This is a genomic window from Gluconobacter kondonii, from assembly GCF_002723995.1.
Classification (GTDB): domain Bacteria; phylum Pseudomonadota; class Alphaproteobacteria; order Acetobacterales; family Acetobacteraceae; genus Gluconobacter; species Gluconobacter kondonii.
In genome coordinates this window covers 1-46,687 of sequence record NZ_BEWP01000015.1, presented here as the reverse complement: position 1 = coordinate 46,687, position 46,687 = coordinate 1, and the positions used below count along the sequence as shown (strand labels likewise).

Annotated in this window: 41 protein-coding genes and 1 pseudogene; 23 read left to right on the top strand and 19 right to left on the bottom strand. The window is 57.0% G+C overall.

The genetic code is table 11. From position 1 onward, the window contains the following. A partial coding sequence (locus tag GKO01_RS16115; protein ID WP_218017441.1) for a hypothetical protein occupies positions 1–248 on the top strand: 248 nt, incomplete at its 5' end. A 168-nt stretch (positions 249–416) separates the two neighbouring features. Here the strand turns inward: GKO01_RS16115 and GKO01_RS12875 are convergent. From GKO01_RS12875 to GKO01_RS12860, 4 genes are all read right to left on the bottom strand, one after another. Then, a complete protein-coding gene (locus GKO01_RS12875) occupies positions 417–2,126 on the bottom strand; it encodes a glycosyltransferase family 2 protein (protein WP_099287373.1) in 1,710 nt (569 codons plus the stop codon). Between the two features lie 146 nt (positions 2,127–2,272). Continuing rightward, positions 2,273–2,842, bottom strand: a complete 570-nt coding sequence (locus GKO01_RS12870) for a hypothetical protein (protein ID WP_244901466.1) — start codon at positions 2,840–2,842, stop codon at positions 2,273–2,275. Between the two features lie 87 nt (positions 2,843–2,929). After that, positions 2,930–4,156 carry an MFS transporter gene (locus GKO01_RS12865; protein WP_241009658.1) on the bottom strand — a complete coding sequence of 409 codons (1,227 nt, stop codon included), beginning with the start codon at positions 4,154–4,156 and terminating at the stop codon, positions 2,930–2,932. An 11-nt stretch (positions 4,157–4,167) separates the two neighbouring features. Continuing rightward, positions 4,168–5,295 (bottom strand): alkene reductase, encoded by a 1,128-nt coding sequence (locus GKO01_RS12860; RefSeq protein WP_099287371.1) that lies wholly within the window; start codon positions 5,293–5,295, stop codon positions 4,168–4,170. A gap of 118 nt (positions 5,296–5,413) precedes the next feature. Here GKO01_RS12860 and GKO01_RS12855 point away from each other — a divergent pair, with 118 nt between their 5' ends. From GKO01_RS12855 to GKO01_RS12825, 7 genes are all read left to right on the top strand, one after another. Continuing rightward, on the top strand, positions 5,414–6,322 hold the full coding sequence (locus GKO01_RS12855; RefSeq protein WP_099287370.1) for a LysR family transcriptional regulator: 909 nt from the start codon (positions 5,414–5,416) through the stop codon (positions 6,320–6,322). 52 nt (positions 6,323–6,374) lie between these two features. Next, positions 6,375–7,982 carry a Na+/H+ antiporter gene (locus tag GKO01_RS12850; protein WP_099287369.1) on the top strand — a complete coding sequence of 536 codons (1,608 nt, stop codon included), beginning with the start codon at positions 6,375–6,377 and terminating at the stop codon, positions 7,980–7,982. A gap of 145 nt (positions 7,983–8,127) precedes the next feature. Next, positions 8,128–8,745: a YceI family protein gene (locus GKO01_RS12845; RefSeq protein WP_099287368.1), complete on the top strand. Its 618-nt coding sequence runs from the start codon at positions 8,128–8,130 to the stop codon at positions 8,743–8,745. Positions 8,746–8,749: 4 nt separating this feature from the next. Then, positions 8,750–9,361 (top strand): cytochrome b, encoded by a 612-nt coding sequence (locus GKO01_RS12840; protein WP_099287367.1) that lies wholly within the window; start codon positions 8,750–8,752, stop codon positions 9,359–9,361. A 4-nt stretch (positions 9,362–9,365) separates the two neighbouring features. Next, positions 9,366–9,953 (top strand): YceI family protein, encoded by a 588-nt coding sequence (locus GKO01_RS12835; protein ID WP_174694296.1) that lies wholly within the window; start codon positions 9,366–9,368, stop codon positions 9,951–9,953. Between the two features lie 293 nt (positions 9,954–10,246). Further along, a complete protein-coding gene (locus GKO01_RS12830; RefSeq protein ID WP_167383481.1) occupies positions 10,247–11,530 on the top strand; it encodes a carbohydrate porin in 1,284 nt (427 codons plus the stop codon). Positions 11,531–11,700: 170 nt separating this feature from the next. Then, a complete protein-coding gene (locus tag GKO01_RS12825) occupies positions 11,701–12,111 on the top strand; it encodes a DoxX family protein (protein ID WP_099287365.1) in 411 nt (136 codons plus the stop codon). Between the two features lie 21 nt (positions 12,112–12,132). On the opposite strand, the gene GKO01_RS12820 is transcribed toward GKO01_RS12825, so the two are convergent. The 5 genes and pseudogenes from GKO01_RS12820 to GKO01_RS12800 all read right to left on the bottom strand — a co-directional run bounded on the left by GKO01_RS12820 (position 12,133) and on the right by GKO01_RS12800 (position 17,377). Continuing rightward, positions 12,133–13,053, bottom strand: coding sequence for a LysR family transcriptional regulator (locus GKO01_RS12820; RefSeq protein WP_099287364.1), 921 nt, complete (start codon positions 13,051–13,053; stop codon positions 12,133–12,135). Between the two features lie 104 nt (positions 13,054–13,157). Further along, complete coding sequence (locus GKO01_RS12815; protein WP_099287363.1) at positions 13,158–14,699, bottom strand: TolC family protein; 1,542 nt, start codon at positions 14,697–14,699, stop codon at positions 13,158–13,160. A 225-nt stretch (positions 14,700–14,924) separates the two neighbouring features. Beyond that, positions 14,925–15,326 (bottom strand): annotated as a pseudogene (locus GKO01_RS12810) (transposase); the annotation flags it as partial. A gap of 310 nt (positions 15,327–15,636) precedes the next feature. Further along, complete coding sequence (locus tag GKO01_RS12805) at positions 15,637–16,905, bottom strand: Zn-dependent hydrolase (RefSeq protein ID WP_244901465.1); 1,269 nt, start codon at positions 16,903–16,905, stop codon at positions 15,637–15,639. Between the two features lie 43 nt (positions 16,906–16,948). Beyond that, positions 16,949–17,377, bottom strand: a complete 429-nt coding sequence (locus GKO01_RS12800; protein ID WP_099287361.1) for a VOC family protein — start codon at positions 17,375–17,377, stop codon at positions 16,949–16,951. A gap of 153 nt (positions 17,378–17,530) precedes the next feature. On the opposite strand from GKO01_RS12800, the gene GKO01_RS12795 reads away from it, so the two are divergent. Both GKO01_RS12795 and GKO01_RS12790 read left to right on the top strand, forming a co-directional pair. Then, a complete protein-coding gene (locus GKO01_RS12795) occupies positions 17,531–18,406 on the top strand; it encodes a LysR family transcriptional regulator (RefSeq protein ID WP_099287360.1) in 876 nt (291 codons plus the stop codon). A 181-nt stretch (positions 18,407–18,587) separates the two neighbouring features. Beyond that, entirely contained in the window at positions 18,588–19,916 is a 1,329-nt protein-coding gene (locus GKO01_RS12790) for a CapA family protein (RefSeq protein WP_099287359.1), read from the top strand. Between the two features lie 22 nt (positions 19,917–19,938). Here GKO01_RS12790 and GKO01_RS12785 read toward each other — a convergent pair whose 3' ends face one another. Further along, the gene (locus GKO01_RS12785) at positions 19,939–20,817 is read right to left on the bottom strand and encodes a LysR family transcriptional regulator (RefSeq protein ID WP_099287358.1); all 879 of its coding nucleotides are present in this window, start codon (positions 20,815–20,817) and stop codon (positions 19,939–19,941) included. Positions 20,818–21,082: 265 nt separating this feature from the next. On the opposite strand from GKO01_RS12785, the gene GKO01_RS12780 reads away from it, so the two are divergent. Genes GKO01_RS12780 through GKO01_RS12745 form a run of 8 tightly spaced genes read left to right on the top strand, consistent with a single transcriptional unit; the run spans position 21,083 to position 29,478 of the window. Continuing rightward, complete coding sequence (locus GKO01_RS12780) at positions 21,083–23,584, top strand: TonB-dependent receptor plug domain-containing protein (protein ID WP_099287377.1); 2,502 nt, start codon at positions 21,083–21,085, stop codon at positions 23,582–23,584. 26 nt (positions 23,585–23,610) lie between these two features. Beyond that, positions 23,611–24,852, top strand: a complete 1,242-nt coding sequence (locus GKO01_RS12775; RefSeq protein WP_099287357.1) for an MFS transporter — start codon at positions 23,611–23,613, stop codon at positions 24,850–24,852. Then, on the top strand, positions 24,849–25,490 hold the full coding sequence (gene pxpB / locus GKO01_RS12770) for a 5-oxoprolinase subunit PxpB (RefSeq protein ID WP_099287356.1): 642 nt from the start codon (positions 24,849–24,851) through the stop codon (positions 25,488–25,490). Before GKO01_RS12775 ends, pxpB begins: the two co-directional genes overlap by 4 nt. Beyond that, positions 25,487–26,458, top strand: a complete 972-nt coding sequence (locus GKO01_RS12765) for a 5-oxoprolinase subunit C family protein (protein ID WP_099287355.1) — start codon at positions 25,487–25,489, stop codon at positions 26,456–26,458. Before pxpB ends, GKO01_RS12765 begins: the two co-directional genes overlap by 4 nt. A 34-nt stretch (positions 26,459–26,492) precedes the next feature. Beyond that, positions 26,493–27,257, top strand: a complete 765-nt coding sequence (locus GKO01_RS12760; protein ID WP_099287354.1) for a LamB/YcsF family protein — start codon at positions 26,493–26,495, stop codon at positions 27,255–27,257. A gap of 25 nt (positions 27,258–27,282) precedes the next feature. Further along, positions 27,283–27,720 carry an acetyl-CoA carboxylase biotin carboxyl carrier protein gene (locus GKO01_RS12755; RefSeq protein WP_099287353.1) on the top strand — a complete coding sequence of 146 codons (438 nt, stop codon included), beginning with the start codon at positions 27,283–27,285 and terminating at the stop codon, positions 27,718–27,720. Then, a complete protein-coding gene (accC, locus tag GKO01_RS12750) occupies positions 27,713–29,083 on the top strand; it encodes an acetyl-CoA carboxylase biotin carboxylase subunit (RefSeq protein ID WP_099287352.1) in 1,371 nt (456 codons plus the stop codon). Before GKO01_RS12755 ends, accC begins: the two co-directional genes overlap by 8 nt. Further along, complete coding sequence (locus GKO01_RS12745) at positions 29,080–29,478, top strand: hypothetical protein (protein WP_099287351.1); 399 nt, start codon at positions 29,080–29,082, stop codon at positions 29,476–29,478. Before accC ends, GKO01_RS12745 begins: the two co-directional genes overlap by 4 nt. A gap of 10 nt (positions 29,479–29,488) precedes the next feature. Here GKO01_RS12745 and GKO01_RS12740 read toward each other — a convergent pair whose 3' ends face one another. Further along, positions 29,489–30,052 (bottom strand): winged helix DNA-binding protein, encoded by a 564-nt coding sequence (locus GKO01_RS12740; protein ID WP_099287350.1) that lies wholly within the window; start codon positions 30,050–30,052, stop codon positions 29,489–29,491. 75 nt (positions 30,053–30,127) lie between these two features. On the opposite strand from GKO01_RS12740, the gene GKO01_RS12735 reads away from it, so the two are divergent. Beyond that, positions 30,128–32,218, top strand: coding sequence for a hydantoinase/oxoprolinase family protein (locus GKO01_RS12735; RefSeq protein ID WP_099287349.1), 2,091 nt, complete (start codon positions 30,128–30,130; stop codon positions 32,216–32,218). Further along, positions 32,218–33,786 carry a hydantoinase B/oxoprolinase family protein gene (locus GKO01_RS12730; RefSeq protein WP_099287348.1) on the top strand — a complete coding sequence of 523 codons (1,569 nt, stop codon included), beginning with the start codon at positions 32,218–32,220 and terminating at the stop codon, positions 33,784–33,786. The genes GKO01_RS12735 and GKO01_RS12730 overlap by 1 nt, the downstream gene beginning before the upstream one ends. Before the next feature lie 48 nt (positions 33,787–33,834). Here GKO01_RS12730 and GKO01_RS12725 read toward each other — a convergent pair whose 3' ends face one another. The 3 genes from GKO01_RS12725 to GKO01_RS12715 form a co-directional block, all read right to left on the bottom strand. After that, a complete protein-coding gene (locus GKO01_RS12725; protein WP_099287347.1) occupies positions 33,835–34,779 on the bottom strand; it encodes a hydroxyacid dehydrogenase in 945 nt (314 codons plus the stop codon). 82 nt (positions 34,780–34,861) lie between these two features. Continuing rightward, positions 34,862–35,515, bottom strand: a complete 654-nt coding sequence (locus GKO01_RS12720; protein WP_099287346.1) for a DUF2848 domain-containing protein — start codon at positions 35,513–35,515, stop codon at positions 34,862–34,864. Between the two features lie 35 nt (positions 35,516–35,550). Beyond that, entirely contained in the window at positions 35,551–36,807 is a 1,257-nt protein-coding gene (locus GKO01_RS12715) for an MFS transporter (protein ID WP_218017440.1), read from the bottom strand. 289 nt (positions 36,808–37,096) lie between these two features. Between GKO01_RS12715 and GKO01_RS12710 the strand changes: the two genes are divergently transcribed. Then, entirely contained in the window at positions 37,097–37,936 is an 840-nt protein-coding gene (locus GKO01_RS12710; protein WP_099287344.1) for a putative hydro-lyase, read from the top strand. 36 nt (positions 37,937–37,972) lie between these two features. Then, positions 37,973–39,250, top strand: coding sequence for an MFS transporter (locus GKO01_RS12705; protein WP_244901464.1), 1,278 nt, complete (start codon positions 37,973–37,975; stop codon positions 39,248–39,250). Between the two features lie 3 nt (positions 39,251–39,253). Here the strand turns inward: GKO01_RS12705 and GKO01_RS12700 are convergent, their stop codons facing one another. The 5 genes from GKO01_RS12700 to GKO01_RS12680 form a co-directional block, all read right to left on the bottom strand. Next, entirely contained in the window at positions 39,254–40,144 is an 891-nt protein-coding gene (locus GKO01_RS12700) for a LysR family transcriptional regulator (RefSeq protein WP_228125660.1), read from the bottom strand. Between the two features lie 157 nt (positions 40,145–40,301). Continuing rightward, entirely contained in the window at positions 40,302–42,875 is a 2,574-nt protein-coding gene (locus GKO01_RS12695) for a TonB-dependent receptor plug domain-containing protein (protein WP_099287375.1), read from the bottom strand. Positions 42,876–43,115: 240 nt separating this feature from the next. Further along, positions 43,116–43,577, bottom strand: coding sequence for a RidA family protein (locus GKO01_RS12690; RefSeq protein WP_099287342.1), 462 nt, complete (start codon positions 43,575–43,577; stop codon positions 43,116–43,118). After that, a complete protein-coding gene (locus GKO01_RS12685) occupies positions 43,570–44,640 on the bottom strand; it encodes a glutamate cyclase domain-containing protein (RefSeq protein ID WP_099287341.1) in 1,071 nt (356 codons plus the stop codon). Before GKO01_RS12685 ends, GKO01_RS12690 begins: the two co-directional genes overlap by 8 nt. An 18-nt stretch (positions 44,641–44,658) precedes the next feature. Then, the gene (locus tag GKO01_RS12680) at positions 44,659–45,639 is read right to left on the bottom strand and encodes a threonine ammonia-lyase (protein ID WP_174694295.1); all 981 of its coding nucleotides are present in this window, start codon (positions 45,637–45,639) and stop codon (positions 44,659–44,661) included. A gap of 215 nt (positions 45,640–45,854) precedes the next feature. On the opposite strand from GKO01_RS12680, the gene GKO01_RS12670 reads away from it, so the two are divergent. Beyond that, positions 45,855–46,687 (top strand): IS481 family transposase (locus tag GKO01_RS12670; RefSeq protein ID WP_099287340.1); only part of this gene is annotated, 833 nt, incomplete at its 3' end.

The window sequence follows — 46,687 nt, the reverse complement described above, 5'->3', positions numbered from 1 at the left end:
ATGAAAGCGTCTATGCAGGGATAATTTTATTATTTTCAATTCTTGGAATGGAGCGGGTTAAAGTCAACATTCTCGAACCCGATACCCGTTTCGAAATAAAGCCGTTTATTTCTGTATTAACAATTTCTGTCACTATCCACTTCCGGATCAGCCAGATCTTGAGATGGATGGTAATATGGGTTTCAAAACCAAAGAACGGGATGGTGAGTTCCGCTAACGGAAATATCCCTCCACCCCGCCGTCTTTGAAGGATCATACGGCATATAACCCAACATTCCTAAGTCGCACGACCACAAACCAAACAGACCACTTTTGCCAGAGCCTCTGTTAAATCATCGAACAAAGTCTCCAGCATCTGCATCACCATAATCTTGAACATCAGCACTTGAGAGAATAGGATCCGAAATTCTTGGTATTCAGATAATAGCCATTATCTGAATACCAAGAATATTACATATATTGATCGTATCTGACGAATTAAACGTTGATAATTTCAGAATAAATTCTTCATAAGAAAAATTTTCGCCTGAATTGAGCATATAATAAATTAGATCCGATGACGAATATACGTTCTTTCCAAAGAAATTAAGTTCTCCAGCTTTTTCTGCTATAGAAAACATTTCCCATCCTGACGCATTTTCTCTCGAAAATTCTACAGATCCCCCTTGATCTTCAGGAATAGCCGTTAAATATTTTCCAGTTTTCTGCGATTTTATATGTATATGATCACCTGAATATTCGAAATCAAATTCATAACAATAACTGGTCTGAGCAGCCAGATTGATATGAAATCTTATGTTTGATGAATACAGGAAGGGACTTCTAAAAATTAATATTTTGCCGCTATCATGAATAATAGCAGCCATTATTTTTTCATACCCTTCCCCCTGCACCAAATGACCATCAATATTGTTAATAGATAAATATGACTCGTGCGAGCTTTTTAAATGAAATATATCTATATTTTCCGATTGAATTTTCGGACTCAATACATCTTCAGAATAATTTCCATTTATGAGGAATTTCCTTAGAGAATATTTAAATATATTTTTTTGAATATTTTTATAGACGGCGTTAGCTAAATTAATTTGGATCTGATTTTGAGGATCATAAACATCGTTACGATCAAAATGGGACCAGTAAACCGTGCTATTTGATAAATCAGAACCTAAACGTCTTTTAATGCGTCCAACATAATGCTCCATAGATCGGCAGATGTAGTGATTAACACGCGCACCTTCCCACACGATGTCTTTTGTCGCCCCTGATCGCCATTGCACGGGTCGCCCTAAAGAGTCCGCATAATTTCCATAATGTAAATTATACTTATGGGGATTTTCGTATGAAAAATTCACAGCTTCAGGTCTAACAAAGCTTTTTACAAGTGTATTATCATCGAGATCGGCAGTTGATCTACAATTAAACGCTTGATAAGTCGGAACTTTGTCTTTTAATACTCGACTTGAACTTCCATATATACACCAACTTAGCGCAATCGCAGTATCATTTTCAGTGAATTTTTCCAAAAAAGTATTGACATCATTTGATCCGTCAACACTAATATACTCATCCCCATCAAGCATAGCAATCCATTCATAATGTCCTGCAGCCTTTTTGATGGCATCAAAATAACTATTTCTCTGTCTATAATAAAAATTTCCCTCGTCCATAGATGTTCTGAAAACTTCTATATTATAAATATCCTCGCAAGATTTTGCTATTTCATAGGTTCCGTCAGTAGAGTGATCATCATACACAAATATCTTTTTAAATCCCAAAGATATGTGCCATGATAACCACGCTATGATGTCGTGAGCTTCGTCTTTAACAAATATTACTATTGCAGATTTTTCTTTTTGCACGACGGAAGCCTTGTTACTGTTGCTGCTAAAAATATAATTCCAGCAGGTTACATTTTTGCCTGAGATTAGTAAAATCTTTCGAACACGCGCCAGTTCGGAAGATTTTACATAACGTTTTTGCAGTTCTTCTCCCCCACCGGCACTATCTTCAAAATTGTTCCAAGGGCTGAATGCCGTCAATGCAGGAGCATAAGATATGACAGCTCCGTCATTCCAAAAAACACTATTTTTGAAATCACGTGTTTCGAGACTTTGCAAAACCACTTGATCTCAATGGGTTTAGAGGAAGTTTAGATTGGAATTTTTATAGAAAAAACACAAATCTAAAACATTCATAAATATTTTCTATTATTATTTAAAAATAAGCTCTCTATTATATGAGAGCTTATCATAGGAATACTTTCTATATCTTACCAACCCCAGCCTGGACCAAACCCATAGTCCGGACCAAAATAACCTCCCCACGGGCCCCAGTCTCCCCAATTCCATTGGGCATCCTGGTAATCTTCAGCAGTCACTTGTTGCTCGTTGGCGAGACTCTGCTGCTGCTGATACGCTAAATAGCGATCATAAGCGGCCTGATTTCCAACGTAAAGGCAACCGCAGACTGTCGGGTCCGCATAGGCGTAAGTTACTGTGTTCCCATGCACCCGGCGAACAAAATGATGTGCAGGGAGTTTTTTCAACATGGCAATTTGCTGAGGTGTTGACGCAGGCTTCACTTGGAACCCTGCCGCCGCCAGATGATCGTCTTTTTGAGTGACGATTTGCTGAGGAGATTCACAGGCAGACAACGCAGCCACACAAAACAGTGAGGCTAAAACGGTTTTTTTCATTATTAAATCTCCATAAAATATAGAACGAATTTCTGTACCTGTTGCCATGCAGATCTTGAGATTGCGGCACATATGTTTATGTAAAACAGGCTCTAAAGTTCCCTCATTCGACTGCGTTTTCGAAAAATAGTTCAGGAAAAACAATTTTCCGCCTCTTTTTTCCCCATTGTCCTGCTTTTGAAAAGCACTGGGCGGGACTTCGCCAGCATGTCAGCCGTCAGGGTTTCAAGACTACCGACTGTGTGTCCTGATCTGATGATGGAGCTGAAGTAACGTGGCCAACAACGCCAATGCTGCACCAAGGATGACAATACCCGTCCAGCCACATGGCAACCACACCCACATCGCCACGGCTGAACCGCCTGCGCCTCCCAAGAACATCGTGCCCATAAAGATCGTATTCAGTCGTGCGCGGGCCTCCGGGCGTAGCGCATAAACAACATGCTGATTGGAGATGAGAGCACTCTGGATCGCAAAATCCAGTACAATGACACCTGCGATCAATCCGGCCAGCGAGGTCCACAAACCAAAGATAATCCATGAAACGAGCGTCAATGCGGCGCCCAAGGCAATGATCCGGCGGGGGCCGCGCCGATCCGCAATCCGTCCCGCAAGAGGAGCCGCGAGAATTCCGACTGCTCCGACAATACCGAACAATCCGGCTGCATCAGCACCAAGACCGAAACGAGGTTGTTGCAGACGGAGGGCAAGCGTTGTCCAGAACACGCTGAAGGCAGCAAACAGAAAGCCTTGTGTGAGAGCAGCGAGGCGGAGTGCAGGGAATTCTTTCCACAAACCGCCGAGGGACATCAGCAACTGTCTATAATTCAGGCTGGTATCAGTGGGGCGGCTTGTCGGCAGACGCCAGGCCATCAGTGCTCCTGCGCCAAGAGCAATCGGTACGGCCAGCCAGAACATGTCGCGCCAGCCGGCATATGTGGCGACCACGCCTGCCAGAGTGCGGCTCAGCAGGATGCCGCCCAGAAGCCCTGCCATGACGATACCGATCGTATGGCCACGACGTTCAGGAGATGACAGATGTGCGGCAAACGGGACAATCTGCTGGGCCACGGTCGCCATGGCTCCCACGGCAAGAGAGGCGACAAGCAGCACGGCGGCACTGGGCGCCAGTGCCGCCCCTGCGAGTGCGAGAGCCAGCAGAATGAACTGACACACGATCAGCCGCCTGCGTTCCAGAAGATCTCCTGCTGGAACAAGAAAGAAGAGCCCCGCAGCATAGCCAAGCTGGGTGACGGTCGGGATAAGACCTGTGAGCGGACCAGGCAGGTTACGCCGCATGATGCCCAGCATGGGCTGGTTGTAATAAATATTGGCAACCGCGATTCCGGCCGCAACAGCCATGCCCAGCGTTAGAAACCCGGAAAGAGGCGCTTCCGGGCCGAGCCTCGCTTCTTCGGAAGCGCGGAGTGTAGGGTTCTGAAGGGCTTCTTCATCCATGATGTGAGGTCTTATCCGATTGTCGGCTGGGAGGGGAGCGACGACTGTTCATTCTCGTCACTGTTGAACGTCGGATAGTCCGTATAGCCATGAAAATCTCCGCCATAGAAGGTTAAGCGATCGTATCGGTTCAACGGCCAGTGATTCCGTAATCGCAGGACCAGATCCGGGTTGGCGATGAAGGCGCGTCCGAATGCGATCAGGTCTGCGTTCCCGGATTCCAGAAGCCTTTCGGCGCTCTCGGCTGTGAAACCGCCTGCGGCGATGATGGTTCGGGAAAACAGCGGACGCAGGACAGACACATCGACCGGGTCGGGTTCTGCATCTCCGCCAATCCGTGGTTGAACGATGTGCAGATAGGCAACCTCCATCGTCTCCAGCATCGTGGCGACATAGCTGAATGTGGCGTGCCGGTTGTTGTCGGACATTGATCCGTAAGATCCGCTGGGAGTGAGGCGGACGCCGACGCGATCGGCACCCCATACGTCAATCGCCGCCTGAGTAATTTCCCGGAGAAAGCGGGCGCGGTTTTCGACCGGGCCGCCATAGGCGTCCGTGCGCTTGTTCGTACCGTCCTGTAGAAACTGATCCGGCAGATAGCCGTTGGCGCCGTGGATTTCCACGCCGTCGAATCCTGCCTGAAGGGCGCGTGCTGCGGCTTGACGGTAGGCGTCGATCAGGGGTGGGATTTCATCAAGTTCCAGAGCGCGGGGCATATCATAGGGGACTGTGCCGTTGAGCGTCCATGCCGTGCCGTCCGCTCTGATGGCGGACGGTGCAAGAGGTGCTGCGCCAGCGGGCTGCAGAATACGCGCGGACTGACGACCGACATGCCAGAGTTGCAGGAACATGCGTCCCCCTTTGGCGTGAACGGCATCCGTGATGCGTTTCCAGCCGGGGATCTGTGCGTCATCGTAAATTCCGGCGGCCCGTTCAAAGCCATATCCCGTCAGGGCAACTGGAGAGGCCTCAGAAATGAGCAGACCACCCGGCGTGGCGCGCTGGGTATAGTATTCAAGCATCAGGTCGTTGGGCAGATTGCCGATGCTGGAACGCATTCTGGTCAGGGGTGCCATGACGACGCGGTGTTCGAGCCGCATGGGGCCTACGAATTTCGGGGAAAAGAGAAGATCGGCCATGGGAAACAATCCTGTGTGAAACGCGCCATCCGCGGCGTGCCTCAGAGGATGGAGATTTCCGTATTGGATTGGCAGTCGTCATTTCAGTATAGAGAGAATTCCATAATGGAATAATAAAATGGATCGTCTTCAGGCCATGACCGTTTTCGTACGGGTCGTTGAAAGTGGCTCTTTTTCTGCGGCGGCGCGGCTGATGCATCTCGGGCAACCGGCGGTCTCGAAGGCCGTTGCCCAGCTTGAGCGTCAGTTGGGCGTGCAACTTCTGCTTCGCTCTGCGCATGGTCTGACACCGACAGATGCGGGACAGCGCTATTTCGAGCGCGTGGCCCGGATTGTGTCCGATGCGGAGGACGCCGATGCCGCGGCGCGTAACAGTACGCTCAGTTTGCAGGGAAGGCTCCGGGTTGCGGTTCCGACAACCTTTGGGCGGATTCAGATTGTGCCCCGACTTGGGGATTTTCTGAAGGAGCATCCCCGGCTGAAAATGGATATCGAACTTGATGACCGGCGTGTGGATCTGGTCGCGGAAGGCATTGATGTTGCCATTCGCGTGGGACCTCTGAACGATAGCACGATGATCGCAAAGCGTCTTGCAAGAGGGCGGCGTTCTGTTCTTGCAACGCCTCGGTATCTGGAACAGTCTCTGGCTCTGGAGACGCCGGAAGACCTTGCTCTGCATCAGGCTGTCACCTATGCGCGGGACGATGGGGGGAGATATGTCTTCCATCAGCAGGGAAAAGACATAAACGCAACACTGAGCCCGCGTCTAAACCTGAGTGCAGCCGAAGGAATCCGAGCCGCCGTGCTCGCGGATCTGGGTCTGACCATTGCGGCGGACTGGATGTTCCTGCCGGAACTGGAATGCGGAACGGTGGTTCGCTGCCTGACGAACTGGTCTTTGCCGCCTGTTGATCTGTGGGTCGTCTATCCTTCTGGCAGGCTAACGAGTGCCAAGGCGCGAGCTTTTTCGGATTTCGTTGCCGGAGTGGTCGGAGAACTGGAAACAGTGTCGCGCTCGATGTGCTAGATCCGAAAACACATCCCTCTCTTCCCGAGCAGGCTCCAGCACTGGACGCAACATGTCTGATACGGCGCGTTACGAGTATTTTCTGTTTCTTCTGACTGTTATCCTGATTCTTGAGCTATTATCGCGGAAACTGAAGCTCCCTCCTGCGGCGGCATTCATTCTGGGTGGTACGGGGCTTGCTCTTTCGCCCTGGTCACCTGAAGTCACGATCGACCCCGAACTGGTCATGGTTGTCTTTCTTCCACCCCTGCTGATGAGCAGTGCGTGGTTTACGGCCTGGCGGGAGTTCCGGAAAAACCTGTCCGGTATTCTTCTTCTGGCTGTTGGCACCACGACGTTCACGACCGCAGCCGTGGGTGTGGCGGCGCATCTCGTGGTTCCCGCTCTTCCATGGGCCGCGTGCTTCACGCTGGGCGCAATCGTTTCTCCGCCCGATGCAGTTGCGGCCGAGGCGGCTCTGGAGCGCCTGTCGTTACCCGGTCGGGTCACGTCACTGCTTCAGGGGGAGAGCCTGCTGAATGATGCGACGGGGCTGGTTCTGTTCCGCTTTGGGGTTGTTGCTGCTCTGACAGGAATTTTCCGTCCGCTTCAGGCCCTGACAACATTCTGTGTCGTCTCTGTTGGCGGGGTGCTTATTGGTCTTGTCGTCGGGTTTCTTGGGTTGTTTGTCATACGTCGGTGGCGCGACAGTGACATGCTTATCATTACGACGGTCCTTCTGGCGGAAGTGTCCTATATCGGTGCGGACCATCTCCATGTTTCGGGTGTTCTGGCCACCGTCGCCACGGGACTGGTTCTGGGCTGGCATCAGCACAGGGATTTTGATGCGGAAACACGCCTGCAGTCTCATGCGTTCTGGAAAGTGCTCGTCTTTCTGCTGGAATCCGTTCTGTTCATTCTGATCGGGCTCTCCCTTCGGGGTGTTCTGGGCCGTCTTCGAGGCACACCTGATATTCTGCACCATCTCGTCTATCCCGTCGGGATCGTACTGGTGGTGATGGTCCTGTCCAGGTTTGTGTGGCTGTTCGCGTCGGACGGAATTGTCGGTCTGCTGCGTCGGCGCTGGCCGGAACGGTTCGCCCGTCCGTCTGTGGCCATTTCAACGATTATGGGATGGGCGGCCATGCGAGGGGTCGTGACCCTGACGGCGGCCCTGTCACTTCCGGAAGGGTTTCCCGGACGTGATCTGGCGCTGGCCTGTGCCTTTGCCTCAATTATGGTCACCGTTCTGGTTCAGGGGACGACGCTGGCGCCTCTGATCGGGTTGCTCAGGATCAATGGAGCGTCAGAACTGCGTGTTATCCAGTCGGATGAAAACCGGGCTTGGATTGCTGTTGCCGAAGCGCAGCTTCGTGCCATTGAAGAGGCGTCCCGTCTTCCGGACGGAAGCGAGCGCCATCCGCGTCTTCTGGAGCAGTATCGCTATCGCCTGCATGTGACGCGTCAGTATGCGGAGGATACCGCGGCGCATCGCCCTGAGGAAATTGCCCATTATGAAGCCGTTCTGAAAGCCATCGGAGCGGGCCGGGAGGAAATTCTGCGCCTGCATCATGCAGGGCAGATCCATGACCGGGTTCTGCGGGAAATGGAACAGGCCATGGATATGCAGGAGATCGAAGCGGCTGGTCATCTGGGAGCTCCGGAGGAAAAGATAGCGTAAAAACAGGAAACAATGAGTTTCTGTTGTTTTTGTTTATTGCTTAAGAATTCTCCCTTAGTTTTCGGGTCAACAAGGACGCACGACAGGCTCTTTCACGGGCCTGTTTCTCTGTCCCTGCTTTTTCATTCTGACCAGAGAACCCGACATGAAATCCTCTTTCTTTCTGCTTCCCCTTACAGCCCTGACGTTTGCATCCGTCATTCCGCATCCGGCAGCAGCTCAGGTCGTCACGGCCCCTGAACAGGTGCAGTCCGGCACCTATGATGTTGAGCCCAGCCATACGCAGGTTGGCTTTTCCGTTCTGCATTTTGGGTTCACGAACTACCAGGGCGTCTTTTCCGATGTTTCCGGCACGCTGGACCTCAACGACAAAAACCCGGCCGCATCCCATCTTTCCGTAAGCATTCCGGTTGGGTCGGTTCAGACGACCAGCGCCAAGCTGACCGAAGAACTCAAGGGCGACCAGTGGTTCAATGCGGCGCAGTATCCGAACGCTACATTCGAATCCACCTCCGTCCGCCGTACGGGCAAAGCCGATGCCATCGTCACCGGCAATCTGACGCTCCATGGTGTTACGAAGCCTGAGACGCTGAAGGTTCATTTCATCGGCGCAGGTGTGAACGCGCTCGACAAGAAATACACAGCCGGTTTTGAAGCCACAGGCACCATCAAGCGCAGCGATTTCGGCGTGAAGATGTATGTCCCGTATGTCAGCGATGCCGTGCAGCTGCGGATCTCTGGCGCTTTTGAAAAGCAGGGCTGAGTTCATGACAGCGCCCGCAAAGCAGAGCCGCGGGATCACGCGATATACGGGCGTGGCGATCATCCTTCACTGGTTGATCGCTGCGGGAATCCTGACCCTGATTGTCATGGGGCTGGTCATGGATCACCTGTCCCTCGATCCGATGCGTGTTTTTCAGCTGTACCAGCTTCACAAGTCGATCGGTATTACGGTCATGGTTCTTATTGCCCTGCGAATTGTCTGGCGCCTGACGCACAGGCCGCCAGAACTTCCCGGCGACATGAAGGGGTTCGAGCGCATGGCGGCCCATCTGACACATGCTGCTCTGTACGGCCTGCAAATATTCATGCCGTTGAGCGGATGGGCCATGGTGTCGGTGTCCGCTTTGGGGATTCCAACCCTTCTGTACGGCACCATCCTCTGGCCCGATCTGCCGGTGCTTTCAACGTTGCAGAACAAGGCCCCCGTCGAAGCCGCACTGAAAGCGGTGCATCACTGGGGCGGCTGGTTTCTGCTGGCGTTGATTGTTCTGCACATCGCCGCTGCCCTGCGTCACCATTTCGTTTTGAACGATAACATTCTGCGACAGATGCTTCCTGCCACTGGCAGAAAATCTGCTTCCAGACACGGAGACTGACATCATGGCTTTCCTTAAAAAAGCAGCCTTTTCAGCGTTCGCCATGAGCGTTCTGACCGCAACACCTGTTCTCGCCGCAGACTGGACGATTGATCCGGCTCACAGCACGATCGGTTTTTCGGGAACACAGACCGGAAATGCCTTTACGGGACATTTCGGAAAATTCGACGGAACCATCTCTTTCGATCCGACTCATCCCGAAGAAGGGCATGCAAAAATCACGATCGATGTTGCAAGCGCCACGACAGCGGACAAACAGCGTGATGGGGCCATGCCGGGAAGTGACTGGTTCAATGTGGCCAGCTTCCCGACTGCGACATTTGAAGCCCGCAGCTTCCGGGCCAAAGGCGGCAATGCGTACGAAGCTGTTGGAACGCTGACGATCCGTGGTGTCAGCAGATCCGAAACCCTGCCTTTCACGCTCGACATCAGTGGCCAGACAGCTCACGCCAAAGGCCATCTTGATCTGATCCGCTCCACCTTCGGCATTGGTCAGGGTCCGTGGGCAACCGGACAGTGGGTTGCGCTTCAGGTGGGCGTAAGCATTGATGTTACCGCAAACCAGACGTCTGGGTCATCGCCGCGTCCATGAGGACGGCTTTCGCAGCGGTCTCGTCCAGACGGATGATCGTAGCATTTGCGTTCGGTATTGGACTGACCAATCTGTCATCTCATGCTGCGTCGTCCTTGAAAGACAAAGCCACTCCCGAGAGTTCGTCAGATGAGAGTATCGCCACGTCTTATGAACACTGGATGCTGCATCACCAACAAAAGCATTCAGAAAGCCCTATATCGACACAAAAGCGGAAGTTTTCCCCTTCTTTTGTCAGGTCGATAAAAGCCGAAGAAGAACGTGAGAAACGGTCTACACAAGCCGACCAAAAAATGGCCATCGCTTATTCAGCATGGCCCATTCTGCGCGTCTCGACGCCTGCCACACGGTCTGATGCACGACATGATGAGGCTCTGCTGGGAAGCTGGTGGGGCATCCGTCCGACGCTTGCGCGTTACGGGATTGTTCTGAACGTGAATTACTTCGGCATGGCCGTTGGAAATGTTTCCCGCGGGATGCGGAAAGGTGCGGATTATGCAGGCCAGACATCCTTTGGCATTGATGCAGATTGGGGGCTCCTGGCCGGTCTGAACGGCTTCAGCACCCATCTCTTTTTCCTGAACAGAGGTGGTCGTCCTGTTGGGCGGGATTATGTGGGGGACAGTGTTTTCAATGAAAACAATATCTATGGCGCAGGAGGCAATGTCATTGCGCATCTCGGATATGCTTTCATCGAACAGAAGCTGTGGCATGACCAGCTGGACCTCATGGCGGGCCGGATGGGCGCGGCGATGCTTTTCAATGCTTCGCCGATCTTCTGCGACTTCTTCTCGTTCGGCCTGTGCCCGACCCCGCGCGCCATAAGCGGTGGCAGTCAGGATGCCTTCGTCATGCCGCCGCAGAATAACTGGTCCCTCTATGCCAGCCTCAGTCTGGACCATGACCTCTATCTCCGCACAGGCATCAATGCTGTAGGCGGCGCGCTGGGCGGTCCCTCGGGGTTCAACTGGTCCAGCCAGGGTGTCACGGGAGTTATGCTGCCCTTTGAAGTGGGTTGGTCTCCTCATTGGGCGAAGAGTCAGAAGCCGGTTCATCTGCGGGCAGGTTTTTATGCCTCTACCGCACAGGCTTCGGATATCGCCCTGAATCGACAGGGAAATCTTCTCGCCCTGTCGGGAGGGTCGCCACTGGAACATCGGGGATATTTTGCAGCCTGGGCGGGAGGCGACATCATGCTCCTGCGTCAGACAGCAGCGCCCGACGGCGGTCTTTTATTCTTTTTCAACTACACCCATTCCGATGACCGAATTTCGATTTATCGGGATATGGGCGTTGCTGGTTTTGAAGATCGAGGCTTCTGGACAAAGCGACCGCAGGACAGGATCGGGCTGTTATTTGTCTGGTCTGAACAAAGCGCCTGGCTCAGAAAACGATTGCGTGCCGCCCATTTGCCGGACGTCCAGAACCATACGGGTGTTCTGGAAGCTCAATATGGCGCGCATATCGCTGCGGGTACGTTTCTCACGCCCGACATCCAGTACGTTATCCGCCCCGGTGCAGCCGGTGCTTACCATAATGCGGTTGTTCTCGGGACGAGCCTTCAGGTTGGGCTCTGATAGCAGGCTTTTAGCGCAGATAGTCCGTATTTCGATAAAAAAGGGAAACATATAGTTTCTATCATTTCCATTTATTCATTTATGAGGCGGAGATAAAACAGACATCAACGGCCCCGGAACGCAAAGCTCCAGCCGAATGTCAGATACTTTCAAAGACGAAAGATAAACCAATGAACACGTCCTTCCCCCGCGATCAGCTCCTTCTCGCCTCACGTATTCTTCTGGCCCTTTTGTTCGTCCTGATGGGATGGAGCAAACTGATGGGTTTTGAAGGCACTGTAGGCTATATGGCCAGCACGGGCGCTCCGGTCCCGACTGTATCCGCCATCATCGCTATCATTACCGAACTGGGTATCGGTCTGGCGCTTGTCGCCGGTTTCCTGACAAAACCGCTTTCCATTTTACTGGCTGTCTACACGATCGTTACAGCCTTTATAGGACATCATTACTGGACGTTCGACGGCATGGTTCGTTACGATATGTGGATTCACTTCTACAAGAACTTTAGCATCGCAGGCGGCCTGCTTGCCCTCGCAGCCTCTGGAGCCGGTCGTTTCTCTGTAGATGCCCTGCGTCGATAAGAGTATTTTTCTGACCATACCTCAGACGCTGGTCTTGGCCCAGGGCGGATGTTCAAACGCCGAGACCAGATGATCCATCAAAGCATTGACCCGGAAGGGGCGGAGCGTACTGCTGGATGTCACAAGATAAAGCGCAATACTTGCGGCATCCCAGTCCGGCAGGATCTGTTCAAAACGCCCGTCCTGTAGGCCATCCCAGATCATGAATTCGGGAAACAGGCCAAAACCCAGATGCGCTTTCAGGGCCGGAAGAAATGCCTCTGCATTATCGGCCCGAAAGCGCGAAGCCTGCGACAGCACATACTCCGCACCAGTTTTTGTAGAAGTCAGGCGCAGTGTACCAGGGGCAGAAGTATTCGTATAAACGAAGCTTTTCTGCCCTTCGAGATCATGGGGATGCGTCGGACGGCCGATACGATCCAGATACTCCGGGGTTGCGACCAGAAGCAGGCGGACTCCACAAAGATGCCGGGCACGCAGAGATGAATCTGCCAAAGAGGCAATCCTCAAAGCCAGATCATAACCTTCAGCCACAAGATCGACGAGAGAATCGCTGAAATCGACAGTGATGTCGATATCCGGATATTTCTCCAGAAACGCTGGGAGTGCGGGCGAGAGATGCCTGATGCCAAACGTCATGGGAGCAGCGACCCGGATCAGGCCTGAAGGACGATGAGTACCTCCCCGAGCTTCGCTTTCAGCAGCCTCTGCTTCAGCCAGAATTCGGTTTGCATGCCCCAGCAGCATACGCCCTGTTTCAGTCACGGACATCTGCCGGGAATTTCGGCTGAACAGCGCCACACCAAGAGATTGCTCCAGACGGCTGACGGCTTTCGAGATCGTCGGTTTGGAAAGCTGAAGCTCTTCGGCAGCCCGCACGAAAGAACCGCGTTCGGCCACTTTTGCAAAAATAGCCCATGCCTCGAAATCCGGCAGTCTCATATCAGCAATCCCCAGAACTGAATGTCAGTCAGTATTCTCATTCTTTTTGAGTGAACACCCTACCAGAACTCACATTCCCCTCCGAAAACCTGAGATTGGCGCCTTTAACCCAAAGAACCCGTTCCAAAGGCCAGTCCGGCAGCCGCGATCAAAGCAGCATAATAAGCGTCTGAACGACTGAGATTAGCATCAAGAAGTCCATTCTGCGCCAACTCTGTCTGTGTCACCGACCCTGTTCCCGATCGATATGACAATAAAGCTGCATCAAAATTTGTTTGCGACGCCACCCGGAGTTTGGATGCGGCCTCATAGGCTTGCAGACTTGTATGAAGAGCATTCTCCGCCAAAACAATCTGCTGGACGGCGCCATTGACTGTCTGCCGAAGGGTGGCTTCTGCGCTGTCTTCCTGATCTTGTGCGCGTTTGACAATGGCAGAACGCAAGCCACCGTCAAAAATAGGAACGCTGATGCCGCCAAGAATTAACGTGCTGAAACGGTTTCCTGAAAGATTAAGTGTCGGGGATACACTGTCGCTGGCACTCGGTATAGAGGTCAGATTGGTTTTGCCCGTTGAATACGCGACGTTGCCTGTCATAAAAATGCTGGGAAGAAATGCTGCACGCGCCGCAGAAATACGACTCTGAGCAGAACGCATTGCTGCATAAGCAGCCAATACATCCGGACGCCGTCCAACCGCAGTTTTAACGACCTCATCACTTAAACGTACATCTTCCAAAGACAAGGAACGGCCAGACACATCTTCAAGATTGATACGGGATGCCGTCGAAACTCCCATATTATTGAGTAACGCCAGATAAGTATTCTGTTCTTCTCCTTGAGCTTGCACAAGACGCAGATTGACCTGTGCGGTCACCTGTCGCGCCTGCGTGACATCCATGATTGTTCCTTGCCCCTGTTTCAGCCTAGCTTCTGCTGCGGCTTGCACATGTTCTGCATTTTCAAGAGATGTTTGTAAGAGTTGCACGCGAGTTGAGGCCGCAGCATGCGTATAGAAAGCAGTTGTAACACCATAAATGATTTTCTGATGCACCCCCGTGAAAAGAACATTGGTTGCCAACTGAGCCTGGCGCGCAGCACTGATCAGCGATTCTCTTCGACCAAAATCAAATAATAACCAGCGCAACCCTAATGTTTGTACCTCCGCAGAACCGGAGCTGTTTCGCCTTGGATTGCCATTAATACCAATCGACCCATAATCATCTGAATCCAAAGACGCTTCCGTCGTTTGACTCCTTGCCCGTGACCAGCCCCCCACAACAGTTGCTGTCAAAGTGGGAAGATATGTACTTTTAATAATCCCAACAGCCAAAGCAGCATCCCGCGCAGTATTCCATGCTTTTCTTGTCTGAGGATTAGAGGATTGTGCAACATCAATTAATTCGGCCAGAGTATAAGAAGATTTTTTTTGATCATTAAGTAGCAGCGCTTCCCCCTGAATGACCGCATTCGGATTTGAAGGAAGCGTATATTTTGCGGGCAAAGAGAGTTTAGATAGTTTTTTTTCTTTTCCTGGAATGATCACACCTCCAGCAGTGACATTAGGTTGCCACGGCTGATCAGGGCTGAGGGGTGCTGTGTCCAACGCCGATGTCGCACATCCTGATAAAATAAATGATAATACCATACCGGAAGTAATTTTATTTTTTATCAATTCAATGACTCCGTATTTATATATAAATTTTTTAATATTTTTTGTTTTCTTAATTATATTATGATATTATTCAAATAACACTTAGATCGACCCCGCTTCTCGAAGATAATATAGAAAATTTTTCGGTTTACTGATTTATCACAAAACCTCTTTAAAAAACGAAATTTTTCCGATCCCCGTTAGAGCCTTTTTGGAAATTCACGGATGGGCGTTTCTGCGTAGCATGAGGCTGCCCATGACCATATGGATCATGGCCTCGGAGACATCGACACGCTGCTCGTAATGCCGCACGAGACGTCGCCAGCGGATCATACAGCCGAGGGTCCGCTCGACGACCCAGCGGCAGGGCAGAACCTCGAAGCCTTTTGCGCCTGCCGAGCGCCAGATGATCTCGACGCTGAAGTCCAGGAACGCTGCCTTGTCCATGAGCATCGCCCTGTCGTAGGCGCCGTCGGCGAACAGGTGCTTCACCCACGACCAGCGTTTGCGGGTTGCATCCAGGATCATCTGTCCGCCGGCGCTGTCGGAAATATCCGCGGGCGTCAGGTGCACCATCAGCAAGGGGCCGTTGGTATCGACGGCGATATGCCGCTTGCGCCCTCGCGAGCTTGCAGGCGGCATCAGAGGCGTAATCTGTTCCCATGCCTTTAACGATATCTTCGAATTTTAAATCGCCTCGTCGAGTATCAAGAACTGCAGAAATACGAGCGCAATTATCGTTCAGTTCTCCAAGACTATCAACAGACTTTGATGAGGACCACCTCGCTTTATGGCAATCTGCTTTTAGCTGGATAACTAGATTCCGAGGCACTCGTGCATTCTCAGAAAATCTGAGAATATCCATGAATATTTTGTCGTGTTCGGCGTTGCAACCCTTCTATGCAATCCTGAATGCATGGCCTCAAAGGATTCAGGACACAGATACTGCCCGCTTGCGCAGAAGGCATTCCAGCAGACGGACCCCCTCCATGAAGTCATTCATCTCCATGCTTTCGTCTGGATTATGACTTCCGTTGCTATTGCGCACAAAGAGCATTTCCGTCGGGACATTTTGCAAGGCAAATATCGCCGCATCATGCCCGGCACCGCTTGACATCGAAACGACGGGAATGTTCAGCGAGGTTGCAAGGATTCTTGCGTCCGCCTGCAAATCTGCATTCATGACGGCAGGTGTACTACAGGTCCTCGGCCCAAGCTCCACACGGACGTGATAATCCTGTTCAACACGACGCGCCTGTTGGATAACCAACCCGTTGATCCGCTCAAGAAGCGCTTCGTCCCGGGAACGGATATCAATCACGAGATCCAACTTCCCGGGAACCGCTGCAAAATTTGCTTGCGCCTCGTCGGTCCGGCAGACGCCAAACGTCAGAGTCATCTCTTCTCCGTCAGCTTCCGCCTGTTTCCAGGCATCGTGCAGAGCAGTCATCATGCTGGCCCCGGCCATCACGGCGTCTGAACGGAAACGACGCGGCGTCGCCCCGGAATGGGCATACTGACCATGAATAACAGCCGAACGATACCGCGAGCTCCCGCAAATTCCTGTCACGATCCCTACCGGAACGTCCGCTTCCAAAAGAACAGGCCCCTGTTCGATATGCAGTTCGACAAAACAGTCGATTTTCGTGGCATCCAGAACCGATGCTTTTCCGCACAGGTCGGGACTGGCGCCACAGTCCTGCATGTGATGCCTCAGGCTCAGACCATCGTCGCTTCGCGGAGTTTCGAGCGCGGAAGGCTCAAGCAGCCCGAAAGCCGTTCGGCTTCCCAGATAGGACAAAGGAAACCAGACGCTTTCTTCTGCACGTGTCACGATCAGTGTCGTATCCCGTTCCGGCCGAAAACCCGCTTTGACCCAAGCACAGAGCACGAGAAGACCAGCCACTGCCCCCGCCGCTCCATCGAAATTTCCGCCACATGGAACAGTATCGAGATGCGACCCCGTCATGACGACAGGAAGGGTCCGGTCACGGCCGGGAAGCGTCAAGTAAAGATTGGAAGCCCAATCACGACGCACCTCCAATCCGTATTGCCCTGCCACCTCCATGAACAGGTCATGGGCGAGATTTTCTTCCCTTCCGTAAGACGGTCGCGTCATGCCACGGCCGTCAAAACCGATCTCATACAAACGACTGAAAAGATGATGTCCGAGATCGACATCCACCACAGGCGCGGTCACGCTGTTTATCTCGGGTTGACTAGAACAGAACATAGGCAACCCTTTACTGCTTGGCGAAAAGTTGTTTCATGTTGGCGAAAGCTTTGAATTCCAACGCATTTCCTGCGGGATCGCAGAAAAACATCGTCGCCTGCTCGCCCAGCAGCCCCGCAAAACGGATCTGTGGCTCCATTCCAAAAGGAATGCCATGACCGCGAACACGCTCCGCCAGAGCCTTCCAGTCTTCCATGTCAAGAACAACACCGAAATGCGGGATAGGCACGTTATGACCGTCCACGGCCCCCGCTCCACCTTCACTCCCACCGTGACAGGCATCAGGAACCAGGTGCGTAACGATTTGATGTCCATAAAGATCGAAATCGATCCAGGTTTCCGTACTCCGCCCCTCTGCACACCCTAGAACAGTTCCGTAAAAGGTTCGAGCGGCTGCAAGGTCGTCGACCGGGAATGCGAGATGAAACGGATTAACCATGACTACACCATGACTTTTCTGGAAAAATCCGCTGATATCATATTCGTCGGCGTAACAATCATGCGAATATATGACTTCAGAAGAAGGTAAATCCGATGTCTGATCTCTTTCGCTACGTTACACTGCCCTGACAGACCCTTCGGAGACCTACTCATGGACACACGCTTCCTCGAAAGTTTCCTGATCGTTATCGAACAGGGTTCGCTTGCGGGTGCAGCACGTCAGCTCCGTCTTACCCCTGCCAGCGTTGCCCAACGGATCCGCGCGCTCGAAGACGAAATAGGCTGTCCGATTGTCCAGCGTGTCGGGCGGAACGTCCGTCCTACAGAACAAGGGCTAGCCATCCTCGAACAGAGCCGAGCGATCATTACGAGCGTCCGGGATCTCTGCGCCATTGCTGCGAGTGACAAGCCTGTCGGGACCCTCAGGATCGGCGCGATATCAAGTGCGGCGAATGGCCTCCTCCCCCCTTATCTGAAACGTTTTTTCGAATGTTTCCCCGAAATCGAGCTGCATATTACTCCAGGCTCTTCATCCGGGCTGCATAACGCGGTTCTGGAAGGAAATATCGACGCTGCCTTCATCGTGGAGCCCCCTTTTGAAATTCCAAAAACACTAGTCTGGCAGACTTTGCGATCTGAGCCTCTGGTCGTCCTGGCTCCGGCAGTTCTTCAGGAAACAGACCCCCACGAAATTCTTCGGAATCATCCCCTGATCCGCTATGACCGGATGCAGTGGGGCGGTCGTCTTGCTGACGAATATCTTCGAAAGTCAGGGATATGGCCCCATGAACGCCTTGAACTCGACTCACTGGACGCCATTGCCATCATCGTCAGTCAGGGAACAGGCGTCTCGCTCGTCCCTGACTGGGCACGTCCTTGGCCCGCGGGCGTCCATCTAAAAAAAATCCCGCTTCCGGCCCCGGCTCCCTGCCGAAATCTGGGCTTTCTGATCCAACGGAACTCCCCGCGTCTCAGCCTGTTCAACCGCCTGCTCGAAATCCTTCAGAAACCTCTGACCACGTCGTAAGAGCCGCCAGAGCTGCCTGGCTCCGTGAGAAGCCCGGTTTTCTCATATCGTGAAGATAGGAAAACCATCACCGAAAAGAGCCTCCTGAAACTGGACACCTCATGCATCTTCGATAACCATACCGGCATAGAAATGCTTTTCCCAAAGCATCAATTTTTCAACTGATGTTCCGGACCGCCTGATGAAGATTTGCCTGACGGGTGACAGTATTCTCTTTCGGCAACTCAACAGCCGCACTGACCCCGGACTGTCGCCCCTTTTCGACATGATCCGCGCCTGCGATGTTTCGTTCACCAATCTCGAACTGGTACCGAACGATTTCGTGGGTGATCCAGCCCTTGATATGGGCGGCACGCATTTTGGCGCCTCATCCCGGGTTCTGGATGACCTGAAAGAGGCCGGTTTCGACCTTTTTGCAGCGGCAACAAACCACTCGCTAGATTACAGTATCTCTGGTCTGCGCAAGACGTTGGACGAGCTCAACCGCCGAAATCTGCATCATGCCGGGATCGGCCTTCATCTGGAAGATGCCAGACGCCCCGCCTATTTTACGCATCCTGCAGGTACGGTCTCCATGCTGTCCTGCACCTCCACCTTCGCCAGAGGGCAGGAAGCAGCCATGCAGACGAGCGCGATGCAGGGACGCCCCGGCATCAATCCGCTACGCTACAACACGATGCACCACGTCTCTGCCGATGACATGACATCCCTGAGGGAGATCTACCGGAAGCTCGGATTACAGCGGGTCAAGGACGACAAAATCCAGCTTGGTTTCGCCTTTCCCGCCCCCGAGGGGGTTCTCGCCTTCGAAAACCTGAATTTTCAGGTCGGTCAGGAAACGAAAGTCAGCACCACCCCGAACCCGACGGACACACAGGCCCTGCATCGCTGGATCACAGAAGCACGGATGGTTTCCGATACGGTCATTCTGAGCATTCACGCGCATGAAAGCGGATATAACGCCAACGGAGAACTGGACGTAGAAATTCCGGCCGATTTTCTCGTAACCGCAGCCCGTCAGGCAATCGACGCCGGTGCGGATATCGTTGCTTGTCACGGACCACATCTGTTGCGGGGCCTCGAAATTCATAATGGCAAACCGATCTTTTACAGTCTGGGTAATTTTATAGGACAGAATGAACTCGTGGAGCGCCTCCCGATCGAATCCTATATGGCGAACCGCGTAAGTCCGGAGCTAACACCTCATCAGCTTTATAAAGCTCGCAGCAACAACGATGCGAAAGGTTTTCCCGCCGAAAAACGTTTCTGGGAAACCATCATGCCGATCTGCACTTATCAGAACGGAAAGCTCGAAAGTCTCGAAATCCATCCGATCACACTCGGCCTGGGCCTGGCTGCCCACAGACGCGGAGTGCCCTCCCTGGCCCACGGCGAGGAAGGGCGAAATATTCTGGAAACATTTGCCACTTTGTCTAGGTCTTTCGGAACCGACTTCCAACAAGCAGGAACCGATAATGCGCCGATCCTTCTATGGCGTGCAACAGCCTGAAGGCTCTTCATAACATCCGAAACTACTGATGAGGCATATTGCTGCGGGATGCCTCTTCCAGATACCGGATCAGAGCCTTGCAGCCCTCCGTCATTCGGCCGCGTAAGGTCATCACACCGACATCCCGCACGATCTTCTGGTCTCCCAGAGGCAAGATACGGATATTCGGCACAACACTAACCGCAAAGATATAGGGAACAATCGAACACCCCATATTATTGGCGACCATCTGCAGAATTGTATGAAGATCTTCAGTCTCGATGACCTCATGGGGAGAAAGCCCCTGCGTCCTGAGAAATCGATCCAGCGTACGCCCCCCAAAAGAACGGCTGTCATAGCGAATAAAAGGCTGGCCTTCGAGGATCTGTCGCCAGTCTGCGCCTTCGACATGAGCAGGGACGACCATGACATAGTCCTGTTGCACGACAGGATGCCACTGCATGTATGGCATCAACCCAAAAGGTGGCCGGACGATCAGCGCAGCATCCAGCTCTCCCGCATCCAGACGATCCAGCAAACTCATGGAAGTCCCTGGAACAATCCGTACTTTCAGATCCAGAAGCTCAAGATGCAACCCCGCAATAGCAGGGGCAAGCAAGCTGGTCTGAGCGGTTGAAATAGCGCCCACCCGCAACAGTTCGGTTTCTGGCTTGAGATGCGAGGCCCCCCGAAGCGCCTCAAAAGCCGAAAGGATATCTTCGACCTGACATAAGATACGACTCCCCGCTGCCGTCAGAGTCACCGACCTGCCTGTGCGCTCAAAAAGATCGTAGCCAAACTCTTCTTCAAGCCGACGAATCTGGGCACTGATTGCCGATTGCGTCACCCCGATCGCCTTGGCGGTCGCGGCAAAGCTCTCCGTCCGGGCAGCAACGACAAATGTTCTAAGTTCGGGAATCACGACTCGACAGACAAAAAAATTTTCTCTCGCTCCAGTTTTTACTCATTTTTTTTGTCCGTTCAAGCGATGCTGTCTTTTCGTCGAACAGGCCTCAGCCTCAGGCGCTCGGTCAAATCAATCAGATTCGCCTAGCAAAGCGGCAGAAAAAGAGAATTTGTTCCTTAATAAAAACATTTTAGTTGTCGTTTCGTTATGTGTGTGATTTGTTCATGAAAAGCATATATTTCGAATGGCCAGCCAACACCGGCTGGCAAAGGGGATGCCCATGAGCAAGTGTTTTGGACCCAAGGCTTTCCTGATGTGTGGCGCTGCCTTGAGCTCGCTCGTTTCGCTCTGTCCAACCGCCCAGGCCACGTCCACCAAAGTGACGACGCAGACACATTCTACGCACAAACGGGTCACAACCTCGCCTACACGGGCCGCCACTCCCACCTCTGCAAGACCCTCCTCTCGCAAAACATCCATCATTTCAAGATCCGATCCCGAAGAGATGCACGTCACCGGGACGGCCTCTACCGGCCAATCCGTCATGAACCCCTCGACACCGGTTCACAGCACCTCGCAGGTCACGGTCGTTTCGGGCGCGCAGCTTCTGGCCACAGGCCAGACAAACGTCATGCAGGCACTGGCCCAGGCTTCCGCATCCATTACGTCCCCGCCGCAGTCCGGTGTCGGAAACAGCGGCTTCATCCAGACCATGCAGCTTCGTGGCCAGTCCGCCGACGATACGCTGATCCTCGTCAATGGACACCGCCGCCATATCGGTGCGAATTTCAACGCCAATGCCGGTCCGAACTGGGGCACCGAACCCACCGACATCTCCCTGATCCCGATTTCGGCAATCGATCATATCGAAGTCATTACCGAAGGCGCGACCGCGCTCTACGGTCAGGATGCTTTAGCAGGTGCGGTCAATATCGTCCTCAAGCAGCGCACGCATGGTGGCTCCATCAATTTCCAAAACAGCGGCTTTTACGCCGGTGACGGGCAGGCGCTGAACGGTTATGCGGATTGGGCCACGGCACTTGGCAAAAACGGTGGCTATCTCGATCTGGCGGCGCAGGTTACTCACCAGCTTCCGACTAACCGCAGCGGCCTTTTCGTCGGACAACTCTATCCGGTCGGGGATTCCCGCAACGAAACAGCCAGTCGTGATGTGCAGCGCGGCCTCGGCATCCCGAAATCGACGCTGGAAACCATCAGCGAAAACATGGCGATCCCGCTGAACGAAAACCTCAGCCTCTACAGCACTTCGACTTTCAGCCACCGCAAGGCTCATGTGGCCGAAACCTACCGCAGTGCCGGAAACAGCCTAACCAACATCAATCTCTGGCCCAATGGCGCACAGCCCTATATCGGCATGGACCAGTACGATTTCGAAACAGACAACGGCATCAAGGCGCATAAATTCGGCTTCGCCTGGGACGCCTACGTCAATTACGGTCGTGACGATCAGGCCTATTCGACCCTCGACAGCAACAATATATCTCTCGGCGATGCCAGCCCGCGCGATTTTTATGACGGCAAAACCATCACTTCAGAGCTTTCGACCGGCCTGCGCGGCTCACGCTTCTTCAACACGTCATGGCTCCCCAAGCCGATTGCCCTGCGCTTTGGCGGCGAATATCGCCGTGACACCTTCCAGATGACAGAAGGCGAGGAAGCCTCATGGATCGGCCTCGGCGCAACCGACCATGCCGGTAACGTCCCGCTCGCCGTCACCAATCGCGGACGCGACATCTACGACGGCAACGTCAACCTCGATTTCTACGTTACGAAAAAATGGGAATGGTCCCTCGGTGGCCGCGCCACGAGCTACAACCATCTCGCCACCGTCACGACCGGTTCGATCGGAACACGCTACAACTTCAACAAACACTGGGCCATCCGCGCCAGCATCAACACCGGTTATCGCCCCCCAACACTGGGCCAGACCTATTATTTCTATAACGCCCCCTTCGCCAACTACGCCGTGGACCAGCTTCCAAACAGCAGCGCCGCCGCAAAGGCGCTCGGCGCGGGCCATATCAAGGGCGAATATTCCCGCAACTATAGCATCGGTATCGACGCCACGCCCCTCAAGAACTGGAACGTCACCGCAAACCTGTATTACATCGCCATCAACGACCGTCTGGCCAGCACCACGACCCTCGGCGGCGCAGGTGTGGCCGACATTCTCGAGGCGTCTGGCCTGAACAACGTCACCTACGCCTCCTATTACACAAACCCCGTCAACACCCAGACCTATGGTGGCGATATCGACACCAACTACACCCTGCATACCAAACGCGCCGGAACGTTCCGCTTCGACTTCACGTTCAATTACTCCGACAACGAAATCCGCAGCCGCAACAAGACACCCACTGTATTGGCGAACATGGGCCTGTCCACGTTCAACACCTATGCCGAAGAAATGCTTCTGCACTCCGCGCCCAAGAACCGCGAAAACCTCACGGTCAACTGGAATTACGGCAAGTGGAACGTCATGGTGCAGGAACAGCGCTACGGCTCCATCATCTTCCTCGCCAGCCCGACTGCCGCTCCGATGGAACAGCGCCCGGCTTTCCTGACCAACATGTCCGTCAGCTACAAGATCCTGCCAAAATGGAGCGTTACGGTCGGCGCGAACAACCTGGGCAACAAATACCCGACCCGCGTTCCCAAGGCGACCGCAGCGCCGCTCTTTAACGAATACAAATATGCCTACTACTCACCTTACGGCTTCAACGGTGGCATGTACTATATCCAGACCGGACTGACATTCTGAACGCGAACGGAAAGAGGCGCAGTTTCTTGCAGACAGTTCCAGAAGATCGCCGGCCTTTCCGGTTCGTCATATACGCCCTCACCATCGCCATGTGCGTGATCTGCTACGGAGACCGGGCCGCCCTGTCCGTGGGCATGCCCCAGATCGCCCATGAATTCGCCCTTACACCGGGGGAGACAGGCTGGGTCCTCTCCAGCTTCCTCTGGTCCTACTTCATCCTCAACCTGCCCAGCGCGATCCTGCTGGACCGCTTCGGCGTGCGGATCATCGGTGCGGCCGCCGTGGCCCTGTGGTCGCTCGCCATGATCCTTGGTAGCCTGACCGCCACTGTCCCGGCCTTCATCGCCACCCGCATCCTGCTGGGCGTCGGAGAAGCCCCCACCTTCGCACTCGGCAACAAGGTCGTCCGGGCCTGGGCACCGCTACACGAACGTGGCCTGATGATGACCGCCTTTATCTGCGGCATCCCCATCGGGCTGGCCTGCGGCGCCGCCTCGGGCGGGTGGCTGATTGCCCATTACGGCTGGCGCCCGGCGTTTTCGCTGCTCGGCGCGCTCGGGCTGGTCTGGTCCGTGGTCTGGCTCCTGACCCACCCGCGCCCCGCACGCGGCACACAGGCAACATCCTTTTCCCTGATCTCGGTGCCGACCCTGTTCCGCTCCTCGGCGTTCTGGGGCATCGTAATTGCGCAATGCTGCGCCAATTATGCCAACTTCTTGCTGATGTCCTGGCTGCCGATCATCATGCGCCAAACTCTGCATCTCGGCACCGAACAGTCCGGAGCCTATACGGCCTATTGCTATGTCGGCGCAGCCATCCTCTCGATCACGGCAGGAAAGGTTGGCGAAACGCTCGTTCGCGGATCAAACCTTTCTCTGGGAGGACGCCGCAAGGTCGTGTGCCTGTATCTCATACTGGCCTCCTCCATGGGATTTCTGCCGCTCTGCGGAACGGCCACGACCATCATTCCGCTCCTCGCCGTCTCCATGGCCTTCATGGCAGGCGGAACGGGGGCCAACATGGCCCTTCTGGCGGACCTGCTGGTGGAAGACGAAATCCTCGGTTCCGTGACCGGCCTGACCCTGACATTCTCCAACGGCCTCGGCATTCTGGCCCCGGTCATGACGGGATACCTGCTTCAGGCCACCGGCAATTTCCACGGCGTTTTCTACATCACAGGCATCATCATCCTGTGCGGCGCGCTGGCCGCTGCTCTCCTTCCCCGGCGGCCGTTCCATGGTCGCTCCCAGCCGGATCAGACTGTATGACCCGTATTCACATGGCAGGCGCGGGCGGCCTCCTGCTGGACGCAGCCAACGGCCCGTTTAGCGACACGACACAGCGCCGCATCTGGGCCACCAGCCGCGAACTGAACACCCGGCCTGACGTCCTCCAGACAATCCCCGGCGTCAACAACCTTCTCGTCACGTTCGACGCCGTACAGACTGACCCTTCCGCCATGGAAGAGCTGCTCCGAACCGTCTGGACACAGGCCTCCGCCGAAGAGGTGCCGTCCCGCGAGATCGTGGTGCCGGTCGTCTATGGCGGGGCATTCGGCGAAGATCTGGCGCTCGTTGCCCGCTTCGCCAACCTGACAGAAGAGGAAACCATCGACGCCCACATGGCCGGTCGCTACAGCGTCGCCGCCATCGGCGCCATGGCGGGTTTCGTGTACCTGACCGGACTGGACTCGCGTCTGGCCATCCCCCGCCGCGACTCCCCGCGTCTGCGGGTAGAGGAAGGGGCTGTGGTCATCGGCGGCGGCCACGCGGGCATGATGCCCTGCACCTCGCCGTCGGGCTGGCATATCCTCGGCCGGACGGATCTGTGCCTGTTCGACGCCTTCCGTCCCGAGCCCGGCCTGCTGCGGCTGGGCGACACCGTCCGTTTCGTGAGGGCCTCATGATCGAAATCCTGACCGGCTCCTCCCTCAACACCATTCAGGATTTCGGCCGCCCTCACGCCATGGCCATGGGCGTGGCGCAGGGCGGCGGGATGGACCGTCTGGCCCTGAGCCACGGAAACCTGCTTCTCGACAATCCGCTGGACGCTGCCGGGATTGAGATCGTGTTTTTCCCCTTCCGCGTGCGTTTTCATACCGAGACATCCTTTGCCGTCACCGGTGCCGTCTGCCCCGCCACGCTCGACGATCTGAAACTCCCGCGCGACTGGGCCATCACCGCCAGACCCGGCCAGACCCTGACGCTCCGCGCTCCGGAACAGGGCGCCCGCGCCTATCTGACATTCCGCGGCGGTCTGGACGTGCCCCCGGTTCTGGGCGCGCGCTCGACGGATCTCAAAGGCGGCTTCGGCGGCCTTGAGGGGCGCGCCCTTCAGAAAGGCGACCGCCTTTCCTGCCTCGCAGCCTCCACACTGTGCCTGCCCGCCGCAGGCTACGGCCTCACGCGCCCCTGCCCGCTTCCCCACGCAGACGGCACTCGGATTCGCGTCCTTCCTGCCGCCGAACACGAGGTCTTCACGCCTGAAAGCCTGAAAACCTTTCACGCCGCTTCCTGGACCTTGACCCCCAGCGCAAACCGCATGGGCTATCGGCTGGAAGGGCAGAACGCCTTGAAACTCTCACGGCCGCTCAGCCTGTTTTCCCACGGCATCCTGCCCGGAACCGTTCAGGTGCCGCCCGCGGGCCAGCCGATCATCCAGATGATGGATGCCAATACCTGCGGCGGCTATCCCAAGATCGCCACCGTCATCGCGCCGGACCTGCGCCTGCTGTCCCAGACAGTCGTCGGCGCGCCCGTCCATTTCGAAACCATCACACGCAATGAGGCGGTGCAGATCATCCGGCAGGAAGCTGCGGATCTGAAGCGCCTTGCCACCGAAATTGCCACACTCCGCACACAGCTCGTTTTCTGATGCCCTGTTATTTCATGTCCGGGAGTTCCAAACCATGACCGCCAAAACCATCGACCTGAACGCCGATCTGGGCGAGAGCTTCGGCCATTACACAATGGGCAATGACAGCGCGATGCTGGACATCGTGACCTCTGCTAACGTCGCCTGCGGCTTTCACGGCGGCGACCCGGAAGTCATGGCCGAGACCTTCCGCATCGCACGCGAAAAAGGCGTCTCCGTCGGCTCCCATCCCGGCTTCCCGGACCTGTGGGGCTTCGGACGCCGCGTCATGCCCTTCACCCCCGCCCAGATCGAACGGATCGTGGCCTATCAGATGGGCGCGGCCCAGGCCCTCGCCACCTATTCCGGCCACCGCATGACCTACATGAAAACCCATGGTGCGCTGGGCAACCTGACTGAACGCGACCCCGCCGTTGCCGAAGCCATCGTCAATGCCGTCAAGGCGGTCGATCCGAACCTCCCCATCATGGCCATCGCCCTGAGCCATCTGGACCGCATCGGACGCGAGCGGGGCCTGACCGTATTCTCGGAAATCTTCGCGGACCGCGCCTATACGGAAGACGGACATCTCGTCTCGCGCAAGGAACCGGGTGCGGTCCTGCATGATGCCGATTTCGCGGCGGCCCGCGCCGTGCGCATGGTGCAGGCCGGTGCCATCGAAACCATCTCCGGCAAAATGCTGCCGACCCGCATTGATACGATCTGCGTGCATGGGGACAACGCGGAGTCCGTGGATGTCGCCCGCAAGGTCCGCGCGGGCTTCGAAGCCGCGGGCATCACGTTGCGCCCCCTGACCTGAAGCAGACCGGAAAGCCAACCGCCCCATGATCCCCGATCTCAAGATCCTCGACGCCCTGATGGCCCGGATGCAGGCGCTGGGCATTACCGAACTCGACTATTCCCGCGACGGCGAGCACATCCGTCTGGTGCGCGGCGCACAGGACACTGCCCCCACACCGCCGGTCGTGGCTCCCGCACTTCCGGTCGTCGAAACACTCCCGGCGGCCACCAAAACCGAAACCACGATCGACGCCCCCATGCACGGCCAGTTCTACGCCTCCCCGGCCCCGGATGCGCCGCCTTTCGTCAAGCCGGGCGACATCGTGGCGGAAGGACAGCCGCTCTTTATTCTCGAAGTCATGAAAACGCTCTCGCGCATCGAGGCCGAGTTCCCCTGCCGGATCGTCGCCATGCTGGCCGCGAATGCAGACGCCGTCTCCCCCGGAACGCCGCTCTTCACCGTGGAGCCGCTCGATGCCTGAGCCTTCAGTGTCCCAGCCGCGCCGTGTCCTGATCGCCAATCGCGGCGAAATCGCCCTGCGCATCACGCGGGCCTGCCGCCTGCTCGGCCTGCACAGCATCGGAATCCATTCCGAAGCCGATGCCAGCCTCGCGCATCTGCGCCTCGTCGATGAAACGATCTGTATCGGCCCGGCAGCAGCATCCGGGAGCTATCTGGACGCCGCCCGCGTCCTGCGCGCCGCCGAACTCACGAACACCGACATCATCCACCCCGGCTACGGCTTCCTGTCCGAAAATGCTGATTTCGCCGAGGCTGTGGAACAGTCCGGCCGCACGCTGGCAGGCCCAACCGCCGCCATCATGCGCCTGATGGGCGACAAGATCAGCGCCAAGCAGCAGATGCGCCGCTCCGGCGTGCCCTGCCTGCCCGGAACCGACGACGCCCTACCGACCAACCGGTCCGAAGCCCAGACGATCTGCGACGCCATCGGCTATCCGCTGATCGTCAAGGCAGCAGGCGGCGGCGGCGGGCGCGGCATGCGCGTGGTCATGACCGCAGCAGACCTCCGCGACGCCATCGAAACGGCTCGCGAAGAAGCCGGACGCGCCTTCGGCAATCCGTCCGTGTACGCCGAACGGTTCCTCCAGCACCCCCGCCATATCGAAATCCAGGTTCTCGCCGATCGGCAGGGCAATGCCGTCTGGCTCGGCGCCCGGGACTGCTCCATCCAGCGCCGCCACCAGAAGCTGGTCGAGGAAGCCCCGGCCATCGGCATCGACCCGCAGGCCATCGCCGAGCTTGGCGAGCGATGTGCAAACGCCTGCACCCTGATGGGCTATACCGGCGCGGGCACCTTTGAGTTCCTGTACGAAGACGGCGCGTTTTCCTTCATCGAGATGAACACCCGCCTTCAGGTCGAGCACCCCGTCACGGAAATGACGACCGGTATCGACATTGTGCGCGAGCAGCTCCTGATCGCAATGGGAGAACCCCTCTCCTTCACCCAGGCCGACATCCTCACGCAAGGCCACGCCATCGAGTGCCGCATCAACGCCGAAGACCCCGAAAGCTTTCGCCCGGCCCCCGGAAAAGTCACGCACTGGCGCGCACCCGGTGGCCCCGGCGTCCGTATCGATACGCATCTCTATGACGGCTATGTCGTGCCCCCGAATTACGACTCCCTGATCGCCAAGCTGATCGTCCACGGCACGGACCGCACGGATGCCCTCAACCGCATGCATGCCGCCCTTTCGGAAATGCAAATCACCGGCATCGCCACCACCACGCCCCTGCATCTGCGCCTGATGAACGAGCCCGGCGTGCGCGAAGGCAGCGTCAGCGTGCATTACCTCGAAGCCCTCATGCGAAAGTCCGGATCATGACTTTTCTTGAAGACCTTCTGAACGACCTTCCCGAACTGGTTGGCCGGATGAGACATCACGATGTCCGTTATGTTTCTCTGAAAAACGAGACAGGCGCGCTTGCCCTGGCACTGTCGGAGAACCCCGGTCAGACGCCTCCGGCGCACCCTGTCGCCTCACGCACAAAAGCAGAAAACACGCCCGTTCCCAGCCCCGAGATGGGCGTGTTCCGCTCAAACGGTCTGGGCGCAAACCACTCCGTTCGCTCCGGCGAGATCGTGGGATTTGTCGAGGCAGGCCCCCTCCGCCTGCCCGTTACGGCCACGGCAGACGGCACGCTCGGCTCCGCGTTGATCGGAGATGGCGGCGTCGTGGGCTATCACGACGTGCTCTTCCGGATTCACCCGGGTGGCTGAGACGCTGCGTTCAGAGAGACGCGGCGGACCGCGACGCCTGCTCGTAAAATCCCGTCAGGACACGCAACGCTTTAGCGACCTCTGCAATGGTGACGTCCCCGACTTCCCGATTCTGGGGAATATGCTCCAGCAGGCAGATCCGACGCAGACGCGCATATTCGAGGCAGACGTCGCGCCCTTTCTGTGTCGTGCTGACAAAAACCTCCTTGCCCCGGCGTTCGCGCTGGATCAGCGCGAGTTCGTCGAGCTTCTTCATGGCGTAGTTCAGGTAATGCCGCTCGGACAGGTTGAGGGTGAACATCAGGTCCGAGATGCTCTTCTCCCGGTTCCGGTGATTGACGCTGTGCAGAATAAGCGTATCGAGCGCCGAGAGATCCGGCAGACCCGCGGCCGCCATCCCCCGAGACATCCAGCGATGAAACGCATGGTTCACGACAGTCAGGGCAAATTCGAATTCGCTCAGATCCTCGTTGCCCGGCACCGCCAGATGCGACGAGGACACGATGAAGGCCCGTTCCATATCCGCAACATCCGGCATCGCCGGCGCAGGGCTCGCGGTTTTCCCGTCCTTCATGGTTCGTCCTCTCCGTCAGCGAATATCTCTTCCCGATATCTTATTGCACTCTAACCCGATACGGAAAACACAGGCATGGTCGACAGTACACAAATCCGTCTCGCCGCTGATATCGGTGGCACATTCACGGACGTGGTCCTCCAGACACCGCAGGGACGTCTGACCCGCAAAGTCCTCACCACGCCCGCCGCCCCCGAAGAAGGAGTCATGAGCGGCATCGGCCTCGTGATCGAAGACGCCGGCCTCCGCTTTCCGGACGTGACGGTTTTCGTGCATGGCACGACGCTTGCCACAAACGCCATCATCGAACGCCGGGGCGCCCGCACGGCCCTCATCGGAACGCAGGGCTTCCGCGACATTCTGGAAATCGGCACCGAAAGCCGCTTCAACCAGTATGATCTGATGCTGCAAAAGCCCAGCCCGCTCGTCCCCCGCAACCTGCGCTTCACCGTCCCCGAACGCATGGACGCCCGCGGCACCGTCCAGCTTCCCCTGGACGAAGCCGCCGTTCTGGCGCTCGTGCCCCAGCTTCGTGACGCTGGCGTCGAGAGCATCGCGGTGGCGTTCCTCCATGCCTATGCCAATCCGGCCCATGAACGGCGCGTACAGGCGCTTCTTCAGGAGGCGATGCCGGACATCACCATCTCCATTTCAAGCGACGTCTGCCCCGAAATCCGGGAATATGAGCGCACATCCACCACCGTCGCGAATGCTTACGTCCAGCCCCTAATGGCGGGCTATCTGGGCCGCCTGCGCGAAGCCCTCGACGCTCGGGGCTTTGAAGGCGCACTCTATCTCGTCACCTCCGGTGGCGGCCTGACCGCGCTGGAAACGGCGCGCCAGTTCCCCGTCCGCCTGGTGGAATCCGGCCCGGCGGGCGGTGCCATCTTCGCCGCCCAATGCGCCGAGCGTTTGGCCGAAAACCGCGTCCTGTCCTTCGACATGGGCGGCACGACCGCCAAGGTCTGCCTGATCGAAGATGGCGAACCCGCATCGTCCCGTTTCTTTGAAGTGGACCGCACGGCCCGCTTCATGAAAGGCTCTGGCCTGCCCCTACGTATTCCCGTGATCGAAATGGTCGAAATCGGCGCGGGCGGCGGCTCCATCGCCCATCTGGATGCGATGAAGCGCGTTGTCGTCGGCCCTGAAAGCGCGTCTTCCGTTCCCGGCCCCGCCTGTTACGGACTGGGCGGCAAGCGCCCCGCCGTCACAGACGCGGACGTCATGCTCGGCCTGATCCGTCCGGAAAACTTCGCGGGCGGCAGCATTCAGCTCCAGCCGGCTCGCTCGGCCGAAGCGCTTCTGACCGATATCGGCACGCCACTGGGCCTGTCAGCGGAAATGTCCGCCCATGCGGTCTATGAAATCGTGTGCGAAAACATGGCCAGTGCGGCGCGCGTCCATGCCGCCGAACGTGGCGCCGTTATCGGCGACCATACCATGATCGCGTTCGGCGGCGCGGCCCCGCTTCACGCCGCGCGCGTCGCGGAAAAGCTTGGAATCCAGCGTCTCGTCATTCCTTCGAACGCAGGCGTCGGCTCGGCCGTAGGCTTCCTCGCCGCACCCGTTTCGTTTGAACTCGTCCGCTCCTTCCCCATGCGCCTGGACGACAGCTTCAGTTCAGCAGAAGTCTCGGCCCTACTCGACGACATGACGCAGGCCGCCCACGGCATGGTGCAGGACGACGCCCGGACGGAAACGCTCCACACAAGGCGCGCGGCCTTCATGCGGTATGTCGGACAGGGGCACGAAATCATCGTCACACTGCCCGACGGCGTCCTCAGCAGCGACCATCTCTCGGCCCTGCGGGACGCCTTCGAAACGGAATATGCCCGTCAGTTCGCCCGCGTCATCCCCCATGCCGCCGTCGAGATCCTGAACTGGTCTGTCAGCGTCTCAACCACCCCGCGAAAGTACCCGCCCTTCGAGGCCACCCCGGCTCTGCATGATGCAGTCTCAGCCGACATCCGGAAACTCTTCGACGGCGCAACCGGCACGCATGTCGCCCTCCCGGTCTACGAACGTACGGACATGGGACCAGGCAGCCGCGTTTCCGGCCCCGCCCTGATCGCCGAAAAAGAAACCACGACCTATGTTTCCTCCCGCTACACCGCCCATCTGGACGGCAGCGGCAACATCATTCTGGACATGAAGGACGCCGTCTGATGAGCGCGCACTCCCATAAGGAAATCGACTTCCAGATCATGTGGAACCGCCTGATTGCCGTGGTCGGCGAACAAGCACAGGTCCTGATCCGCACGGCCTTCAGCCCCATCGTCCGCGAATGCGAGGACATCTCGGCAGGCATTTTCGACCTGAAGGGCCGGATGATCGCACAGGCCGTTACAGGCACGCCGGGACACGTCAATTCCATGGCGGAATCCGTCGGCCACTTCCTGCGTCACTTCCCCGTCTCGACCATGAAAGAAGGCGACGCCTACATCACGAACGATCCGTGGATGGGAACGGGGCATCTCAACGATTTCGTCATCACGACCCCGGCGTTTCACAAGGGCCGTCTGGTCGGGCTGTTCTCCTGCACCAGCCATCTGATGGATATCGGCGGCCTGGGCAACGGGCCGGAAGCAACAGACGTCTTCATGGAAGGCCTCTCGATCCCCATGCTCAAGCTGATTGATCAGGGACAGGTCAACGAGACGTTGATGGCCATGATCCGCGCCAATACGCGTCTGCCGGTGGATACGGAAGGTGACACCTACTCTCTGGCGGCCTGCAACGATGTCGGCGTCCGCGCCCTGTGCGACATGATGGATGAGTTCCACCTCGACAGTCTCGAACCGCTGGCCGATTTCATCATCGAGCGCTCCCGCCAGGCCGTCCTCGACAAGATCGCAGCCCTCCCGGAGGGCACGTGGTCCCACGAAATGACCATCGACGGCTACAATGCGCCACTCACGCTCAAGGCAAAGCTCACGGTTGGCGAAAGCCGCGTCAGCGTCAGCTATGACGGCTCACCGCCTGCTGTCGGACGCGGGATCAACGTCCCGATGGCCTATACCCGCGCCTATACGGTCTTCGGGCTGGCCTGCGCGATCTCGCCAGACGTCCCCAACAACGCAGGCTCACTGGCTCCCTATCACGTCGAGGCACCAGAAGGTTCCGTCCTGAACGCCCAACGCCCGGCCCCCGTCTCCTCCCGACACGTCATCGGGCAGATGCTGCCGGACATGGTGTTCGGATGCCTCCGCACGCCCCTGCCCGACCGTGTTCCGGCGGAAGGCACATCCTGTCTGTGGAACATCGCCGTGCGCGGACAGTGGTTCCCCAAGGGAGCAACCACGCCCCAGACCTACGCGCTCGCCATCACGACCAATGGCGGCACCGGGGCCCGTCCGGGCCTGAACGGCCTGTCCGCCACGGCCTTTCCGTCCGGCGTACACGGCACCCCGATTGAAATCGCGGAAATCCAGTGTCCACTCATTTTCTGGGAAAAGGAACTGCGCGAAAACAGCGGCGGCCTTGGCCAGACAAAGGGTGGGGACGGGCAGATCATGAAAATCGGCACCACCCAGAAACAGCCCTTCGAGCTTCTGGCAGCGTTCGACCGCGTCGATCATCCGGCCCGTGGCGCGCAGGGCGGACAGGACGGCGCGGCAGGCCGGGTCGAAACCGCTTCTGGCCGCAAGCTCGCGGGCAAGGGTCTTCAGGTTCTGGAAGCGGACGATGTGCTCGTCCTCATGACACCGGGCGGTGGCGGCCTCGGCGCCCCCTGATTGTCTCCCGCGCCCTTCCCGAAACGGAAAGGCGCGGAACTCAACTGTTCAAAGACAATGCGGCGGCACACGCCCCGCAAGCGCGTCCTGAACCTGCGACGCACACAGCATCGCCATACGGCGTAGCGCCTGTTCCGTCGTCGCACCGATATGCGGCGCCAGAACCACATTCGGCGCCCGCAACAACGGATCATCCACCAGCGGAGGCTCGGGCGACATCACGTCCAGCCCCGCCCCACCGACATGCCCCGTCTCCAGAGCCTTCGCCAGCGCAGGACCATCCACCTCCCCGCCCCGGCTGGTATTAATCAGAACCGCGCCTTTCTTCAGGCGGGACAGCGCATGAGCGTCAATCATGGGCTGACCGCTCCCCTGCGCCGGACGATGCAGCGACAGCACATCCGAGACGACCAGAAGGTGTTCAAGGCTCTGCGCCCGCTCCACGCCCGCGGCCTCGAACACCTCCGCCGGAACGCTCGGAGACCATGCCACAACGCGCATTCCCAACCCCTGCCCCGCAATCTGCGCGACATGCCGGGCAATGGCGCCGAACCCGACAAGCCCGATCGTCCGTCCGTACAGTTCGGTGCCGTTATTCGTATAACGAAACGCCCAGTTCCCCTCCCGCACGGCGCGATCCGCCTCGCACAGACGCCGCATGACCGCCAGCAGAAGCCCGATCGTCATTTCCGCCACGGACCGACTGTTGGTATTGGGCGCATTCGTCACCAGAACGCCCCGCTCCGCCGCAGCGGCCTTGGCGATCCGGTTCGTTCCTGAACCGTGACAGGAAATGATTTTCAGCTTCGGCGCGGCCCGCAGCGCCTCTTCGCTTAGTCCCAGATCGCGCGTAATCACCGCATCCGCGTCGCCGATTTCGCGAATCACCGCCTCCATCGAAGGTTCCGTAGCATAACGGGTCGTGATTCCGGCCTCGTTCAGACAGGTTACGGCATCGGGATGGATCTGTTGTGTAATGAAACACAGACTCATGGTGCTGGTTTTCCACAGTAAAGAAGCGCAAGGAGCGGAATGATGGCATACCGCTCCCACTTGTCCATGCCCCAAAGCCCCTTCACGCAACCACGGGAAGCTCCCGGATGGCGTAATGGTGCGACAGCACACTCCCGGTCCGCGGATCAGACAGCTCGACGGTAAGACTCTCGGTCCGGACAATCCCATTGAGCGTAGGAACGGTTCCACAGAACATCAGGCTCCCCGGCCCGAAGACCCGGCCCTCCCGCTGCTCCCAGCGCGCCACCAGATCCAGCGGATTGAGCAGGGATGCCGCCAGACCTTCCTGATAGGGCGTTCTTTCAGCCGTAAAGGACCGCAGTACCATCTCGTCCCACCGATCCTCTACATCCGCAAACCGCCAGAACGCCCGACCGCTGACCTTGGGACAGAGCTGCTTGGACAACGCCACGCTATAGGCTTCGCTTTCACGATCCGTATGGTCGGACCCCACCCCCACCAGCAGATCGCTCTGTGTACGCAACAGAACCGGCTCGACCTCGCCCGAAGTCTGGCTGCCCAGCACATCAATCACAGGCGCCGTGCTCAGGGTTTCATGCCCGACCCGGTAAAACAGCGGTACATCCGAAGGAGGCGCCACACCAAGAGCCGCCAGCTCGTCGATATGATGCTGCACACCCGCCGCATCCCGCCCGGCCCATCCAGCCACAATGACCTCCCTGACCGCAGTCAGATCGGGATAGAAAATTTCCATATTTCAGCGTTCCTGTTGGAATCAGTCAGCCACACTCAGTGCGTCCCGCGGGCCAGCATCGCGCCCGCGCCAGAAACGAGAAGTGCCACGACCACATAAAGAGAAATGGACAGTTCGAGATGCGTCGCCCGGAACAGCGTCACCATGAGAAGCGGCGCAAAAGCCCCACCCCCCGCAAGACTGCCGCAGGTATAAGCGATCGAAGAGCCTGAATAGCGAACTTCAACCGGAAACTGCTGGCTGATGAGCGCGCCCTGAACCGCATACATGATGGCGTGAACCGAAAGCCCAAGACAGATTCCGAAGCCCAGAAGGAGCGCCTGATGGGAAGCCGCACACCAGAAAAACACAAACGCGGCAGGCAGGGCGCAAACCGTCCCCACAAGGAAAATCCGTTTCGCCCCCCAACGGTTGCTGAACCGTCCCGCCAGCAGCGTAACGATCACCCCCCAGGCCGATCCTGCAAACACGGCCATCAGCGCCGCAGACCGCGTATGCTCCCCCGTCTGGGTCACATAGCTCAGGCTGAAAACCGTCAGCAGCGCATACAGAACATCCGGCCCGATCCGGGTACTCGCAGCGATCAGCAGGGAGTGCCCATGATGACGCAGGACCGCGCCCACCGGGTTGGCCAGAACCTCACCCCGCGCTTTACGTTCGGCAAACTGTGGCGGTTCGGACAGGGAAGACCTGACCACCCATCCCGCCGCCAGAAGCAGCAGGCTCAGAAACAGCGGCAGACGCCATCCCCAGACCTGAAAGGACGCGGCATCCATAGAGCGCGTCACGCCCCAGATCACCCCTGCGGACAGAACCGTTCCAAGCCCCGGTCCAAGCTGGGACCATGTCGCCCCCATGCCCATCGCCGTTTCCGAATTCTGTTCTGCCGTCAGAAGGAGCGCACCGGCCCACTCTCCGCCTAATGCGATCCCCTGCAAAAACCGCAGCAGAACAAGCAGAACCGGACTAATCGCCCCAAGCCGCGCATAACCGGGCAGCAGCGCAATCAGGCCCGTCGTCAGCCCCATAAGCGCCAGCGTCAGCATGAGGACATGCCTGCGCCCGGTCCGGTCCCCGAGCCAGCCGAAAATCACACTGCCCAAAGGTCGCGACACATATCCCACGGCATAGGTCGAGAACGCCAGAAGGGTTCCCATCCACGGCAGCGCCTCAGGGAAAAAGACATGGTTGAACACGAGCGCCGCAAGCGTGTTGTAAACCATGAAATCATACCACTCGAACGTGGTCCCGATCGCGCTCCCCAGAGCAAGACGCACAGGCGACGTCGTCATGCGCCAGAACATCCGCTCACGAAAGATGCAGCCTGCCGGGCGCCTGAGAAGCGGTTCGTTTCATGATGCATATAATATCCAAAATCGTCGGATTTTTATTCCGGAGCGTTCATTCTGAACATTCCAATGCAATGCCGTCAAAAGATTTAAGCACAAAAAAGGCCCATAACAGATATTTATACCTCAACATTTATTTTGATGATTTGAATCCCGAACGCAACGACTGTTAGCCTTCCGGAACTATCACTGTCATCGCCCGGCCTGTCTGCCGCGAACAAGGACGCAAACGATGTCTGAATCCGCTTTGCCGATCCCACCCCTTTTCCACACATCGCCCGAAGACGTGCGGGCGATGTGCCGGTCCAACACCGCCGGAACCGTCACCGCAGGCATGGCCGCAGGTTTCATCCAGGCCAATCTGGTCATTCTTCCCAAAGCATATGCCGAAGACTTCGCGGAATTCTGTCGCCTGAACCCCAAGCCCTGCCCCCTTGTCGGCATGTCCCAACCCGGCGAATATGATGCCCCGGCGCTGGGACATAACCTCGACATCCGGACCGACCTGCCGCTTTACCGCGTCTGGCGGGATGGCGTTTTAACGGACGAAGTGACGGATATTCTGTCGTTCTGGCAGGACGATTTCGTCGTTTTTGCGCTGGGATGTTCCTTTTCCTTCGAAAACGCCTTCATGGCCTGCAACGTCCCCATGCGGCATTTCCAAACGGGTCTGGGCGTGTCCATGTACCGCACGAATATTGCCTGCACACCCGTCGGACCATTTTCCGGCCCAGTCGTCGTCTCGATGCGTCCTTTCCGCTCGCCAGACCTGATCAAGGCCACGGAAATCAGTTCCCGCATCCCTCTGGCTCATGGCGGGCCAGTCCAGATCGGCTTTCCCGAAGAAATCGGCATCATCGACATCGAAAAACCCGATTACGGCGCCCGCACCGAAATCCGTCCCCATGAACTTCCCGCCTTCTGGGCCTGCGGGGTGACGCCACAGGCCGTTCTGGCCGCAAGCCGCGTTCCCTTTGCCATCACACATGCGCCCGGCGCCATGCTCGTGACGGATATTCCCATTCCCGATTATGAAAATCTTGTCTCGGAACATTCCGGGAAAATAATATAAACCAGCATTATGCCTCCACACGCTCAGGATGATTCCGTGCCCTCTGATCACACGCTCTTCCGGGTGGCCGTCCGGCGCATCATCCCGCTGCTGGTCGTCTGCTACATGTTTTCCTATCTGGATCGCATCAATCTCAGCTTCGCCCGTGCGGCGATGGAACAGGACCTCCACTTCTCGGATGCAACCTTCGGGCTGGGCGCCGGGCTGTTCTTCGTAGGCTACATCGTCTTTCAGGTCCCCTCCGCGCTCCTGCTCGAAAAATTCGGCCCCCGCCGGGCGATCGCCGCAATCATGATCGCATGGAGCCTGATTTCCTTCCTGTTCGTCATCATCAGTACTGCGTGGGAATTCTGCGCCCTGCGTGTCCTGCTCGGCGCCGCGGAGGCAGGCTTTTATCCGGCCGTTCTGTACTATCTGGCTCTCTGGTTCCCGGACTCGATCCGCGCCCGCGTCACCACGGGTTTCCTGATCGCCATACCGCTCTCTGGCGCCATCGGTGGCCCGGTTTCCACCTATCTTCTGGGCGCCTTCGATCAGGTCCTGTCAGTACCCGCATGGAAATGGATGATCCTGATCGAGGCAATCCCGCCCCTGCTGCTCGGATTGACCGTTCTGAAGCGCCTCGACGACGGACCTGCCTCCGCCTCATGGCTGGATGCCCCCACGAAACAGGCCATCCTGACCCGCCTTCCGCCCCAGAACACATCCACACACGACACGACATCCGTATTCGCCGCGCTGAAACAGCCTGAAGTCCTGCTCCTCGTCGTCATTTGTTTCTGTCAGGCCGTCTGCAATTACGGGATCGTCTTCTGGGTCCCGACCTTCATCGAGCAGGTTATCGCTCCCGCTCCCGGACAGCTCGGCTTCTATGCGGCCATTCCCTTCGCCGTCGCAGCCCTGGCCATGGTGCTCAACGCCCGCAGTTCCGACAGACATAACGAACGCTGCTGGCATCTGGCCGGCCCGTTCCTCACGGTCGCGCTCTGTCTGGTCCTGACTTTCCTGTTGCAGTCCCACGGCGCAATCGCACTGGTTTTCCTGACCATCGCACTCGCAGCAGCCCTTTGCGTCACAGCCATGATCTTCACCGTAACGCCCCATGTGCTCGAAAAACGCACACTGGCGACAGGGCTTGCATGGATCAACAGCCTTGGCGCGATCGGCGGCCTTGTCGGCCCTTACGGCATCGGCTGGATGCGCGAGCATCTGCACTCCCCGCTCTCCGGGCTCTTTCTGGTCGCAGCCTGTGCCACTCTGGGCGCTATAACGACGGTCTACACACTCTCTACACCCGCCCGGCGGACAGCCTGACCCTCAGGTCACATTGGCCGACACACGTTCGGCAATGGAGATGACGTCCTCGACAATCGCCGAACCATGACTGATCAACCGCCCTGACACACAGCGCAGCAAAGGAAGCTTCATGCCGGTCTCAAACACCCGGAGCTTCCCGCTGGCCAGATAATCCCGCATGACCGCGTAGGGCAGCAGGGCCAGCCCTTCTCCCCCCAGCGTGAGCGCCAGAATGGACGGCAGGGAACTCATGGTGTCCACCCGGTGATGGACGATCCCCTCCCGCGCCAGAAAATTGCGGATCGCCGAATGGGGAATGGTGTTGCGCGACAAGGTCATGATGGAAATCGACGGCGCCTGCCCCAGATCCAGCTTGCCATTGCTGGGTAGCGCGAAATGCTCCCTGCCAACCATCGCAGTCTCGTAGTTGCACAGCTCGCTTTCGATCAGACGCGGTGAATTGACTGGCCCCAGAAAGAAACCCACATCCAGCATCCCCTTGGTGATTTTCCGGGAGATTTCATCCGAAACCGAAATCTCCAGATCCACTGTCAGATTTGGATATTTGTGGCGGATCTCAATGAGGAGGTCCGAAATCCAGGTCTGGGAAATGGTTTCGATCGCTCCGATACGTAGGATTCCGGTTGCGTCTTGATGCCCCTTGACCGTCTGGATCATCTCATCACGCAGATCGAGGATCTGACGGGCATACTGCACCACCGTCATTCCGACCGGCGTGAGCGTGATGGATTTGGGTGCCCGATGAAAAATACTGGCCCCCAGAAGCGCCTCAAGATGCGAAATCCGGACGGACACCGCTGGCTGCGTCATCCGCAACGCATCGGCAGCCGCCCGGAAACTCCCGAGCCGCTCGATCCATAAAACCGTCTCAAGAGACTTGAAATCCATCATGAACGTCTCTGTCCTTTCCTATGCTCCGACAATGACGCCGATCTTTTTACGATACCGGAACAGGATACCCGCCACCAACCATACCGACAAAAAAATATCCTGCCCCAGAGGGCAGGATATTGCAGAACTGGAGGGACAATGGTTCTGGAACAGCCCCTTAGAACTGAAAGGCCGTCTTGACGTAATACATGCCGCCACTGAAACCATAAGGCGAGTTGTTGGGATAAATAAACGCATTCTGCAGTGCCGCGCGCGAGGCCGCGTTCGCCTTGCCCGGATAATGATTTCCGAGGTTGAAAGCGCCCCCCGCGATATGCCAGCGTTTGGTGATGTCATATCCCAGTTCAAGATTGGTGATGTAGGACGGCTTGGCATAGGTCCACTGGGCCTGCGTCAGGGACGGTGCCGCGACCCATGTGTAAGACCCGAAACGCTGTTCCTGCACACGCGCCGAGAACGGTCCGCGGTGCCAGACAACCGTCAGGTTCTCAATATTCTTGGGCGAAGAATGCAGCAGATATTCCGCATTCGTCCGGTTGAAGGACGACAGCCCAAGCTGCTGAAGAGTCGCAGGGGTCGCGTTATGGTGCGAAATTTCACTGTCCGCGATATTGAGGGAGAAGCGGAAGTCGAAATCACCAAGATGTCCCGTCTTCAGATGATAGGCCGTCGTGACGTCCCCGCCGTTCGTAACCGTATTGACCGGATTACCGTAATAGGCCGCATACAGCACGTTGGGCAGCCCAGCCGCAGAGAGCAGACTTTCCACTTCGGTCCCGCCGAACTGGGTGCTGTTATACAGACGGTCGTTGATGGAAATCCGATAGAGATTAGCCGTCAGCGTCCAGTTCGGCAGCAGCGTGGCATCCACACCGATGCTATAGCTCCGGGACTGCTCACCCCGCAGCTTCGTTGCGCCCAGAACCTTGGCCCAGTTCGAATTCACCGGCAGCTGCGCCGTCCGGTATGTCGGGAATGTCGTTTCGGCAAAGAACCCTTCCTCCGCAAGCGTCGGCGCCCGGTATCCCGTGTTGACGTTCCCCCGGAACGCAAGGTTCTTGGTCACATTATAGCGCGTTCCGACTGAACCCGTGGGATGAACGCCAAGATCATCATAGCTAACCGCATGGCCACCGAGCGTCCATTCCCATTTGGGCGTGACGTAGAAATCCAGATTGATGTGCCCGTCGAAAATACCACGGTTCAGAATGCTGCCAGCCGCCGCCGGAATTCCGAATTTGTCCACCGCACCCGCAGACGCCATTTTCCCGGCATTCGGCCCATCGAGAATGGGAACCCCGCCATTCTCCACAGACGCTTCATCACCCTTGCCAACCTGATAGGTATCGAAACGATAATCGAAACCATAACTCAGATTGACCGGACGTGGCAGAAAGGACGTCTTGATGATCTTCGTGCTGTTGAACCCGGCATCCAGCTCGGTAGAGACAAACTGTCCCGTATAAAAACTCGTCGGGCTGTCCAGTCCCATCGTGGGATTGTCTGTATCAACAATATGGTTAATCTGCTGATTGCGGCCGTAATTAACAAAGAAATCCCACTGCATCCCCAGAAAACTGTGTGCACGGATGCCATTATTGACCTGAAAATCCCATTCCTCGGCATGCCACATCGGCTCCATACCATTCGGATGGAGCGCGCGCACAACGTTATCGTTGGACGGCGCACGATACGTCTCAGGCGCAATGATGTCCTTATGGGCAAAAGTCGAGGTATTGTAGACTTCCCAGTTATCCGTCACCGGATAGGCCATGTTGACGCTGGCCGTTTCAAGCAGCATCCGGATATTGCCCGCCAGACGCTGCACATCCTTGCTGGCGGTGTCGTTACGCGGATCACCCTCGAAATAGAGATTACCCGGATACTCGCCCGACCGGTTGGTGGAAAGCTGGTTGTTGATCTGCGCCGCCACGTTCAGATAACCGCCACGATGCCCCAGAGCGAAGCCGTAATCGGCATTGCCATCAAAGGACTGCCCATCTCCCGCATAAAAACCGCTGTTCTGGAGATTGATCGAGCCGCCCTTGTTGTCTTTCTTCAGAACAATATTGACCGCACCAGCCTCGGCATCCTGACCGTAAAGCGCACTCGCGCCTTCAGTGATGATCTCGACATGGTCAATGGCGCTGACCGGAATCAGGGACAGATCCGCCGGGTCCGTCCCGTAGTTCGGACCGGCCTGATAATAATTGAAATTGGCATCCACATGCCGGCGCTTGCCGTTGACCAGCATCAGCGTCTGATCCGCGCCAAGATTTCGCAACTGCATCGTCTTGTTGAAGCCGTTGCTGCCCATGCCGCCAAAAGGAGACGACGTCACGGCAGCGGATAGCTGAGACAGCGCGGCGAGGATGTTGGTCTGACCGGTCTCCTTGAGCTGCTGCGAGGAATACCGGAAAACCTGTGCCGTACTGTGCTCCCGCGTGGAAGGCGAGAAAACACTTTCTCCCGGAACCTGTGTCCCGCGAACGGCAATGCTTTCCGTGTCCTTCGCACTGACCTGAGTCACCTTCCTGCGATCCGTTTTTTTAACGGAACGAGAAGAGGCGTCAACAGGATGAGCAACATGGACGGTCTTTTTCCCGGACGACGAAGTCACATCCCTACCCTGTAATGTTCCCTGCGCCAGTGCAGCATGACACAGCGATGTCGTCAGAAGACACGCCGTGCTCAGGGAGAGAGAGCGGGAGAGGTATTTCAAGGCGAACATTTTCACGCACTCCTGGGATCTGGGGATCAAAAGGCAGCTTTCCGCCGGAATTTCTTCATATGAGACGCGATTACCTTCCCTCCGGCAGTGTTCGTTCCGCCCGGTCAGTTTTTTCGCTTTCATTTCCAGTTGATAATACGAAAACTTGATACGTTATTGGAACGTTTATCTTGTTATCTGCGTCAATAAATTTCTTTTATACCCTCTGGGGGACGATCACAGCCGCCCCCCAAACAGGAATCAGTCGATTTTGAACATGGCTTCCACCTCGACCGCCATCCCGGATGGCAGCGAGGACGTCCCGGTCGCGATCCGCACATGGCATCCTGCGTCCCCCAGAACCTCCCCGAACAGATCGGAAGCACCGTTCAGGACTTTGGCCTGCTGTTCGAAGTCTTCCGAGCACCGCACCACCCCCGCCACCCGGACGAGCCGCCTGATCCGAGACAAATCTCCCTCCAGGAAATGCCAGACATGCGCCAGAATGTTGAGCCCACACAGCCGCGCCGCCTGCTGCCCCTCCTCGACGGAAAAATCCTTACCCACGACCCCTTTGTAGCGAAGATCATCTCCCCAGCGTGGCCCCTGTCCCGCGACGAACAGAAAACCGTCACAGGACAGGATCGGCGTATAATTGCCCCGTGGAACACTGACGGGCGGCAGAATCACGCCACACGGAAGAACAGATACCGCCTCACGCACGGATCTGCCTCCAGTCCCCGGACTGGCCCTGCCAGTTGGTGACCATCCCGAGATGACGTTGCAGCGTTTTACGGAATACCTGAATCAGACCGCGCCATTCCTCCGCAGCAATTCCGTCCGTCGCAGGCTCCGGCCCCATGAACATCCCGTCCACACCGCCACTCGCCACACAGGCTTCAATACAGCGGACTTCCAGCTCCGGCTCGTGAAAAACAGCCTGATTTTCCACCAGGCAGGCCAGAGCCGCCACAAGACCGGTCGCCCCCCAGTTCGAGACATTCGCGACGATCAGATGGTCCGTCGCCGTCTCAGCCGCCACACCACCCCGCCCTTCAATGCCGCAATCACGGGCCTTGGCGATCTTCTGTTTCAGTTCCGCAGCGATCATACCCATGCCGAGTTCATTGCCGCCATCCCCGATCCCGATGGAACGCAGCCCCCGCACCCGTGCCTGTGCGAACAAATAGTCCAGATCCGCAACCATTCCATCCAGCGGACGGCCACCCAGACCATGATACAATCCCCTGTCATTGACGCCAGGCCGTTCGATCGCAATCAAGAGGCTCGGCTGAACCTGATCGAGCAGCGCATCGCACGCTTTGCGGCTTCCGGCGTCATTCTTGGGCACAGTCGCAACATACACCGGCCGCAGATAGGGAACCGGCACGATCTTCCCGTCTGCGGGCAGATCGAACGGTGCAAGACCCGCGCCGCGACAGGTCGCGAACATCATCTCCCGCCAGTCCTCGTCCACGACAATGACCGTCTCGCGCGACAGGCCCAGAAAGATCGAACGCGCAATAAACGCAGCGCCCACCGGCCCATCCGTCTCCGGAACGCCGCCGCCTTCGGGAAAACCCGTGGCGATCAGAACAGGCCCCGGACGCTCCGCCACCTGCCCGACGATCATTTCGGCGGCAGCCATGCACATGCTACCCGGTTGACGCTTCTGGAGCGCAGCGTAAATCATGCCGATACTGCCAACACCCGTATAATCCAGCACCATGAAGTCATCAATAGTTGCGGACAGACGTTCATACAGTGCTGTTCCACTCTTCAACATCCTGAATACGCCTTTTCTTTACAATATTGAAGAATAGACAGACGGATCGACATTCCCACCACTCAACACGGCCACCGTCACCTTCCCCCGGACATCGAGCTTGCCCGAGAGGATGGCCGCAAGCGGTGCGGCTCCGCCGGGCTCGGCCACAAGTTTGAAATGCTCGAAACAGTTGGCCATGCCGATCCGAATTTCGGCATCATTCACAACCAGACCATCCGCCAGCAGTGCATGATTGGTCGGAAAGGTCAGTGCGCCCGGCGTAGGCACCATCAGCGAATCACACAGCGTGTTCATGCCAGCCGCGTTCTCGACCCGATGCCCGGACGCCAGAGATCTGGCCAGATCGTCAAACCCTGCGGGCTCCACGGAATAGATGAACGTTTCCGGACGACAGGTGCGGACAGCCGTCGCAATCCCCGCCACCAGTCCACCACCACTCGCACTGGAAAGCACATTGTCGGGCATGACACCCAGATCCCGGCACTGCTCCATGATCTCAAGGCCCACCGTGCCCTGACCCGCCATGACGTTGAAATCATCATAGGGCGGAACAATGACGGCGCCCTCGGAGTCCGCAATCTGCGCACCGATTTCCTCGCGGTTTTCCGTCGCGCGGTCATAGAGCCTGACCTTGGCGCCATAACGGCGCGCACCCTCGATTTTCATCTGCGGGGCACTCTCGGGCATGATGATATGAGCCGGAATATCCAGCAGCGCACAGACCGCCGAAATCGCCAGGGCATGATTTCCCGAAGACCACGCCACCACACCGCCGCGCCGTTCGCCCGGCGTGAGTTGCAGAATACGGTTACAGGCCCCGCGAAACTTGAACGAGCCCGTTTTCTGAAGCATTTCCGGTTTAATCAGAATACGCCCCCCCAGCCTTTCGTTCAGCACTGGACTTTCAAGAAGAGGCGTCCGGACCACATGATCGCGTATGCGACACGACGCTGCGAATATTTCGGAAAAATTCAGCGTTCTGTTTTTAGACTGCATCACAGATACTTCTCCACTTCTGATGGGATCATCATTCTTTTCAAACGTTTCTCAAATCAAATATTATCTTTGTATAACCCGCCATAAAGAACACTTATGCCTGCCGGCCCTCCACCCCCGATCCCGCCTTCCCCGTCGCCTCACCATTTCGTCCCTAGGTGTTTAGTCCCGTGTTTTGATGGGGTATTAATTTCACGCGAGTGGAAGGAAGCCTTATGGGACAGATACGTCATGGCAGCGCCACGACCACGCACGCCGTGCGAGCAGCAATACAGCGATCGCAGGCTTCGCTCGCGACGCTGAGCAAGGAGTTCGGGATCAATCCGAAAACAGTTGCAAAATGGCGAAAGCGTCAAACGGTTGAGGATCAGAAGACAGGTCCTAAAGAGCCGCGCTCAACGGTCCTGTCCGAGACGGACGAAGCGATGATCGTGGCGTTTCGCCGGCATACTTTACTGCCGCTGGATGACTGTCTTTATGCCCTGCAGGCCAGCATCCCTCATCTGACACGCTCGGCTCTGCATCGCTGCCTTCAGCGCCACGGGATATCCCGGTTGCCGGACATCGAAGGAGACAAGCCCAAACGCCAGCGCTTCAAACGCTATCCCATAGGCTTTTTTCACATCGATATTGCCGAAGTACAGACTGCTGAGGGCAAGCTGCACCTCTTCGTTGCTATCGACCGGACAAGCAAATTCGCTGTCACACAACTCGTCGGGAAAGCCGATCGGAAGACCGCCTGGGAATTCCTCGAACATCTCCTGAGCATCATCCCTTACCGGATCCACACCATTCTGACCGATAACGGCATCCAGTTCGCTGATCAGCCCCGTAACCGCAATACGGCCTGGTCTCGCCCCATGCGCTTCGACATGATCTGCGAAGCTCACGGGATCGAACATCGTCTGACGAAACCCAATCATCCCTGGACGAACGGTCAGGTCGAGCGGATGAACCGGACAATCAAGGAAGCAACCGTCAAACGCTTCCATTACGACAGTCATGAGCAGTTGAGGACACACCTCAACGACTTCATGGCAGCCTATAA

Bases quoted from the DNA above. Each gene is read 5' to 3' on its own strand.
- GKO01_RS12865 (WP_241009658.1), bottom strand. From the start codon at position 4,156: ATGGATGAAGAAGCCCTTCAGAACCCTACACTCCGCGCTTCCGAAGAA.
- GKO01_RS12860 (WP_099287371.1), bottom strand. From the start codon at position 5,295: ATGGCCGATCTTCTCTTTTCCCCGAAATTCGTAGGCCCCATGCGGCTC.
- GKO01_RS12855 (WP_099287370.1), top strand. From the start codon at position 5,414: ATGGATCGTCTTCAGGCCATGACCGTTTTCGTACGGGTCGTTGAAAGT.
- GKO01_RS12850 (WP_099287369.1), top strand. From the start codon at position 6,375: ATGTCTGATACGGCGCGTTACGAGTATTTTCTGTTTCTTCTGACTGTT.
- GKO01_RS12845 (WP_099287368.1), top strand. From the start codon at position 8,128: ATGAAATCCTCTTTCTTTCTGCTTCCCCTTACAGCCCTGACGTTTGCA.
- GKO01_RS12840 (WP_099287367.1), top strand. From the start codon at position 8,750: ATGACAGCGCCCGCAAAGCAGAGCCGCGGGATCACGCGATATACGGGC.
- GKO01_RS12835 (WP_174694296.1), top strand. From the start codon at position 9,366: ATGGCTTTCCTTAAAAAAGCAGCCTTTTCAGCGTTCGCCATGAGCGTT.
- GKO01_RS12830 (WP_167383481.1), top strand. From the start codon at position 10,247: ATGGCCATCGCTTATTCAGCATGGCCCATTCTGCGCGTCTCGACGCCT.
- GKO01_RS12825 (WP_099287365.1), top strand. From the start codon at position 11,701: ATGAACACGTCCTTCCCCCGCGATCAGCTCCTTCTCGCCTCACGTATT.
- GKO01_RS12820 (WP_099287364.1), bottom strand. From the start codon at position 13,053: ATGAGACTGCCGGATTTCGAGGCATGGGCTATTTTTGCAAAAGTGGCC.
- GKO01_RS12815 (WP_099287363.1), bottom strand. From the start codon at position 14,699: ATGGTATTATCATTTATTTTATCAGGATGTGCGACATCGGCGTTGGAC.
- GKO01_RS12800 (WP_099287361.1), bottom strand. From the start codon at position 17,377: ATGGTTAATCCGTTTCATCTCGCATTCCCGGTCGACGACCTTGCAGCC.
- GKO01_RS12795 (WP_099287360.1), top strand. From the start codon at position 17,531: ATGGACACACGCTTCCTCGAAAGTTTCCTGATCGTTATCGAACAGGGT.
- GKO01_RS12790 (WP_099287359.1), top strand. From the start codon at position 18,588: ATGAAGATTTGCCTGACGGGTGACAGTATTCTCTTTCGGCAACTCAAC.
- GKO01_RS12780 (WP_099287377.1), top strand. From the start codon at position 21,083: ATGAGCAAGTGTTTTGGACCCAAGGCTTTCCTGATGTGTGGCGCTGCC.
- pxpB (WP_099287356.1), top strand. From the start codon at position 24,849: ATGACCCGTATTCACATGGCAGGCGCGGGCGGCCTCCTGCTGGACGCA.
- GKO01_RS12765 (WP_099287355.1), top strand. From the start codon at position 25,487: ATGATCGAAATCCTGACCGGCTCCTCCCTCAACACCATTCAGGATTTC.
- GKO01_RS12760 (WP_099287354.1), top strand. From the start codon at position 26,493: ATGACCGCCAAAACCATCGACCTGAACGCCGATCTGGGCGAGAGCTTC.
- GKO01_RS12755 (WP_099287353.1), top strand. From the start codon at position 27,283: ATGATCCCCGATCTCAAGATCCTCGACGCCCTGATGGCCCGGATGCAG.
- accC (WP_099287352.1), top strand. From the start codon at position 27,713: ATGCCTGAGCCTTCAGTGTCCCAGCCGCGCCGTGTCCTGATCGCCAAT.
- GKO01_RS12745 (WP_099287351.1), top strand. From the start codon at position 29,080: ATGACTTTTCTTGAAGACCTTCTGAACGACCTTCCCGAACTGGTTGGC.
- GKO01_RS12740 (WP_099287350.1), bottom strand. From the start codon at position 30,052: ATGAAGGACGGGAAAACCGCGAGCCCTGCGCCGGCGATGCCGGATGTT.
- GKO01_RS12735 (WP_099287349.1), top strand. From the start codon at position 30,128: ATGGTCGACAGTACACAAATCCGTCTCGCCGCTGATATCGGTGGCACA.
- GKO01_RS12730 (WP_099287348.1), top strand. From the start codon at position 32,218: ATGAGCGCGCACTCCCATAAGGAAATCGACTTCCAGATCATGTGGAAC.
- GKO01_RS12725 (WP_099287347.1), bottom strand. From the start codon at position 34,779: ATGAGTCTGTGTTTCATTACACAACAGATCCATCCCGATGCCGTAACC.
- GKO01_RS12720 (WP_099287346.1), bottom strand. From the start codon at position 35,515: ATGGAAATTTTCTATCCCGATCTGACTGCGGTCAGGGAGGTCATTGTG.
- GKO01_RS12715 (WP_218017440.1), bottom strand. From the start codon at position 36,807: ATGACGACGTCGCCTGTGCGTCTTGCTCTGGGGAGCGCGATCGGGACC.
- GKO01_RS12710 (WP_099287344.1), top strand. From the start codon at position 37,097: ATGTCTGAATCCGCTTTGCCGATCCCACCCCTTTTCCACACATCGCCC.
- GKO01_RS12700 (WP_228125660.1), bottom strand. From the start codon at position 40,144: ATGATGGATTTCAAGTCTCTTGAGACGGTTTTATGGATCGAGCGGCTC.
- GKO01_RS12695 (WP_099287375.1), bottom strand. From the start codon at position 42,875: ATGTTCGCCTTGAAATACCTCTCCCGCTCTCTCTCCCTGAGCACGGCG.
- GKO01_RS12685 (WP_099287341.1), bottom strand. From the start codon at position 44,640: ATGTTGAAGAGTGGAACAGCACTGTATGAACGTCTGTCCGCAACTATT.
- GKO01_RS12680 (WP_174694295.1), bottom strand. From the start codon at position 45,639: ATGCAGTCTAAAAACAGAACGCTGAATTTTTCCGAAATATTCGCAGCG.